General features: G+C 40.0%; 54 protein-coding genes (1 of these 54 running past the window's edge). 27 read left to right on the top strand and 27 right to left on the bottom strand.

The genetic code is table 11. From position 1 onward, the window contains the following. Positions 1 to 625: the 3' portion of an orotate phosphoribosyltransferase gene (gene pyrE / locus LV92_RS20205; RefSeq protein ID WP_111625419.1), read on the top strand. Its footprint begins 17 nt before the window's first position; only the last 625 of its 642 coding nucleotides appear in the window; its start codon lies off the left edge, out of view; its stop codon occupies positions 623 to 625. A gap of 3 nt (positions 626 to 628) precedes the next feature. Continuing rightward, positions 629 to 1,021: an SRPBCC family protein gene (locus LV92_RS20200; protein WP_111625418.1), complete on the top strand. Its 393-nt coding sequence runs from the start codon at positions 629 to 631 to the stop codon at positions 1,019 to 1,021. Positions 1,022 to 1,049: 28 nt separating this feature from the next. On the opposite strand, the gene LV92_RS20195 is transcribed toward LV92_RS20200, so the two are convergent. After that, entirely contained in the window at positions 1,050 to 1,781 is a 732-nt protein-coding gene (locus LV92_RS20195) for a biotin--[acetyl-CoA-carboxylase] ligase (RefSeq protein WP_111625417.1), read from the bottom strand. Between the two features lie 93 nt (positions 1,782 to 1,874). Here LV92_RS20195 and rsfS point away from each other — a divergent pair, with 93 nt between their 5' ends. The 6 genes from rsfS to LV92_RS20165 are packed head-to-tail and all read left to right on the top strand — an operon-like array spanning position 1,875 to position 6,718. After that, positions 1,875 to 2,252, top strand: coding sequence for a ribosome silencing factor (gene rsfS / locus LV92_RS20190; RefSeq protein WP_072863361.1), 378 nt, complete (start codon positions 1,875 to 1,877; stop codon positions 2,250 to 2,252). A 9-nt stretch (positions 2,253 to 2,261) separates the two neighbouring features. Then, positions 2,262 to 4,319 carry an ATP-dependent zinc metalloprotease FtsH gene (gene ftsH / locus LV92_RS20185; RefSeq protein WP_111625416.1) on the top strand — a complete coding sequence of 686 codons (2,058 nt, stop codon included), beginning with the start codon at positions 2,262 to 2,264 and terminating at the stop codon, positions 4,317 to 4,319. A 59-nt stretch (positions 4,320 to 4,378) separates the two neighbouring features. Beyond that, positions 4,379 to 4,990 (top strand): LUD domain-containing protein, encoded by a 612-nt coding sequence (locus LV92_RS20180; RefSeq protein ID WP_111625415.1) that lies wholly within the window; start codon positions 4,379 to 4,381, stop codon positions 4,988 to 4,990. 1 nt (position 4,991) lies between these two features. Next, the gene (locus tag LV92_RS20175; RefSeq protein WP_111625414.1) at positions 4,992 to 5,795 is read left to right on the top strand and encodes a phosphatidate cytidylyltransferase; all 804 of its coding nucleotides are present in this window, start codon (positions 4,992 to 4,994) and stop codon (positions 5,793 to 5,795) included. Continuing rightward, positions 5,785 to 6,459, top strand: coding sequence for a phosphatidylserine decarboxylase family protein (locus tag LV92_RS20170; protein WP_111625413.1), 675 nt, complete (start codon positions 5,785 to 5,787; stop codon positions 6,457 to 6,459). Before LV92_RS20175 ends, LV92_RS20170 begins: the two co-directional genes overlap by 11 nt. After that, on the top strand, positions 6,449 to 6,718 hold the full coding sequence (locus LV92_RS20165; RefSeq protein WP_031444877.1) for an acyl-CoA-binding protein: 270 nt from the start codon (positions 6,449 to 6,451) through the stop codon (positions 6,716 to 6,718). The genes LV92_RS20170 and LV92_RS20165 overlap by 11 nt, the downstream gene beginning before the upstream one ends. A gap of 139 nt (positions 6,719 to 6,857) precedes the next feature. Here the strand turns inward: LV92_RS20165 and LV92_RS20160 are convergent, their stop codons facing one another. Beyond that, a complete protein-coding gene (locus LV92_RS20160) occupies positions 6,858 to 8,126 on the bottom strand; it encodes a sterol desaturase family protein (protein ID WP_111625412.1) in 1,269 nt (422 codons plus the stop codon). 241 nt (positions 8,127 to 8,367) lie between these two features. Between LV92_RS20160 and LV92_RS20155 the strand changes: the two genes are divergently transcribed. Next, positions 8,368 to 11,010 (top strand): ATP-binding protein, encoded by a 2,643-nt coding sequence (locus LV92_RS20155; RefSeq protein WP_111625411.1) that lies wholly within the window; start codon positions 8,368 to 8,370, stop codon positions 11,008 to 11,010. On the opposite strand, the gene LV92_RS20150 is transcribed toward LV92_RS20155, so the two are convergent. Continuing rightward, positions 10,985 to 11,716 (bottom strand): LytR/AlgR family response regulator transcription factor, encoded by a 732-nt coding sequence (locus tag LV92_RS20150; protein ID WP_111625410.1) that lies wholly within the window; start codon positions 11,714 to 11,716, stop codon positions 10,985 to 10,987. The genes LV92_RS20155 and LV92_RS20150 overlap by 26 nt on opposite strands. Before the next feature lie 66 nt (positions 11,717 to 11,782). Here LV92_RS20150 and LV92_RS20145 point away from each other — a divergent pair, with 66 nt between their 5' ends. From LV92_RS20145 to LV92_RS20135, 3 genes are all read left to right on the top strand, one after another. Next, complete coding sequence (locus tag LV92_RS20145; protein ID WP_111625409.1) at positions 11,783 to 13,303, top strand: vanadium-dependent haloperoxidase; 1,521 nt, start codon at positions 11,783 to 11,785, stop codon at positions 13,301 to 13,303. Between the two features lie 86 nt (positions 13,304 to 13,389). Beyond that, positions 13,390 to 13,812 (top strand): doxx family protein, encoded by a 423-nt coding sequence (locus LV92_RS20140; protein WP_111625408.1) that lies wholly within the window; start codon positions 13,390 to 13,392, stop codon positions 13,810 to 13,812. Between the two features lie 142 nt (positions 13,813 to 13,954). Then, positions 13,955 to 15,103, top strand: coding sequence for a hypothetical protein (locus LV92_RS20135; RefSeq protein ID WP_111625460.1), 1,149 nt, complete (start codon positions 13,955 to 13,957; stop codon positions 15,101 to 15,103). A 9-nt stretch (positions 15,104 to 15,112) separates the two neighbouring features. On the opposite strand, the gene LV92_RS20130 is transcribed toward LV92_RS20135, so the two are convergent. Both LV92_RS20130 and LV92_RS20125 read right to left on the bottom strand, forming a co-directional pair. After that, positions 15,113 to 16,684: an SDR family NAD(P)-dependent oxidoreductase gene (locus tag LV92_RS20130; protein WP_111625407.1), complete on the bottom strand. Its 1,572-nt coding sequence runs from the start codon at positions 16,682 to 16,684 to the stop codon at positions 15,113 to 15,115. Between the two features lie 189 nt (positions 16,685 to 16,873). Beyond that, positions 16,874 to 17,467, bottom strand: coding sequence for a hypothetical protein (locus tag LV92_RS20125; RefSeq protein WP_111625406.1), 594 nt, complete (start codon positions 17,465 to 17,467; stop codon positions 16,874 to 16,876). Between the two features lie 212 nt (positions 17,468 to 17,679). Between LV92_RS20125 and LV92_RS20120 the strand changes: the two genes are divergently transcribed. Further along, entirely contained in the window at positions 17,680 to 18,024 is a 345-nt protein-coding gene (locus tag LV92_RS20120) for a HopJ type III effector protein (RefSeq protein ID WP_111625405.1), read from the top strand. Positions 18,025 to 18,086: 62 nt separating this feature from the next. Here LV92_RS20120 and LV92_RS20115 read toward each other — a convergent pair whose 3' ends face one another. The 11 genes from LV92_RS20115 to LV92_RS20065 all read right to left on the bottom strand — a co-directional run bounded on the left by LV92_RS20115 (position 18,087) and on the right by LV92_RS20065 (position 31,823). Continuing rightward, complete coding sequence (locus LV92_RS20115; protein ID WP_111625404.1) at positions 18,087 to 18,848, bottom strand: glucosamine-6-phosphate deaminase; 762 nt, start codon at positions 18,846 to 18,848, stop codon at positions 18,087 to 18,089. 9 nt (positions 18,849 to 18,857) lie between these two features. Beyond that, on the bottom strand, positions 18,858 to 20,099 hold the full coding sequence (locus LV92_RS20110; RefSeq protein WP_111625403.1) for an Nramp family divalent metal transporter: 1,242 nt from the start codon (positions 20,097 to 20,099) through the stop codon (positions 18,858 to 18,860). Positions 20,100 to 20,169: 70 nt separating this feature from the next. After that, positions 20,170 to 21,339, bottom strand: coding sequence for an N-acetylglucosamine-6-phosphate deacetylase (locus tag LV92_RS20105; protein ID WP_170126367.1), 1,170 nt, complete (start codon positions 21,337 to 21,339; stop codon positions 20,170 to 20,172). A gap of 99 nt (positions 21,340 to 21,438) precedes the next feature. Further along, entirely contained in the window at positions 21,439 to 22,224 is a 786-nt protein-coding gene (locus LV92_RS20100) for a 3-keto-disaccharide hydrolase (protein ID WP_170126366.1), read from the bottom strand. Positions 22,225 to 22,265: 41 nt separating this feature from the next. Continuing rightward, positions 22,266 to 23,258 carry a Gfo/Idh/MocA family protein gene (locus LV92_RS20095; protein WP_111625400.1) on the bottom strand — a complete coding sequence of 331 codons (993 nt, stop codon included), beginning with the start codon at positions 23,256 to 23,258 and terminating at the stop codon, positions 22,266 to 22,268. A gap of 9 nt (positions 23,259 to 23,267) precedes the next feature. Further along, the gene (locus tag LV92_RS20090; RefSeq protein ID WP_111625399.1) at positions 23,268 to 24,620 is read right to left on the bottom strand and encodes a Gfo/Idh/MocA family protein; all 1,353 of its coding nucleotides are present in this window, start codon (positions 24,618 to 24,620) and stop codon (positions 23,268 to 23,270) included. Between the two features lie 57 nt (positions 24,621 to 24,677). After that, on the bottom strand, positions 24,678 to 25,751 hold the full coding sequence (locus LV92_RS20085) for a DUF6807 domain-containing protein (RefSeq protein ID WP_211323023.1): 1,074 nt from the start codon (positions 25,749 to 25,751) through the stop codon (positions 24,678 to 24,680). A 67-nt stretch (positions 25,752 to 25,818) separates the two neighbouring features. After that, on the bottom strand, positions 25,819 to 26,886 hold the full coding sequence (locus LV92_RS20080; RefSeq protein WP_111625398.1) for a LacI family DNA-binding transcriptional regulator: 1,068 nt from the start codon (positions 26,884 to 26,886) through the stop codon (positions 25,819 to 25,821). Between the two features lie 238 nt (positions 26,887 to 27,124). Further along, the gene (locus tag LV92_RS20075) at positions 27,125 to 27,886 is read right to left on the bottom strand and encodes a CDP-alcohol phosphatidyltransferase family protein (protein ID WP_111625397.1); all 762 of its coding nucleotides are present in this window, start codon (positions 27,884 to 27,886) and stop codon (positions 27,125 to 27,127) included. 207 nt (positions 27,887 to 28,093) lie between these two features. Continuing rightward, on the bottom strand, positions 28,094 to 29,119 hold the full coding sequence (locus tag LV92_RS20070) for a Gfo/Idh/MocA family oxidoreductase (RefSeq protein WP_111625396.1): 1,026 nt from the start codon (positions 29,117 to 29,119) through the stop codon (positions 28,094 to 28,096). 73 nt (positions 29,120 to 29,192) lie between these two features. Further along, a complete protein-coding gene (locus LV92_RS20065) occupies positions 29,193 to 31,823 on the bottom strand; it encodes a valine--tRNA ligase (protein WP_111625395.1) in 2,631 nt (876 codons plus the stop codon). Positions 31,824 to 32,021: 198 nt separating this feature from the next. Here LV92_RS20065 and LV92_RS20060 point away from each other — a divergent pair, with 198 nt between their 5' ends. Next, complete coding sequence (locus LV92_RS20060) at positions 32,022 to 32,408, top strand: DUF1573 domain-containing protein (protein ID WP_111625394.1); 387 nt, start codon at positions 32,022 to 32,024, stop codon at positions 32,406 to 32,408. Between the two features lie 146 nt (positions 32,409 to 32,554). Here the strand turns inward: LV92_RS20060 and LV92_RS20055 are convergent, their stop codons facing one another. Then, entirely contained in the window at positions 32,555 to 33,889 is a 1,335-nt protein-coding gene (locus LV92_RS20055) for an aspartyl protease family protein (RefSeq protein WP_111625393.1), read from the bottom strand. Between the two features lie 152 nt (positions 33,890 to 34,041). On the opposite strand from LV92_RS20055, the gene LV92_RS20050 reads away from it, so the two are divergent. The 9 genes from LV92_RS20050 (at position 34,042) to LV92_RS20010 (ending at position 43,292) form a co-directional block, all read left to right on the top strand. Continuing rightward, the gene (locus LV92_RS20050) at positions 34,042 to 35,232 is read left to right on the top strand and encodes a pyridoxal phosphate-dependent aminotransferase (RefSeq protein ID WP_111625392.1); all 1,191 of its coding nucleotides are present in this window, start codon (positions 34,042 to 34,044) and stop codon (positions 35,230 to 35,232) included. Then, on the top strand, positions 35,232 to 36,248 hold the full coding sequence (gene murB, locus LV92_RS20045) for a UDP-N-acetylmuramate dehydrogenase (protein ID WP_111625391.1): 1,017 nt from the start codon (positions 35,232 to 35,234) through the stop codon (positions 36,246 to 36,248). Before LV92_RS20050 ends, murB begins: the two co-directional genes overlap by 1 nt. Before the next feature lie 198 nt (positions 36,249 to 36,446). Further along, positions 36,447 to 37,016 (top strand): RNA polymerase sigma factor, encoded by a 570-nt coding sequence (locus tag LV92_RS20040; protein WP_111625390.1) that lies wholly within the window; start codon positions 36,447 to 36,449, stop codon positions 37,014 to 37,016. 85 nt (positions 37,017 to 37,101) lie between these two features. Next, positions 37,102 to 37,860 (top strand): anti-sigma factor domain-containing protein, encoded by a 759-nt coding sequence (locus tag LV92_RS20035; RefSeq protein ID WP_111625389.1) that lies wholly within the window; start codon positions 37,102 to 37,104, stop codon positions 37,858 to 37,860. Between the two features lie 79 nt (positions 37,861 to 37,939). Further along, the gene (locus LV92_RS20030) at positions 37,940 to 38,143 is read left to right on the top strand and encodes a hypothetical protein (RefSeq protein WP_031444904.1); all 204 of its coding nucleotides are present in this window, start codon (positions 37,940 to 37,942) and stop codon (positions 38,141 to 38,143) included. Positions 38,144 to 38,179: 36 nt separating this feature from the next. After that, positions 38,180 to 38,746 carry an RNA polymerase sigma factor gene (locus LV92_RS20025; RefSeq protein ID WP_111625388.1) on the top strand — a complete coding sequence of 189 codons (567 nt, stop codon included), beginning with the start codon at positions 38,180 to 38,182 and terminating at the stop codon, positions 38,744 to 38,746. A 368-nt stretch (positions 38,747 to 39,114) separates the two neighbouring features. Next, positions 39,115 to 39,990, top strand: coding sequence for a lipoyl synthase (lipA, locus tag LV92_RS20020; RefSeq protein WP_111625387.1), 876 nt, complete (start codon positions 39,115 to 39,117; stop codon positions 39,988 to 39,990). A gap of 69 nt (positions 39,991 to 40,059) precedes the next feature. Next, positions 40,060 to 41,070: a type I glyceraldehyde-3-phosphate dehydrogenase gene (gene gap / locus LV92_RS20015; protein ID WP_111625386.1), complete on the top strand. Its 1,011-nt coding sequence runs from the start codon at positions 40,060 to 40,062 to the stop codon at positions 41,068 to 41,070. Positions 41,071 to 41,093: 23 nt separating this feature from the next. Beyond that, on the top strand, positions 41,094 to 43,292 hold the full coding sequence (locus LV92_RS20010; protein WP_245946444.1) for a tetratricopeptide repeat-containing hybrid sensor histidine kinase/response regulator: 2,199 nt from the start codon (positions 41,094 to 41,096) through the stop codon (positions 43,290 to 43,292). On the opposite strand, the gene lpxK is transcribed toward LV92_RS20010, so the two are convergent. Further along, positions 43,289 to 44,293, bottom strand: coding sequence for a tetraacyldisaccharide 4'-kinase (lpxK, locus tag LV92_RS20005; protein WP_111625458.1), 1,005 nt, complete (start codon positions 44,291 to 44,293; stop codon positions 43,289 to 43,291). The two genes, LV92_RS20010 and lpxK, sit on opposite strands and share 4 nt — an antisense overlap. Positions 44,294 to 44,342: 49 nt before the next feature. Between lpxK and LV92_RS20000 the strand changes: the two genes are divergently transcribed. Both LV92_RS20000 and LV92_RS19995 read left to right on the top strand, forming a co-directional pair. Continuing rightward, positions 44,343 to 45,437 carry a Nif3-like dinuclear metal center hexameric protein gene (locus LV92_RS20000; protein WP_111625384.1) on the top strand — a complete coding sequence of 365 codons (1,095 nt, stop codon included), beginning with the start codon at positions 44,343 to 44,345 and terminating at the stop codon, positions 45,435 to 45,437. 2 nt (positions 45,438 to 45,439) lie between these two features. Beyond that, positions 45,440 to 46,219 carry a zinc ribbon domain-containing protein gene (locus tag LV92_RS19995; protein ID WP_111625383.1) on the top strand — a complete coding sequence of 260 codons (780 nt, stop codon included), beginning with the start codon at positions 45,440 to 45,442 and terminating at the stop codon, positions 46,217 to 46,219. A 55-nt stretch (positions 46,220 to 46,274) separates the two neighbouring features. Here the strand turns inward: LV92_RS19995 and LV92_RS19990 are convergent, their stop codons facing one another. Both LV92_RS19990 and LV92_RS19985 read right to left on the bottom strand, forming a co-directional pair. After that, positions 46,275 to 47,639 (bottom strand): FAD-dependent oxidoreductase, encoded by a 1,365-nt coding sequence (locus LV92_RS19990; protein WP_111625382.1) that lies wholly within the window; start codon positions 47,637 to 47,639, stop codon positions 46,275 to 46,277. Positions 47,640 to 47,950: 311 nt separating this feature from the next. Beyond that, positions 47,951 to 48,499 (bottom strand): ClpP family protease, encoded by a 549-nt coding sequence (locus LV92_RS19985; RefSeq protein ID WP_111625381.1) that lies wholly within the window; start codon positions 48,497 to 48,499, stop codon positions 47,951 to 47,953. Positions 48,500 to 48,777: 278 nt separating this feature from the next. On the opposite strand from LV92_RS19985, the gene LV92_RS19980 reads away from it, so the two are divergent. Continuing rightward, positions 48,778 to 49,464, top strand: coding sequence for a hypothetical protein (locus tag LV92_RS19980; protein ID WP_111625380.1), 687 nt, complete (start codon positions 48,778 to 48,780; stop codon positions 49,462 to 49,464). Between the two features lie 14 nt (positions 49,465 to 49,478). On the opposite strand, the gene LV92_RS19975 is transcribed toward LV92_RS19980, so the two are convergent. The 3 genes from LV92_RS19975 to LV92_RS19965 form a co-directional block, all read right to left on the bottom strand. After that, positions 49,479 to 50,627, bottom strand: coding sequence for an MFS transporter (locus LV92_RS19975; protein WP_111625379.1), 1,149 nt, complete (start codon positions 50,625 to 50,627; stop codon positions 49,479 to 49,481). A gap of 88 nt (positions 50,628 to 50,715) precedes the next feature. Further along, positions 50,716 to 51,987, bottom strand: coding sequence for a kynureninase (gene kynU / locus LV92_RS19970; protein WP_111625378.1), 1,272 nt, complete (start codon positions 51,985 to 51,987; stop codon positions 50,716 to 50,718). Between the two features lie 66 nt (positions 51,988 to 52,053). After that, complete coding sequence (locus tag LV92_RS19965) at positions 52,054 to 52,518, bottom strand: GNAT family N-acetyltransferase (RefSeq protein WP_111625377.1); 465 nt, start codon at positions 52,516 to 52,518, stop codon at positions 52,054 to 52,056. A gap of 41 nt (positions 52,519 to 52,559) precedes the next feature. Here LV92_RS19965 and LV92_RS19960 point away from each other — a divergent pair, with 41 nt between their 5' ends. Beyond that, a complete protein-coding gene (locus LV92_RS19960) occupies positions 52,560 to 53,201 on the top strand; it encodes an O-methyltransferase (protein ID WP_111625376.1) in 642 nt (213 codons plus the stop codon). A 188-nt stretch (positions 53,202 to 53,389) separates the two neighbouring features. Here the strand turns inward: LV92_RS19960 and LV92_RS19955 are convergent, their stop codons facing one another. The 4 genes from LV92_RS19955 to LV92_RS19940 form a co-directional block, all read right to left on the bottom strand. Continuing rightward, a complete protein-coding gene (locus tag LV92_RS19955) occupies positions 53,390 to 53,944 on the bottom strand; it encodes a phosphatase PAP2 family protein (RefSeq protein ID WP_111625375.1) in 555 nt (184 codons plus the stop codon). A 1-nt stretch (position 53,945) separates the two neighbouring features. Then, the gene (locus tag LV92_RS19950; protein ID WP_111625374.1) at positions 53,946 to 54,227 is read right to left on the bottom strand and encodes a Sec-independent protein translocase subunit TatA/TatB; all 282 of its coding nucleotides are present in this window, start codon (positions 54,225 to 54,227) and stop codon (positions 53,946 to 53,948) included. Between the two features lie 295 nt (positions 54,228 to 54,522). Then, complete coding sequence (locus tag LV92_RS19945; RefSeq protein WP_111625373.1) at positions 54,523 to 56,832, bottom strand: M1 family metallopeptidase; 2,310 nt, start codon at positions 56,830 to 56,832, stop codon at positions 54,523 to 54,525. 59 nt (positions 56,833 to 56,891) lie between these two features. After that, a complete protein-coding gene (locus tag LV92_RS19940; RefSeq protein ID WP_111625372.1) occupies positions 56,892 to 57,401 on the bottom strand; it encodes a DUF6702 family protein in 510 nt (169 codons plus the stop codon). Between the last annotated feature and the right edge of the window lie 270 nt (positions 57,402 to 57,671).

Genomic DNA, 57,671 nt, shown 5'->3' with positions numbered 1-57,671 from the left:
CACTGCCAAAAAAACTGCAGAGCTTCTGCTGCAAATTAATGCAATTAAGTTGAAACCTGAAAATCCTTTTACATGGGCTTCAGGTTGGAAATCTCCAATTTATTGCGATAATAGGATAATCCTCTCGTACCCAAGCATTAGAAATTATGTTCGGGAACAAATGGGAAAGCAAGTAGAAAGCCTGTACGGGAAGCCGGATGTGATAGCCGGAGTGGCCACAGGGGCCATAGGTATAGGGATGCTGGTAGCCGAGTATTTGGGACTACCTTTTATTTATGTACGGCCCGAAGCCAAATCCCACGGTCGTCAAAACCAAATAGAAGGTCGTTTGGAGGCCAATCAGAGTGTTGTTGTTATTGAAGACCTTATCAGCACCGGAAAAAGCAGTCTAAATGCCGTGGACGCTTTAAAAAGCAATGGTGCAAATGTAAAGGGAATGCTGGCCATTTTTACTTATGGATTTGATGTAGCCAATGAAAACTTTAAGAAATACGGCTTGGATTTACATACCTTGAGCAATTACGATTATTTAATCCAACAAGCCTCCGATACCAATTATATAAAAGAGAATCAATTAAAAACTTTACTAGAGTGGAAAAGTAGCCCCTCTACCTGGCAATCTTAAATTATGTATTTAGAAACTCCTAAGAAAAAAGTTAATAAAAGCAGTAAGGAAGTTTTTGATTTTCTAAGCGATGTGAAGAATTTTGAGACTTTAATGCCCGAAAACATTAGTAAATTCGAGCTTATTAACGAAAATAGATTTTTGTTTGCACTTAAAGGAATGCCTGAAATTGTATTGCAAAAAAAACAGCAAACACCTCATTCACAACTGATTTTGGGAGCAGCAAGTGATAAATTGCCTTTTACCCTGACTGCCGATATTACATCAATAAATGAGCATGAGAGTGAAGTAACCCTTAGTTTTGAAGGGGAATTCAATGCTATGATGGCCATGATGATAAAATCGCCTATCAATAATTTTATAGGCACTCTGTCCGAGAATCTTTCCAAAATATAATTTTCAGAATATATTTTGGGAACAATGCTCAATACAGCAACTGCACCTCTTTTAGGTTGAATTCCTTCATTATATTGTCCTCCATTAGAATCTTTAATTTTCCTGCACTGGAAACACCCTTTATAAATCCCATAAACATCTCATCGTCCTGATTTTTAAAGGTGGAGGGCTTGTCTTTCCTGAAAAGTCTTGACTCATAAAGCTCAAAAGGACGATTATGGCCCCCTTTGCTTGGATTTCCTAGTAGTTTTTTTAGGTTTTCTACAATACTTGTAAGAAGTTCATCCAGGTCCAATGTTTTTCCAAGAAGGAGTTTTAATGAGGACACATTGGGCAGATTATTGAAGGTTAATTGATTTACATTTAAACCGATTCCTATTATAGAAGCTTGAATATGATGTCCGGATAAAATATTTTCGATGAGAATTCCACAAATTTTGGAATGTCCTGACATAATGTCGTTAGGCCATTTAATCTTTAAATCAGGTACATTAAGTTGGGTTAAAGAGTCATAAATTGCCAGTGAAACATAAATATTCAAAAGAAACTGTTCGGAGACCGGACTATCTAAAGATTTCACTAAAACACTAAAAGTCAGGTTCTTACCGGGTTCAGAAAGCCAATTTGTTCCCATCTGCCCACGACCTTTCAATTGTGAATGGGCCATTACCACCGTAAAATCCCCTAGAATATTGTTGAACATCAGATCCTTTAAATAGGCATTTGTGGAGTCCGTGGCACTAAGTTTGATTAATTGCATTTACAATCTTATGATTATTATATAATGTATTGTTAAAAACAATAGTTAAAAAAACAAAAAAATAATAACTTTGTAAAAATTTAAAATTTTTGAATGCAGAAAAGGAAAAGTAGCGCAGATGAGTTAATTGCCTTAATTTTAAGTGGAATTGAAGAGGTTAAAGGACATGATATAAATTTACTTGATCTTAGAGATATAGAGAATACTGTTTGTGACTACTTTATTATTTGTAATGGTACTTCCAACACACATGTAAACGCCATCGTAGGCTCCATCCAAAAAACCGTTAGTAAAGCAATTCAAGACAAACCTTGGCATGTAGAAGGTTCGGATAATGCCGAATGGGTTTTAATGGACTACGTAAACGTAGTAGTACATGTATTTCAAAAACAAGTGAGAGAATATTATGATATAGAAGGACTTTGGGGAGATGCCAAAGTAACATCAGTTGAAAGTAGCTTCAATCAGTAAAAAAAAATAATGGCAAAAGAAAATAATACTAGTCCCAAAAAACCCAAATTCAATACTTGGTGGATATATGGCGTAATAGCGATATTATTAATTGGTTTTCAATTTTTCGGTAGCGGAAACTTCGCGAATACCAAAAAAGCAAGTACCTCCGAGCTTCAGGAGTATCTAAGAAATGGGGATATCAGAAAAATATTGGTCATCACCAATACTAGACAAGCAAAAATCTTCTTAACGGAAGAAGCATTAAATAAGGAGGTTCACAAGGATGTTTCCGATCAACCTTTTTCATTGACTGCCACTGCCACACCACAGTATATAGTAAACTATGGAGATCAGCAGAATTTTGAAAACGAAATCAATGAAATTAAAAAGGAAAACAATTTAGACACGGAACTTACATACGACCAAGAATCGAATGTACTTACCGAACTCCTTTTGACCTTATTGCCATTTGTGCTGATCATAGGTATTTGGATCTATTTAATGCGCCGTATGTCCGGTGGAGCCGGTGGTGGAGCCGGTGGCCAGATTTTCAATATTGGAAAGTCCAAAGCCAAATTATTCGACGAAAAAACAGATACAAGAACCTCATTCAAGGACGTTGCCGGATTGGAAGGCGCCAAGGAAGAAGTAGAGGAGATTGTGGAATTCTTGAGAAATCCAGATAAATACACCTCCTTAGGGGGTAAAATTCCTAAAGGTGCACTATTGGTAGGACCTCCAGGAACCGGTAAGACCTTATTGGCGAAAGCAGTTGCAGGGGAAGCAAAAGTTCCTTTCTTTTCTCTTTCTGGTTCAGATTTTGTTGAAATGTTCGTAGGGGTAGGAGCCTCTAGGGTAAGAGACTTGTTCAAACAAGCCAAAGACAAATCGCCAGCCATTATTTTTATCGATGAGATCGATGCCATTGGTAGGGCCAGAGGCAAGAATAATTTCACAGGCTCCAATGACGAAAGGGAAAACACCTTGAACCAATTATTAACGGAGATGGATGGTTTTGGTACCAACACCAATGTTATAGTATTGGCTGCTACGAACCGTGCAGATGTATTGGACAAGGCATTAATGAGAGCTGGTCGATTTGACAGACAGATATATGTTGATCTTCCGGATATTAGGGAGCGTAAAGAAATTTTCGAAGTTCACTTAAGACCCATAAAAACGGCCGAAACATTGGACTTGGATTTTCTAGCCAAACAAACTCCCGGTTTTTCAGGTGCCGATATTGCAAATGTTTGTAACGAAGCGGCATTGATCGCAGCCCGTAAAGAAAAGAAAGCGGTGACCAAACAAGACTTTTTGGATGCCGTGGATAGGATTGTTGGCGGTTTAGAGAAAAAGAATAAAATAATCACCCCTGGTGAAAAGAAAACCATTGCCTATCACGAAGCGGGACACGCAACGGTAAGTTGGATGTTGGAACACGCCGCACCGCTTGTAAAAGTAACTATAGTGCCTAGAGGTCAATCTCTGGGTGCAGCATGGTATTTGCCTGAAGAACGCTTAATCGTTCGCCCAGATCAAATGAAAGATGAAATGTGCGCTACCTTGGGAGGTAGAGCTGCTGAAAAAGTAATCTTTAACCAGATATCTACAGGTGCACTTAGCGATTTGGAAAAAGTAACCAAGCAAGCTAGGGCCATGGTAACCATTTATGGTTTAAATGATGAGATAGGAAATTTAACCTATTACGATTCATCTGGTCAAAATGAATACGGATTCTCCAAACCCTATAGTGAGCAGACTGCATTGACCATAGACAAAGAGATTTCCAAGCTTATTGAGGAGCAGTATGTAAGAGCGGTTGAGTTATTATCCAAAAACAAAGATAAACTTACCGAATTGGCAGAGCGATTATTGGAAAAAGAAGTTATATTTAAGGACGATTTGGAAAAGATTTTCGGTAAACGCCTTTTTGAAAGAGACAAGAGGATGGAAGCCGAAGAAGCAGCTGAAAAGGAGGAGAAAGCCAATGTAGCAGCTGAAAAGGAGGAAAAAGCCAATGAAGCTGCCGAAAAGGAGGAAAAAGCAAAAAAGGATATTCCAAAATCGGAGACAAAAAAATAAATCACTAAATAATTCGTTGCACTTAAACACTAGGTACCAAAGAAGCGTTTTAGATATTAATGGGATTATTCGATAAACTTTTCGGGGGAGGAAAAAGGAAGTTTTCCAAGGAAACTGTGGAAACAAGAGGGCAACATATGCCCGACTTAAACATTCCTGTTGACGAAAAGTTTACCATTAATTTTAAACATAACGGAGGCAAATTCCTCTATTGTGATTCCATTAATGAAGTGTTCAGCAATTTGGACAACATTATCATTGAAAATAAATGGCAGGATCAAACCTTTTTTTCGATGGACAAAAGATTGGAGGAAAAATTTTCCAAACAGGAAATTAATTTCACCAACCTCCCCAATAATAGTGAAATATTTTTCACCACTTGCGAGCATTTAATTGCCCAAAATGGTTCCATTTTGGTATGCTCCAACCAATTGAAAGAAAGAAAACTTCACGAATTACCTTCAAATGTTATCGTTTTTGCCACTACCAGCCAAATGGTCGAATCTATTGGAGAGGGATTAAAGACAATTAAAAAGAAGTATAAAAATGTAATTCCTGCCAATATTACCACCATTAAACATTTCCAACCCACGGCTGAAAATTCAGACGATTTCTTAACTTACGGAAGTAGTTCTAAAAATCTTTATCTTTTACTTCTGGAAGACTTATAACATGAGAGAAATTTTAAGGCGCTTACTTACAGGTGCAGTCTATGTAATACTGCTACTTTCCGCTGTATTCCTAAGCTCCGATGCCTTTGATTTTTTATTTATGACCTTTGGACTCGCATGTCTTTACGAGTACAAACGAATGATAAAACTTCCAGGTTACCATATTTTTATAGCCTATTTGGCACTCTGGTGGGCATTTATTTATCTTATCGATGATAAGATTCTTGTCAATATTTTGATGTTCATTACAATATCGATTAATTTTATATTGTTGTACTACCTTTTTTCGGGGAAAGAAAAACTGTTCAACAATTTGCAAAAGTTTATTATTGGCCTGTTTTATATTGGGGGAGGGTGTATTTTCCTTACAATGATACCATATAAGGACAATGAATTTGCAAAATTTCTGATCATGGGAGTATTTATCCTTATTTGGGTAAACGATACTTTTGCTTATTTGGTAGGGAAAAGTATTGGCCGCAATAAATTGTTCCCATCAATCTCCCCAAAAAAAACAATAGAGGGAGCAATTGGAGGTTTTGTTTTTGCCTTGGCTGCATCATATTTTTTATCGAAATATGAGACCAATATTTCATTGGGACAATGGTTGATCTTAGCAACTGTGATAGTACTTACAGGAAGTTTGGGCGACCTTATAGAATCTAAATTTAAAAGGGCCGCTGGGGTCAAGGATAGCGGGGCTATTTTACCGGGACATGGCGGCATGCTGGACCGATTGGACAGTTTGGTTTTTGCCGCGCCTTTCGCATATTTAACTTTAATTATTTTTTCACATGTTTCATAAAGAAGGACAAAAAATTATCATAACAACCTTTATTATAGTTTGTTCCATTATTATACTGGCCAATTATTTTATAGATATAACTTGGTTGAAATTTGGACTTCAAATAATTTCCCTGCTTATCCTTGTTTTAATTCTACAATTTTTTAGAAATCCCAAAAGGAACGTTTCCAAAAATTTTGATGAAATATTGGCACCGGTAGATGGTAAGGTGGTTGTCATTGAAGAAGTGGAGGAAACGGAATATTTTAAGGCAAAGCGGATCCAAGTATCCATTTTTATGTCTCCAATAAATGTGCACGTAACAAGATACCCGGCAAGTGGACTTGTTAAATTCTCAAAATACCATGCCGGAAAATATCTTGTGGCCTGGCATCCCAAATCCAGCGAAGAGAATGAAAGAACCACTGTTGTTATAAATACTCCCAAGTTTGGTGATATCCTCTACCGCCAAATTGCCGGTGCCCTGGCACGTCGTATAGTCAATTACGCCGAAGTGGGTGAAAGCGTTCAACAAGGGGAGGATGCAGGATTTATTAAATTTGGCTCTAGAGTAGATTTGTTCTTACCTTTGAATAGTGCAATTACTGTTAAATTGCACCAAAAGGTGACCGGGGCAAAAACATGTATTGCAACTACAAGGGTTAAAAAAGAAAATGAAGACTGATAAACTAAATAAAGATTTTATAGCAGCGGTCGATTTCGTTAATGACTATACAGACCCGTTGCCTGCAGATCTTCTATTAAAGCTTTATGCCTATTTTAAAATTGCCAACCGCAATTTTAGCCATCCGGGAAGCAGAACGCCCTTAATAAATGCTTTTAAGGCCAATGCCCTGATCCAAGCAAAAAATGTAAGTATTGAAGAAGCTATGGAACGCTATATAGAATTGGTGGACAAAGAAGTCAGGAATACCAAAAAATAAATTGCATATTTTCTAGCAGTTACTTTTTAAAGTTTACTTACATAATTTGAATTGAGAGACCAAACAAGAAACGGATAAAATCCGAACCTTGCTTTTCCTAAAAATATAGATTCTCTATATTTTAGATTGCCCAAAGGCCTTAAGCAGCCATTCCCAATTCGGTTTCCTTATTTTCAAAATAGCTAAAATATATAGCGGCAAAAATCGTGATCAGAAAATAGGCGCCTATCCACATATTGGCCATTGGAAGGTAAGCATTTAGTCCAAACCAATCTCCAAAATAAACTAACCATAAAATTCCGGCCAACCCCCTGGTAACCTCAATCCCAACAGCATATTTTTTCCGATCCATCAGCGTAGTATACCCATAGATTCCGATAAAAATATAGCCGCTAAATATAAGTAGTCCCTCAAAACCAATTTCAGTGTAGTTATAGAACATAAACATCATTAGACCCAAACTTATTAGCATTTGAAAAATGGCATATAGCTTCAGCCCAATGGTAGCGTTCGATCCATATCGCTTAAAATTGTACACATCCTCTATAATGGAAATGGGATACTTTTCCTTAACATCATCCGGCCTCCAGCCCGTAGGCATGAACCAAATGCGCAATTTGTCGCGTAAACTCCTGGTTCGCCATACATCCTGCAATATTCTCCACAAATGCTGAAAATTGATAACTATAGGGTTCCAGGTACCTGCAGGTTTCAATACACCAAATTGCGGAGGAACCTCATCCAGCTCCTCTTGAAACGTACCAAACATACGATCCCAAACGCATAAAATCTGTCCCAGGTTCTTATCTATGTATTCCGGATTAATAGCATGGTGCACCCTATGTTGGGAAGGGGTAACCAAGACATATTCCAACCAACCCATTTTACCGATATGTCTGGTATGGTACCAGAACTGTGCGAACAAATGTATGGGGGCCAAAATGGCTATCACCGTTTGGGGCACCCCCAAAACAGCCGCTGGGATAAGGAACAGGGAAAAATAACCCACTAGGTTGCTGATGGGTTGCCTAAGGGCACAGGCAAGATTAAACTCTTCACTGCTATGGTGAATTACATGCTGATTCCAAAAAATATTTATTTTATGGCTTAGCCTATGGTTCCAATAACCCGCAAAGTCCAGAACAACAAAAGCAATGGTCCATACCAACCAAGTGGCCTTAATTTCGGTTATGGCCAAATGCTCCAACAAAAAAGGATAGGAAACTATGATAACTGCCAGTCCCAAGGTATCCTTGATTATATTGGTCAACCCAGAACTTATGCTCGAAACGGTATCCATAACCTTATGCATTTGTTTTTTTACAAAATAGCCATAGGTTATTTCGATTGTTAAAAGAATTACAAAAAACGGGATGGCATATAAAAGCGCTGTTGCGTAGGTCTCCATAAAGCAAAGTAAATTCTGAAGTCTCTCACAAATATAGTGAAAATCGTTATTTTTTTTATTGCCTCTTATTTTTAAAACAAGAACCAAGCTCTTTTAATATAGTTATTGAAGAATAAAAATCACCTATGTACAAAGCAACTATATGCTACTTTTAAAAACCTCCTCGGCATTGCGCCAAAGGCTTTGTTTTCAATTTAAATAAAGTATAAATTAGTTCTATATACCTTATATTCGCCCATACATGAATTTAAGACATTCCATAGTTACGCGATTTGCGCTTTTCTTCACTGGCCTAATTGTTTTCTCTATACTTTTATCCGGGTATTTGGTATTTAGAAAAGCTTCACAAGTAATTACGGCCCATTCAAAAGAACGTATTATGCACGCCACCGAATTGGCGGAGCAGTCCTTTTATGCCTTACTTAATGAGGTGACCAATGACATTGCGGTAATAGCTTTGAGCCCAACCTTACAACAGCATATACTCCAGCCCTCGGAAAAAACCACCAACGATATCGACCAACTCTTCCGAATTATACTGGAAAACAAAGAAACTTATTTTCAGATCAGATTACTGGAAGCTGATGAGAACGGTAAGGAGATTATTCGTTTCGACAAATTGGAGGACCGGGTACTAAAGTTGACCGATCTACAGCAAAAAGGGGACCGGGAATATTTTAAAGAAGCGCTTCAAATAAATAAAGGGGAACACTATTTTTCCAATATCAATTTAAATGAGGAATACGGTGTAATCAGCACCCCTTTCACCCCTACCCTACGTGTTGCCAGCCCTATTTTTGATAATGAAAACAAAAAAGTTGGTATCTTGATTATTAATATAAACCTGAGCCCGCTATATCTAAGTCTTGATCAAATTGCTGGTAATGACAGTCAATTCTATCTAATAGATGCACAGGGACAGTATTTATATTCACATGACAGGTCCAGGCAGTTTGGCCAACAGACCCGAAAATTTCAGAATTTTTATTCCGATTTCAATGTTTCATACAGTTCCCAGAGCCTTCCAAAAGATGGTTTTCACCAGCTCACAGGTCAGAACAACAGTAGTTATCTTAGTTATTTTAAAGAACTGCCCTATTTCGATGGAAAACGAAAAATATTTCTGATTTCCAATATGGATCAAAACATATTGCTGAAAAACGCCCTTAACGTACGTTCGGATAGTATTCAAACATTGCTGTGGGTATGCCTATTCTCAATTCTCCTGTCATGGTTCTTTACCAATTTATTTTCAAAAAAAATTACCAAAATTACCAAAGCGATCAGCAACTATGACCAAGGCATTCCCGATGATCATGCCCTACCTACCAACAGAAAGGACGAAATAGGGATCTTGGCCAATACTTTTGCCAAAATGAAGGTCAAAATTGATCAAAATGTCCTTGAATTGAACACCGCTCTGGAGAAAGAACAGCTGGCAAGAAAGCAAAGGGATGAATTTTTACAAAATATGAGCCACGAAATGCGCACCCCCTTGAATGCCATTTTGGGCCTTACAAAATTGTTGTACAAAAATGCTTTGGAGCCACAATTACCCATCATCAATGCACTGGAAAGAAGTTCCAATAGCTTGGCCGGCCTGGTGTACGATGTTCTGGATCACCAAAAATTAGTTGAAGGCAAGCTGCACATTCAATTGGAGTCTACCAATATTGCAGAACTTTTAAGGAATATCCACTCCACCTATTTGTACGAAGCCGTTCAAAAAGGACTTACTTTCAATTTAAGTATAGACAAAAAGCTTGAAACCACGTTATTTCAGACCGATGCCTTAAGATTGACACAGATAGTTACAAATCTCGTGGTAAATGCTATAAAATATACCAAAAAGGGTATCATAAGCCTCTCCGCCTCTATCAACGGCACGGAAAATCAAACATTAAATATAAAGGTGAATGATACTGGTGTAGGGGTACTTCCCAAAAACCTGAATAGGATAAACGACCGTTTTTTCATGGAAAAAAACGATTTGTCCGGAAGGTATGGCAGCTACGGTCTAGGCCTTTCCATTGTTAAACAGTTAACATCACTATTTGGAGGTACACTAATGGCTTCTTCAGAAAAAGGTAAAGGCTCCGAATTTTTGATCAGCATCCCTACCATATCCTCATCGACCCCAAAACTGGCGAAACCTATTCCCTCTTCGGTCCTGCCCCTTCCAAAACTAAGTGGCAACTACAATATATTGCACATAGAGGACGATGCATCCACATTGGAACTAATAAAGCATATTCTAAATTTTGACAACATTAGCTTGCAACAGACCAAGTCCCTAGACGAGGCTTTGAAAAGTATAAATTCGGATACGCTGCATTTGATAATAAGTGATTTGATGCTGGAAAATGAAAAAATAAACTCTAGATTGGAGCATTGGATCGAAGCCAAAAAAATAAACTGTCCACTTATTATTATTTCAGCCTTGGATGCTAATGAAGCCAACACCCCATACAGCGAATATTTTCAAAAACCCTTCCAAATAGACCAATTAAAAGATACGGTCCATAAAATTTTAGGCAGCAATGAATTTAAGGCTCCGGATTTTTCAAATATCTATAGCAATTATGACCATGACATCCCTAAAATAAACAAGGTCCTAAAATTACTGGAGAAAGAATTTGAAAACTATCTTAAGGGAATAAACAAAATTGGCGGAAGTAAGGATCAAGTAAAATGGGAAGCCATGATCCATAAATTAATAGCCCATATCAACAATCTTAAATTGACCGATCTTAAAGAAGTACTCCCTGATAAAATATCAGCCATAAATATTGATGTTCTCAACAAAATAAATAATGTTTTTGCCTATTATTTGTGCTGTATTAGAGCGGAAAGACACCTTAATTTAAAAGTTGGATCTTCCTAAGCAGTTCTGAGGCATAGCGCTGACTTACAGGAACATGGTCTTTATTTATTTCCACGGCACCGGTATGTATCACATCTATCATATTTAGGTTAATTATGTAAGAGCGATGCACACGTTGAAAAAAATCGGGAAGTTTAGGTTCAAGGTCTTTAAGGGCCATTAGGGTCAATATCTTTTTGTTTTTAAAAACGATGGATATATAATTGGCTTCCGATTTAAAATAGGCTACCTCTTTCAATTTTATTTTTACCAGTTTCCCACCTTCCTTTATAAACAATCTGCCATCCTTTTCCGGTACTTTTTTACTGGTGGATATGAATTCCTTAGCCTTTAAAAAACCCTTATAAAATCTAGGAAAGTCGAGAGGTTTTACCAAAAAATCTACAATTTTGGGATAGTTATAGGAATCCAAGGCAAAATCTTTGTTGGAAGTAACCATAATAACGGCGGAGTTGGGATTGAGGTCCAAAATATCCCTGCCAGTAATGTCCGGTAAATTGTAGTCCAAAAAAATCAGATCAAAAGATGAACTATTTATAAGGTTAATAGATTCAAAACCGGATACCGTTGTAGTTACACCTTTAATTTCACTGATCTTGCTACAAAAGTGCTCAAGTAAATCACAAATCAACGGATCATCATCAACAATTAAACACTTCATGATCTTATCCAATAAATTACCATTTTCATCAAGCAATATAGTCATTTCGTATAAAAAATAATTTTCAAGCCATCTAAAATTCTACTATTGTTAGTAACAAAACCAACTAACATGAACTTTAAGAGACTTTTCCTACCTATACTTTGTATCTTATTTTTTGGATTGATGGGCTGTAAGGAGCAATCCAAACCTTCCGTGAATATGGCGGATAATCTGATGGCCATGGCCGATGAACCGCGGGGAAAGGACAACGTGGCCTACCAATGGGCCTATATGGCGCTTGAAGGTACTGCTATGGATACAGATCGCTTTAAACCAAGACCAACCGTTACCTCCAGATATCTAGGACTAATCTGTACTGCCATGTTCGATGCCTGGACACGATTCGATGAAAAGGCAGAACCCCTATACCTAAAAGGCGTTGAGCGTTTCCCTGAAAACAAAAGAACACTTAAGAACAAGGAAATAGCGGTTAGTTATGCCGCATATAGAGCCTTAAAGGAATACTATTATTCCGACAGTACAATGTTTAAGGAGAAAATGATCGCTTTGGGCCTTGACCCTGATAATCGATCCAAGGATGTTAGTACCCCGGAGGGAGTTGGCAACCTAGCTGCTGAAATGATCATCAATGCACGCAAAAATGATGGTTCCAACCAGTACGGGGAAGTTGAAGGTTCCAATGGGCAGCCCTACTTTGATTATACCAATTATGCACCGGTAAATGACATTGACAAAAATATTGACCTCAACAGATGGCAGCCAAAGTATTTTATTGATGAGGAAGGCAATAAATACAATCCAGGTTGTCTAACACCCTATTGGCAAAAAGTAAAACCTCTATTATTGGAAACGGCAGATCAGTTTAGGCCTGGTCCACCGCCTATGGTCGGTTCCGAACAATTGGAAAAAGAAGTTCAAGAGGTTATTGACCTTCAGGCCAATTTAACCCCAGAAAACAAGGCCTTGGTAGAGTTCATGCGAGATGGGCCCAAATCCGTACAACAGGCAGGACATTGGTTGAAATTTGCGCAAGACGTATCTACCCGGGACAACCATACCTTGGATCAAGATGTAAAGATGTACTTTTTGGTAGAATCCGTAGCCATGGATGCCTTTATTTCTTGTTGGGATTCCAAAATGTACTATGATTATACGCGCCCCTATGCCTTGGTCCACGATTACTATCAAGACAAGGTAATTAAGGCCTGGGGAGGTCCCGATAAAGGAATGATTGAAATGAAGGGTAAGGATTGGAGGCCTTACTCCCCTGATGCCTTCCTTTGTCCTCCTTTCCCAAGCTATGTTTCTGGCCACAGCACCATAAGCGGAGGATGTGCGGAGGCCTTGCGCTTATTTACCGGGGACGAACATTTTGGAGTGGAAGTTGAACTGGTTCCGGGAGCGCTCACAGAGCCCAATAACCTAGACGATCCTGTTATTATAAAATTCCCAACTTTTACAGAAACAGCAGAAATGGCAGGAATATCAAGAGTAATGGGAGGATATCATATCCAGGCCGATAATGTTGCAGGATTGGAATTGGGCAGACAAGTAGCCAGGCACCATTATAAGAAATACCTAGAGCTTATAGGTGAAAATGGCAAAGGGGAATCTCCAGTAAGTCAATAATACTCTCTTTTAAAAACCCTTGGCTTTGGTTGGGAAATCCATTCCCAACCTGGAAAAATAAAATCAATAGAAAAAAACTGTATTAAATGGTTCGTTTATCCCAAAATGGCAGAATACTTGGTATAAGCATAGGCATAATCTACCTTTGGTTTGGGATGCTAAAATTTTTCCCTGGACTTAGTCCGGCGGATATACTGGCCAAGCAAACCATTTCATTATTGACCTTTAATCTTATTCCAGAAAATGTTGGTATACTTTTACTGGCAATTATTGAGGTCGGCATTGGGTTGTGCTTAATATTTAAAATTCAGCTCAAAAAAGTTATTGTTGCCGCACTTGCGCATTTGGCACTTACTTTTATTCCGGTAGTATTTTTTCCGGAAATTTCCTTTTCCCATGCCCCGTTCTCACTTACTTTGGTAGGGCAATACATTATTAAGAATATCGTAATAATCAGTGCGCTACTGCTTATATATCCACGTTCGTATGAAAATCTTACCCAACGATAAACATCTAATGGGTTTGAGGAAACTGCATAAGGCCAACGCATTGCTATTCTAATCAACAAAAAATATTTATTAAAAAAATAACTGGCATTATCCATAACGCTAAATGGGAATGCCGAGTACTAACCTAATGTCAATTCCAAATATGAAAACACTAAATGTAAAACATTTCTTAGGGTGCATGCTTTTTACCCTGTCGTTTAACCCCATAACACTAAACGCCCAAGGCTGTGTTGCCATCAGGCACTTTTCCTCTTGTGTAGGAAACAGCCTGGAAAATAATCTTCTGGGCAAGGGTGACCTTCAAGTTGGAATGAATTATAGATATTTTAAATCTTTTCGGCATTTTAGGGGAACGGAGGAAGAGTCGGATCGGGTAACCGATAATACTGAAGTAATTAATCATTCCCATGCGTGGGACTTTTTCCTTACCTATGGCATCTCTGACCGCTTCTACACCAGTATTACCATACCCACCGTAATAAATGCCCGATCTTCCCTTTATGAGCATGGCAGGGAAGAAAGAAACAGTACTTTTTCCAGAGGTTTGGCCGATATAAGGGCCGGTATAGGATATTGGCTATTGGATCCAATTCAACATTCAGGTGGGAATATAGCCCTTGGCATAGGCTTAAAACTACCTACGGGCAACTACAATGCAACCGATGTATTTTATAATGTTGGCCCTGAGGGGAGTCCCGAAGTACGACCTGTTGACCAATCCATTCAACCAGGGGACGGTGGCTTTGGACTTACCGTAGATTTTCAGTTTTACCAAAAACTGGGTACCGGTCTATTTGCCTATGGTGGCGGCTTTTACCTATTGAACCCTAGGGAAACAAATGGAATTAGAACGTTTAGGGAAACATTGAGCCCTATCTTGGAAAACGAAGCCATCATGGCCGTACCGGACCAATACTCGGTTCGTACAGGATTAAGTTATAGTTTGTCCAGTGCAATATCTACTTCCCTGGGAGCCCGCTTCGATGCTGTGCCCGTTAAAGACCTAATTGGCGGAAACGAAGGCTTTCGTAGACCTGGCAATGTACTTTCAATTGAACCGGGCGTGGCTTATTTTCTTCACAATCTAAACCTAAATCTAAATGTACCTTTTGCCGTTCGCAGGGACAGACCACAAAGTATAACGGATAGGCAAACAGAAGTAAGTACTGGAACTCCTAGAAATGGGGATGCAGCTTTTGCCGATTATTTAATAAATTTTGGCATCTCCTACCGCTTCCCAAAAAACAAAGCAGTGGATATAGACCCATCGCTCCGCAACACTTTTAATTAAAAAAAATTCTTACCAGTCTATGGGCCTATAATCTTTCAGAAACTTACCACACCAATGTTTACCAGAGTTGATACCATCAATCAATGGATCCAATACCCTAGCGGCACCGTCAACAATATCCAAAGGAGGTTGAAAATCATGGACTTCTTCCTTTCTTTTGGACAACTCTATGGGATCCTCGTCGGTTACCCAACCTGTATCCACAGCGTTCATGTAAACACCATCTTTGGCAAAGTCCAGAGCAGAAGTATGCGTCATCATATTAAGGGCAGCCTTGGCCATATTGGTATGGGGGTGACGATCCTCCTTGTAAAACCTATGAAATTTCCCTTCCATGGCCGATACGTTGATAATATGTTTTTTACCTGTATTCTTCTGCCGCATAAGCTTTGACAATCGGTTACAGAGCACAAAGGGGGCAATGGCATTCACCAATTGCACCTCTATCATTTCAGGGGTCTCTATCTCTCCCAATTTAAGTCGCCAGCTGTTGGTTTTCCTTAGATCAACTTGCTGCAGATCGGCATCCAGTTCCCCTTCGGGAAAAACTTCCTTGGCAGAAAGGGAACTATCAAAACTGTAGGGGATCTGGGAAAGTTTCGCAGACGCCCTAATACCAATACCTGGTTCAGGCGCATGCCAATTAACAGGCAATGCATTATTTTGGGTACTGGCCGTGCCCTTGGTAAGGCTATTTAGTTCCTGCAAACAAAAATCATGATCGGACAATACTTCCTGGGCCCTTGGTGGCAAATCACTAAAGGCTACCTCCTCATTTTTCATAAGGTGTTGGTAAAATCCGGCTGGTCTTCTTACCGTTTGAGCGGCATTGTTGATCAGGATATCCAATCGGTCGTATTGCTGTTCTATAAAATTGCAAAAAATTTCAACGCTTGGGATATGTCTTAAATCCAGGCCATGTATTTTAAGTCTATGGCCCCATTCATGAAAATCCTCTTCTTTGGAAAAACGCAGTGCAGAATCTACCGGAAACCTAGTGGTGGCCACCACGGTGGCTCCTGCCCTTAGCAATATTAGGGTAATATGATATCCTATTTTTAACCTGGACCCCGTAACTATGGCCACCTGCCCACTAAGATCGGCCGTCTGAAAGCGTTTTGCATAGTTAAAGTCGCCACATTCTGGGCACATGGTATCATAAAAATGATGCAACTTGGTATATACCGTTTTACAGACATAGCAATTCCTCGGGGATTCCAGTTCCAGCTCCTCCAAAGTTTCCCTGACCGGAGCAGCCAACAATTTGGGAGCTACAAATACGGCAGCTTCCCTGGCGCTTCTTATACCTGTTTCCTTACGCGCATGCTTATCGCGCTCTATCATCTTGCGTTTGGCAGCCTTGGCCGCGTCCTTTTTACGCTGTTTAAATTCATTCTTGGCGGGTCTGGACAACTGGCCCGCAGCCTTTAACAAGGCCACTCTTTTGTCCTCCGGAAGTTCAAAAACCTTATGCCCGTTACCTACCAACTTATTAAGTAGAAAAATACACTGATCTATTTCTTCTTGACTTATTGTCTCCACTACATTCTCCTGCCTGTCCACCAGATTATTACTGCCCATTTTCCAAATATTTTCTGAAAATTAAAAACGTGCAAATGTAAGGTTTAAATTAGTTTGCACAAACAGAAGTATATACGACGAGAACAAGTGCAGAACTTTACCATAGGGGTTTATAAAATTTTACACACAACTTTCTTATCGCCATTAATTGCGTGCGATTCCCAACCCAATAAATATAAATAATTGGAATTAATTAAATGGCCCCACCATAATATGGGCCCTATGCGTACCGGGATCCATTAACCAAGGCATTCCCGGTGCGTGGGGTTTGTCCGGTAAGCCTGTAGATTCCGTGGTTGCAAAAGGGGTATAAATAACGTATCTAAATTTTCCATTTTGTAACTCTCCGGTGGTAATATCATAATCCTCGGATTTTCCATAATACACATACATCATGCTAGGTTCCTTGGGCATTTTTATTTTACCGGATGCCACTTCCTTGGCACGGATTTTCTCCCGCTCTTCGCCGGAAAGTTCTTTCGAAGAGAGTTCCCTGCCACGGGCCATGAAGGGTTCGAGTTTTTTGGAATAACATGCCACATTGATGCCGTCCTTACCAGGGTTATCGCCTATACAGACCAAATTATTGATTCCCTTTCTCAAAACTACCAGTTCTCCCGAGCTATTATATCCATATACCATAGCGCCATCCTTTTTTTCATCAGGAGCGGGCAAAACTGCAGTTTTGATTTGAATTTCGTTGGGGGGAATCTCCGTTTTTATTTCTTGCGCCATTAAGGGAAAAACTGCAAATAGCAACATACCTAGAATTAGTTGTTTCATGTGTATCTATTTTTAGTACTGATTAATTATTGAAATTGAAACCCTACCACAATTATCCAACAATCGGATTGGATTTTATTTATTTTCCTTAAAGATAAAAAATATAGACCTAACCAATTTGAGAAATGATGGAATAATTAACTTCACATATCCTACTTAATTTTTGATGGGATAATCTAAATTTACGCGCTGAACTAAAATCCCATCGAACAATGACGGTTTACGAATTTCTAGACAAACTAAGAAAGACTCCAGAAGAGATAACCTTTGGAGACACCATAGGTGTTATTGACACTTATTATAATTTTTCACCTTCAAAATTCACCAATGGGGAAGTGATTAATGAGGCCGGACAAAATTCAGGTTCCTGTAAAGTATTTTCTTTTGCGCAACATCACAAGTTGGGCAAAGAGGAAACCTTGGCCTGCTTTGGTTCCTATTACCGAAAAGATGTCCTTGAAAATCCAAAAGGTACGGACCACCAAAACATTCGTAATTTTATGATCAGTGGTTGGGAGGGTATTTCCTTCGATAATGAAGCACTTAGCATAAAGTGAGGCCAAGCAATACCTTGTTCGGCTCCTTCATGTTAAGTTATAGGGCAACGAAGAATGACCAATTATTTGATCAAGGATGCCGATCCTTTATCCAAAAACAGGACGGTTTCCGGATGGGTCCTGAGTATGGTAGCCGGACAGCTGGTACTTATATCCCCGTACAGGCTATTATAAACGGCCTGGGCCTTTCTTTCGTCTGGCACCACACAACTAATGGCCTTACAGTTCATTATGGCCGTAATGGTCAATGTAACAGCTTCCTTGGGCACATCGGCAAAAGTTGGAAACCAGCCCTCACCAAGCTGTTGATTTCTGCAAGCTTCATCCAACTCCACCACCTTCACCAATTTGGGATCTTCAAAATCGGCAACTGCGGGATCATTAAAGGCTATATGTCCGTTTTCTCCTATTCCAATACAAGCAATGTCTATTGGGTGCGCTTGCAATGCCTCTTCATAGTTATTGATTTCCAATTGCAAATTTGCCGCATCGCCATTTAGGAAATATATCTTTTTTGGTGCTACCCTATTCAAAATGCGCTCTTTGAGATACTTTCTAAAACTCGCGGGATGGGATTCGGATATGTCTTTGTATTCATCCAAGTGAAATACTGTTATTTTTTTCCAATCAATTTCCTTGGTCTGCAACGCTTCCAAAAATGAAAACTGTGATGCACCAGTGGCCAAGATAAGATTGGCCCCACCCTTTTTAACAATTGCATCATTCAATTTACTGGTAACATAATCAGCTGCCGCTGCTCCCATTTCCTTTGTCTGTTCATATATTTTTATGGACAAATTTTCAATTTCAAACGACTTTTCCATTGTTTAATTTTAGATAAATTCTGTTATAGCGAACCATGTGGTTAGCAGTGAAAATAGGATTACCGCTACAAGACCGATATTAAGCTTGGTACTGGCCTTGTTACTCCCCATTAATTTCTGTTTGTTGATCAATATAAACATAGGAACCGCCACTGCAGGAAGGATACAGGCTTGAAAAGCCTGGGAGAAAACCATAAGTGCAGGAGGCCTTTCCTCCAAAAAGACAGTTCCAAAAGCAAATACCATGGCGCCAAGTATTAGCACTCTCGAAGACTTTGAATGAATGTTTCTTGGAGTTCCCCTGTAATCGGCCAGCAACCAAGGAGCTATAAGCACGATCGGAAAAATAGTGGAGAGCCCGGCCCCTGTAATCCCTATAATTAGTACAAAAGCGGCCAATTTACCTCCCAATGGCTCAAATAGGGATATCATTTCTACTGTATCGTCCAGCTTCATCCCGGAAATATGAAGGGTACCTGCCGCAACGGCCATGATGATACCACTTAAGAAAAGCATCATAAAAGCCGATACAAAGGCATCTGTCTTTTCCTTTTTTAGATCATTGATACCCCACCCCTTTTCGGCCACCACGGTACTTCTCATAACAAAAACAGCTGCTGAACAGGTGGTACCCGTAATGGCCGCAATGAGCCCCAGTGCTCCGGGAGTGTCCGGAATACTTGGAACCATACCAGATAGGATATCCATCATATCCGGGCGGACCATAACAAAAACTACCAAAAAGGAAAGTCCCATCAGGATAACCAGAACGGTCAATACTTTTTCAAATGCCTTATAACGGCCGAACCATAAAAAAAAGACAAGTATCACCACAAAAAACAAGATGATCCATGCCCTGTGGATTACTACACCATCATACGCCAAACGTACCCCTTCCTGTACCAAATCGGCAACTATACCCATTACGCCCATAAGAGCCAATAATTCCCCTATGATCAATACCAAAATAATATAGAGCGAAAGTATCCAGCCCCGTTTAAACTCCTGTTTAAAATTAAACAGCGCAGTCCTACCCGTCACCAAGGTTACTTTGCCATAGGCAACCATTAATATGTAAGTAAAAATACAGGAAAGCACTACTGCCCAAAACAGGCCCATGCCAAATTCCGCACCGGTCTTCGCCATTGTGGTAACGCTACCCGTTCCTATGTTGTAGCCAATAAGAAATAACCCCGGACCTACGGCGCTAATTCCCAATAGTATTTTTTTGATTAATGATTTATTGCCCATATCCTGCTTTTATAGATTTAATTTTTAACCAAGTACCTCTACATTCAACACTATAGAAATTCACAGGAAGCTAATCTTTGGAATATACCAAATGTCCGGACACAAATGTCTTGTGAATTACCACTTGATTATCCTTCAAATTAAAGAGAATCAGGTCGGCTCGTTTTCCTTGTCCTATTTCACCAATTTCATTGAGGGAAAACATCTTTGCAGGATTGGTGCTTGCCATTTGTATGGCATCATTAAGAGTACATTGGGTAAAATCCATAATTACGCCCACACAGGCACTAATGGGTGATGCTGCCCCCGCAAGAACATTTTCCTTTGGTAATTTTACCACATTGGGGGTCAGCAATAATGTACGCTCTCCACGGGTATACTCTCCAGGGGGAAGACCTGCTAGATCCAAGGCATCCGAGACCAAAATAGTATTATTTGGGCCTTTTACCTTATAAAAACTTCTCACCTCTTCCTTTGTCAAATGAAATCCGTCCGCAATTAGACTGGGAGTAATACGATCGTCGGCCAATTGTGGCCAGATGGGATTATGGTGCCTATTGATCTCGTTGGCACAACCATTGCCCAAGTGGGTGGCCATTTTTGCACCAGCATCTATAGCTCGTTCTATATCCTCTGCACTACCATTGTGATGTCCAAGTGCTACTATAATACCATTGGCAACGCAATTACGGATAAAGGGTATTGCCCCGTCCAATTCGGGAGCTACGGTAATTAATTTTATGCCATTGTTGGCTGCCTTCTGCAACTCCTGAAATTCCTCCCAGTCCGGATTTTTAATATATTTCTCCAGATGTGCGCCTCGAAAGCCGGGTAGAGGTGAAATATAAGGCCCTTCCAAATGGAATCCGGGAATGGATTTTCCTATTTCCGGATCTTTTTGTGCCTCGGCCAGAATTGCAAAATTCGTTTTCATTCTATTGAAATCGCTGGTAATAATGGTCGGAAAATAAGTGGTTACCCCAGCCTTCCACAAGGCTTTTGTAGCTTTTCTTATCCCTTCCACAGTAAGATCGGGACCCGAAAAATCCACTCCCATATAACCGTTGATCTGAACATCTATCAAACCTGGTGCTACGTACATTTTGGAAACCTTGTTCTCTTTGGCCAATCGGTTTATTCCCGAAATTTTTCCGTTTGTGGTCGATATGGAGACCCATCCCTCATCGGAGTACAAAATACCCTCCATTCCGCTTGTATCAATAGACTGTGATATTCCCATGTTGTAAAAAAAGAATAGTGCTAAAACTGATGTATATTTAAATATCATAACAATTGGTTGAATTTATAATTATCAGACCCTTATCAATGTCATCGGAAACTAACTTCCGGATTTAATTTTGCGAATCTTAATATTCCTAAACCAGGCATCGTCCTTATGGTTTTGAAGGACGATATATCCCTTTCTTTTTTCCAAAAACCCCGGATAGTCCACAAATTTGCTTTTTTGAAAAAGGGAATCCAAATGCGGGGAACCAAATTCATAGGCAACCACCTTTTTCCCGTTAAGCCAATGCTCTGCGCTCCTATCATTGATGACAATTCGACTCGAGTTGAACATCCCGGCCGGCCTGACATCCGCATTGTCAGCAGCAATCATATCATAAAGACTCCCAGTGTATTGGGATGGCTTTAGCTTGCCTGCATAAAGGGTATCCGAATCATCCAACAATTGGTATTCAAATCCCAGTGCCGAATATTGGGAACCAAACTTTTGCGACATTTCCTCGGACACATTGTACTTTAGTCCCGTGTTGCCCGCTTTTAATATTTTCCATTCAAAATACAATTCATAATTGTCGAAGGTATCCACGGTCATTAAATCCGCCCCTTCCATGGGCTGTCCGTCCGGCATGGAAGGCACCTCTCCACTATTTAGTTTCCTTATTGTTCCGCCCTCAATTTTCCATAGTTCGGTTTGAACATCCTTTCTACCCAAACCGCGCCAACCCTTAAACGACTCTCCATCAAAAAGCAGTTCCCAGCCCTGCTCCTTCTCCAAATCGGTTAGGTTATTGTACAATTGTTCAGAAACCTTCATTGGCTCCTGATTCTTTTCCGTTTTGTTTCTGCAACCCATAAATACTAATCCCAAGGCTAAGGCCATTATCCAGAAACTGTGTAGGGTTTTCTTTTTACTCCTCCTCATTATGATATAACGGATTCCCAATTACCTGAAATTATTGATTTTTGAACGGCTTCCAACACTGCAATACCATGAATAATACTCTCGTGGCTGCGGGGTTCCTTTCCTGTGCTGAACATATTTACCATATCCACATAATTTTTATCCGGATCAACGGTCTCCGCTCGGGACTTTAATTCAACCACTCCTTCATCTGTCTCCACAAAAGTCTGCCAGCCGTACTTTTTGGTCGTAATGATCAAGGTGGCCATCCTTCCATTTTCAAATATTAAACTGGCACTACTGTTCAAGTTCTCCTTGTCGTTCTTGTTGAATCTAGCCGAAACAATTTTTTCGTCAAAAAGATAGATCAGAGGCTCTACCATATGCACTCCATAAAAGAAAAAGCCTCCATATATGGAATTGATATCGGCCTTGCCGTAACAAGTTACTTGATTTATGTCCTTCATTTCTGCCAATTGTTTCTTCATATCCTCCGTGGCATAGCTATGGGCTATTGAACTGTAGGATGTTACCGGAGTACCAACCGCTCTCGCCATTTCAAGGAATATTTTTGCAGCCTGACTGCTATAGCAAAATGGTTTATCTATAAAGGTGGGTATCCCGGCCTTTACAAACGGAAGCGCTGCATCCAAGTGAAGATCGCCATGTCGATGATCAACAATCAATGCATCGATCTTTCCCATCATTTCCAATGGATCTTTTACAATATTGGGAATGCCTCCTTCGGTCTTGGCCAGTTGGGCAAATTCCTCCTTTTCACCCCATACATATTTAAGCTCCCAGCCAGGAAATTTTTTATCCAAATTGAACATTTTACCAAAACCTCTGGTATGTGAATTCTCGGCACCAATGATACCGATAATCTTGTTTTTCGCTACCGGCGATTTTCCGAATTTTAGTTGGGAAAACAAAGGTGACGGTAAGGACAGGGCCAAGGTTGAAAATGCTGCCCCTTTTCCTATTTTCTCTAAAAATGATCGTCTATTTGCCATATATTTTTATTACAATTTCATTTCCCAACCGTTTTCATAAGCACGGCTCCATAACTTCTGGGCATCGCTATCCTGCAAAATGTGACCATTATTAGGATCTATATTCAAAGACCTCCCCGTGCGCTGGGCAATATTCCCCAATTGCACCAACAAGGTGCTTTTATGACCGGAATCTATATCAGCATTGAGGCTGGTCCCTATCTGGATTGCATCGAACATATTTTGTATGTGCAAGGCATCCAAAAGTTCTGCCGGGTTAGAATTATTCCTGGGATCTATTTCCTGTGTATTTTTAACTTCCTTAACCAATTCACCCTCCAAATCGAAAATACTATAACTATTGCCCCCAGGGATTAGCATACTACCATTCTCCCCGTAGAACATAACGCCTACCGAGCTCCCTTCTATAGGTTTACCATTACAGCTCCTACCTTCCCAGGACATGGACAATCCTTCTGCAAAATCCAAATTGATCACCTGTGTATCCGGCGTCTCCCAATCGTCCTGATATCTGTACCTGCCGCCATTTGAGCTAACCTGAACAGGATAGTCCACCTGCATGCCCCATCGTAATAAATCTATCATATGGGTACCATTATTTAAGGCCTCCCCAGTACCCCAATGCCATAGCCAATGCCAATTGTAATGTACAATATTGTCCTTATACTTCATTCTTGGCGCTGGACCTTGCCAAAGGTCCCAGTCCAGCCAATTAGGTACCTCAACTTCCTTCCCTATCCCTATGGATTTACGGTTGTTGGTATACCATCCTTTACCAAAATATACCCTTCCTATGGCACCGGCCTGCAAAGCTTTTATCCCTTCAACCACATTGGGCCATGAGCGGCGCTGGTTCCCCATCTGTATTACCTTGCCGTATTTTTGTGCAGCCTGTACCAAAATTTCCCCTTCATTGGGGTTGTGGCTACATGGTTTTTCCACATATACATGTTTTCCCGCTTCCATGGCCAAGAGCGATGCCGGTGCATGCCAATGATCTGGTGCGGCAATCACCATGGCGTCCACATCCTTGCTTTCCAAGGATTTTCGAAAATCCGTAAAAGTCTTTGGCTTCCTGTCCTGTCTACCTTTTACAGAATCCAAACATTTTAGGATGGCTCTACTGTCCACATCGCAGACATGGATAACCTCAGCGTTCTCTTGACTTGCAAAATTTTGAGCCAAGGCATTTCCCCTACTATTGACCCCCATTACAGATACATTGATGCGATCGTTGGCACCTAGAATACGAGCATAACTTTTGGCACTAAATTGAGGGAGGATTCCAGCGGTAGCTATAAAGGCCGAACTGGCCGCGGTTTTTTTAATAAAACTTCTTCTTGAACTTGAATTTGATTTCATGCTATCCAGGTTTGATCGTTAATAACTTTATTTATCTTGAATGTCTTTAAAATTAGGCTAATAAAGGCCGGAAAACTCCTGCCCCAGCGTATTGATTTCTTCATCGGAAATTTCTCCAGAGCACACCAGTGTCCGGAATGCAAAACGAACCGACTCCCCTTTCTTCAAACGCAAGTCCATAGTTTCCTTTCCATCCGAAAATACATTTTGACCCAATGGGTTTACCGCAAAAAGACCATAGCCCCTAGCGTGCCAATAGGCCGGATATCCTGGATTCTTTTTATGGTCCAGAATTACCACGGCAACATTCTCCTCCTTATACTTTCCAAAGAGCTTCATCCACTTGGCCCGGGTTCCCCAAACATCTTCACCCTTAATACCTTCACTACTCAAGTAATCCCCCGAAACCACGTCATTATTAATTACCTTAATGGTCTCAGGATTTCCATGTGCATCGGTTAATGTTAAAGGGTCATCGGATGGTAATTCCAGTTCGCGACTTACCCTAATGGCAAACATTCCCTCTTTGGTATCCTTGAACAAAATATCCTCTTGGGCCGTTAAGGTGCTTATCCAATCTATAATCCTAACCTTGCCCTTATCCATAAAACGAAGTTCAATGCCTTCCTTTATCTGAGTACGTCCCTGAGCATCCCAATTGGTTCGGACCTTTATCGTTCCTTGGGTATCATCGGCATCGGCTTCGACAACCTCTTGATGCCTGACAACGCCACTAAATGGCTTGCGATCTTCGGGAGTAGCCTCCGAATGTCCCCAATAATCAATCCCATTAACATCGCCATAATTCATCCACATTCCTATATGGTGCGGGTGATCCGCACGCTCTCCGGCTACTGTCTTCAATGGATATTTACGCGTAATCTCCGTACCTTCCGAAGTCACTATAGGCCATAAACATGGCTTCATAATATTATCGGGGTAGATGTAGGAAGTAAATAATTCGTCCCCGAAGTAGACATCCACTTTTTGTTCCGATACTTTATTTTCTACCCTAATGCCAGACTTTACCATTTCCTGTGAAAGACTTACATCGTTCTTTTTGGACTTGCCATTGCCACAGGAACCAAAAAAAGCCAATAACACTAAACATCCAAGTACTCTTACTCCCATAATATTTGTTTCTAGTTTAAAGATAGCCCATAGACCATTGCCAATTTATAGCAATTGCGCAAGACCTTTATTGAAAATTAATATAATAATCTACGTTCTCCTTAATAATGATATCCAAAGGGACATACTGAATGGCGGAAGGCGACTTTTTATATACAAAAAAATCGAACAGCGTCTTTACAGCGGTTACCCCCTGAAATACCGGTCTTTGGGAAATGATGTAATCTATATTTCCATTTTTCAGTTCGACCACATTTCCCGGAACAATATCAAACCCCACCACCTTTATGTCCAGCTCATGCATGGCGTGATACCTGGAAATTATATGTGCCCTGGAATTCGTGACAAACACGCCTTTGGTTCCGGGGTTTTTGATATAATAGGTAGTCAGTTCCCTGTTTACCTCGGTCTCAGCGGTTGAGGGTATTGTAATAGAATTTATATTTCTATTCGCCATTGATTCATGTGCCTTAAAATAATCCCTAAAACCATTTTCTACCACAGCTGTGTGGGCACTATTCTCAAATCCCTTTACCATGTTTACAATAAGAATGTCATCTGAAGGCCCCAAGACCGAATTCAACAATTTCCCTGCGATATAGCCGCTACCTTTTAGATCAGGTCCAATGTAACTGAGATTTTCCTTGTTTTTAATGTTGGCATCTATAAAGACATAAGGAATATTCCTTTCTTCCAACCTCGCTATGAATTCTAGACTTTCCTTTTCAAACAGGGGCGCCAAGATTACACCGCTTGGATTCTCACCAAGGATGGCATCGGCATTTTTAATAAAACTGGATTCGTCGAACAAACTGTACTCATAAGTATGGAGTTCCATACCAAAATCCCTATAAACCTCCACTCCCTGGTCCACTCCTATTTTCGGTAACGCCCAATAACTCTGGGAACTGGTCGCTTCCGGAAACAGGCTACAAACCGTGAACTGACTTCCCAAAGCCAATGTTCTTGCCAGGAGATTGGGATTGAAATCCAATTTCTCTATGGCCTCTTCCACTTTTTTCCTTTTGTCAACAGACACCTTTCCCCTATTGTGCAAAACCCTGTCAATGGTCCCTATGGAAACATTGGCATAGTTGGCCAAATCTTGAATGGTAGTCTTTTTATTTTTTGCCATCGAAAATCAACTTATATAATTAAATGACTTTTAATGAATTAAAAAAGTGTGTAGGCACACAAATATAAAAATTATCGGGACATAGACATCATATTTCGGAAATATTACATGATATTTTACATATGAATCAATAAAAATGTGTAAGCACACACATTTTCAACAAAACCATCAATCCAATATCAGGATTCCCAATTCAACAACTTTGATCTCTAAGTAAAAAGATGGACTGTAGGCTGCCCTACAAAGATTTTCTGATAGCGATAAACAAAAAAATGAACAATGAGTAGATCATAAAAAAAGGAATTATATAGTCTACCCACCCCAAAACCAGCATCACACTTATTATCAATAGCTGAAACCCAAGACCAAAGGTAGATACGGCCGTCATAAGCCAATTGGGCAAATGCCTACCGTTGGCAGCCTCACCATCCAACTTATAAATAATTTGGTCAAAACTGCCATAAAGCACCCTATACCACCAAAAAAGCACATTCACATTACGTTGATGCTCCCCAACCATTGCCACCGGAGTCCCGGATTCAAATATTCGGCTTGTTACATCGCCTTGGAACTTATTTCTCAAGATTACGTAATAATAGTTATATAGGGTACCCTGAAGTTGAAGTCCCAAGAATGCCAACACCGTAAAACCAAAATCCACATTGGTTATACGCCAGAGCACTAAAAATGTAAGGATATTCAATACAAAATCCGAAAGGGAATCAAAATACCTCCCAGTATAGGAGGGCGTATCCTTGATCCTTGCCAACTCACCATCAGCAGCATCCAAGATAGATTTTAGAATAAAAAAAAAGGCTGCATACCAATAGTAGCCGTAATACATGCACGCTATCGCTATAACACCTGAACAAAGAAATCCAAACGTAACCTGAACTGGCGTAACAGTCGTTTCCTTTAGTCCGTTCGCAATAGCCCTAGCTATTGGCCTCCCATAGTCAGATAGGTCCAAAAATTTATGGTCTTCTGGTAATTTAGACATTCTCAGCTTTTTTTATGGAGCATTTTTAATGACTTAGCTACCTAAATTTTAAAACAGCACACTTATTTATCCTTACTAAATATACGACTAAATAAGTCGGGAATTATTTAGGTCTCCAAAAAACACAGGGATAACCTTCAGGATTTTGACATAAAATTGAATGGTTCGCAAAAAAAATGGCAACAATCAAAAGGCTGCTACCACAACCTATCCTTCCAATCCTTCCAAAATCTCAATTTGCTTTATGATATCTTTCTCCGTTATTGGATATGGGATTCCTTCAACAATGGATTTATAAACATCTTCGAATAAATTGATATAAGAGGATTTTACCGATTCTATTTCTTCAGTATTCCTTTCACCATTCTCGGAAATAGTAGTGAGTACTCCATATTTATTGGCATCCTCTATTCCAAACAAAGCGTTTCCGGGACTCATTCCCGCTAACAGTTGCTGCTCCTGAATGTCGGTTCGTTGTTTCACAAAGGTCCCCTTGGTACCATTAAGAACAAAAGCAGCTTGCGGCTGCACCACCAACATACTCATAGTCAAAAACACCTGTACCCCCTTTGGATACACCAAATGTATATGTACATAATCGTCCACCTGCGTTTTCGGCCTAAATTGCCCGGTGTACTTGCTCCATTGTAGTGGGTATCCAAAAAGTGCTATGGCCGCATCAATTAAATGGGGTGCCAGATCATACAGGAGACCGCTACCAGGCACCGGGGTTTCCTTGGCTATTTTAGGGCCTATGTGATAACGATATCTATCGTAACGCATATGGGCCTCCACCATCGCTCCCAACTTACCGGACCCCAACACCTTTTTTACCGCCAGAAAATCACTATCATACCTTCTATTTTGATAAGGCAGGATCCAGCGATCCTGCTTTTTTGCTTCGGCAAAAAGTTCCTTGGCCTCAGCACTGCTAACACAAAAAGGCTTCTCCACCAAAACATGCTTCTTTGCCCGGAGCGCCTTTAGCGCAAATTCGAAATGCGTATAATTGGGCGTATTTACCACTACCAGATCAATGTCCTTATCGGCTATAAGCTGATCAACGGTATCGTAACTTTTTATATTGGGATAACTCGTACTGGCTATTTTTTTAGTCCGCTCAACAACTGCCGTCAACTGGAATCCGGGATGCTCATTCAAAAATGGGGCATGAAACAAGGTGCCCGACATTCCGAATGAAAGAATACCCGTCTTTATTATCTTATTGGACATAATTTAAGCTAGTTTCATTAAAACTTGGGTTATTTCCCTTTACCCAGGAACACAGTGATCTCAGGGCTTGCTGTTATTTTAAACTGGCCAGACTTTTCTCCAAAGTGTCAATTTTGGCAATGGCATCCGCTTCCTTCTGACGTTCCAAGTCAATTACCTGCGCCGGTGCATTGGCCACAAAACGCTCATTGGAAAGTTTCTTTCGCACAGATATCAAAAAGCCTTTTATATATTCCAATTCCTCTTCCAACTTTTTAATTTCTGCCCCAATATCAATGGCCCCTACCATGGGAACAAAATATTCATTGGACTTCACCCTAAACGTTAAAGCGCCATCCACTGCACTGTCAACATAATCAATGGCCGACACATTGGTGAGCTTGGCAATAACCACATCCCAATCCTTGGAAATATCCCCGTCATTTAAAACCGCCAATTGAAGGGCATCTTTAATAGGAATATTCTTTTCCTTTCTAATGGTACGAATTCCTGCAATTACATCCGCAGCAAAACTAAAACCTTCAATTAGTTCCTCGTTTACAGGCTGTGCGCTTGGCCATTTTGCAATGACCAATGCCTGTTCCGGGGTACGTTCGGCAATGTGCTGCCAAACCTCCTCCGTAAGAAAGGGCATAAACGGGTGGAGTAGTTTTAAGTTTTCTTCAAAAATTTGGATTACCGCATCAAACGTAGTTTTATCTATGGGCTGCTGGTAAGCTGGTTTAATGATTTCCAACAACCAAGAACTATAATCGTCCCAAACCAATTTATAAATGGCCATTAATGCATCCGAGATACGATATTTACTAAAATGATCCTCTATCTCCTCAAGGGTTTTGTTGAATTTTGAAGTATACCACTCAACACCTAACTTGGAAGCCTCTGGTTGCGGCAGATCTGCCACTTCCCAGCCTTTTACCAAGCGGAAACCGTTCCAAATCTTATTGGCAAAGTTTTTTCCCTGCTGGCACAAGGCCTCATCGAACATAAGATCGTTACCTGCAGCGGAACTCAATAAAAGTCCAACACGAACACCGTCGGCCCCGTAATCCTCAATAAGTTGCAGCGCATCCGGAGAATTTCCGAGGGACTTGGACATTTTGCGTCTTTGCTTATCCCGCACCAATCCTGTAAGATATACATTCTCAAAAGGTCTTTCATTGCGGTATTCATAGCCAGAAATAATCATTCTGGCCACCCAGAAGAACAAGATATCCGGCCCGGTCACCAAATCATTCGTAGGATAGTAATACTCTATCTCCTTATTGTTCGGCTCTAAAATTCCATTAAAGACACTTATTGGCCAGATCCAAGAGGAGAACCAAGTATCCAGGGCATCTGCATCCTGTTTTAGGTCTTCCAATGTTAAATGGGATTTTCCGGATTTTTTCTTGGCCATATCCAACGCCACTTCTTTGGTTTCTGCCACCACAAAATCGTCCTGCCCATCCCCAAAATAAAAAGCCGGGATTTGTTGTCCCCACCACAATTGTCGTGAAATATTCCAGTCGCGTATGTTTTCCATCCAATGACGATAGGTATTTTCGAACTTTTTGGGAAACAACTTTATATCTTCGTCTTCCAAAACCGCCTTTATAGCAGGTTTGGCCAGATCTTCCATACTTAAGAACCACTGATCGGACAATCTAGGCTCAATAACCGCCTTGGTTCTCTCAGAAGTGCCAATTTTATTAATGTGCTGTTCTGTCTTTACCAAATACCCTTTTTCCTCCAATTCTTTTGAAATGGCCTTCCTGACTTCAAAACGGTCTTTGCCTTCATAATGCAGTCCAAAACTATTTAAACTGGCATCCTCATTAAAGATATCTATAGTCTCCAGATTGTGTTTCTCACCTAGGGCCTTGTCATTGATATCGTGTGCCGGGGTCACTTTTAGGCAACCCGTTCCAAATTCAACATCTACATATTCGTCCTCAATTATGGGGATTACCCTATTGCAAATAGGTACAATGGCCTGTTTGCCCCTTAAATGGGCATAACGATCATCATTGGGGTTAATACAGATAGCAGTATCCCCTAAAATAGTCTCGGGTCTGGTAGTGGCAATGGTTACGGTTTCATCCGACCCCTCTATTTTATATGCCAAATAGTACAACAAGCCCTGTCTTTCCTCGTAGATTACTTCTTCATCGGACAAAGTAGTTTTTGCCTCGGGGTCCCAATTTACCATTCGATAACCCCTGTATATCAGCCCTTTATTGTAGAGATCCACAAAGACCTTGATAACGGAGGCAGACATATTGTCATCCATAGTAAACTTGGTGCGCTCCCAATCGCAGGAACAGCCCAATTTCTTTAACTGTTCCAAGATTACCCCTCCATATTCATGGGTCCAATCCCACGCGTGCTTCAAAAATTCCTCACGGGTGATATCCTTTTTATCTATTCCCTGTTCCTTTAGCTTGGCAACCACTTTGGCCTCTGTAGCTATGGAAGCGTGATCTGTTCCAGGTACCCAACAGGCATTTTTTCCCATTAAACGGGCCCTACGGATCAAAACATCCTGAATGGTATTGTTCAACATATGCCCCATATGCAATACACCAGTTACATTAGGTGGTGGTATAACTATGGTATAAGGCTCCCTATTATCTGGTGTGGAATGAAAATAATTATGTTTGGTCCAATAGTCGTACCATTGGCCCTCTACCCTTTGAGGCTCATATTTTGAAGGAATTTCCATTATTTGGAACAGTTTTTGCTTACCCTATACGGGCGATTACTAAATGAGTGCAATATTAAGGTTAAACTTGAAGTAATTCTAAGGTTTTTGTCCATTTAGAAATACGAAACAAAAATAACTAACGTTATTACATAACAAAAGAATTTTGGAGGTTCATTAAAAACATTTACTTTTGAAATTCACCAAAAACTAAAAATAATGAAAAAAATAGTACTAATTCTATTTGTTGGTCTCTTAGGTTTTGGCCTAACCGCTCAAGAAAATGCAGCGAAAATTAACTTCAAAACGGAAACCGTTGATTATGGTGAAATCGCTAAAGGTAGCGATGGCGTAAGAGTATTTGAATTTACCAATACCGGGAATGCACCACTTGTTATCAGCAAAGTAAGCTCTAGCTGTGGATGTACAATCCCTAAAAAACCGGATGCACCTATTTTGCCAGGTAAAACTGGCGAAATTCAAGTAAAATATGACACTAACAGAGTTGGACCTATCGCAAAAGCGATAACCGTAATTTCCAACGCCGATACGCCAACGAAGGTGTTGAAAATTAAAGGAAAGGTATTGCCAGCTGAAGGCAAATAAATACCACTCATAAATACACAAGCTTGTTAAGTACTGAATTCAGTACTTAACAAGCTTTTTTTTTGCTGGAGTTTCCGGTTTATATAGCTGAACCCTGGGATAGATTGCTTAAAAAGACCAGGGCCTGCCTTGGCCTTTAACATCATCTATTTGAATACATCCTTGAGGACATAGGTAATAAGTATATCCTTTTGATAACGTTCTATTAGCACCTTCACTCTTTTTCCATCTTTTTCATTGAGCATGTGCAGGATTTGCTGAAGCTTGTAATGGTGTACCTTTTTCCCGTTTACTGCCAAAATAACATCCCCTTCCTGCAAACCCGCTTTATGCCCGGGGCTTCCCGCACGTATACCGGACACGATAATTTCCGGGACCATACTTAACCTTGTCATGTTCTCGAAGAGTATTTGCACGTCCCCGAACGATTTACCGCTATCCATTAACACCACCCCGTTTGCATCGGCTATACTTTCGGAAATATAACGCATCCCGTTATGCTGTATATCTATCCCGCTCAAATTAAAATCAAATGGGTGATTAAAAAGTGCATTTTTACGCAAACTCAGGGTACGATTACCATAGTTGAATACCAGGGTAAATCTTTTTAGGACCTCACCGCCCAAACTGCCGTTTCTGTTCCCAAAAGAGGTGATGGAATTAAAATACTGTAAATCGGGAAATGCAGTTTTGGCATCCCTTAATTGAAAACCACCCAAATTGATTCCGTCTATTTTGGTCCTTTTCCCATAAATGCTTCCACTAAGTCCCTGACCAAGAAAATCCACATAATTGTTCTTGGGCACCCCCAATCCTTTATCCAGATCTTCAAATAGCCATACAGCATCGGAACTACCCGAATCTATTAATAATTCCACAGGAATATTGCGCTTATCATTGATAAACACATGGCCTAGAACATAAGCCTTGTTCTGAACAATACGCAATGGTATTGTGCGGATCTTGGAGTTTTTTTTGGACCTGTACAGATCAGGGTCATGAAGCTTTAAATATTTTGATGAATAATTTACCTCAACAACAAAATCCCTAAAGAGGTCATAACCAATGATTCCATGGACCGGTAAACCAAGCCTAGGGGAAAGGTTCAGCTCCTTGTCCATGACCACATAAAGCAATTGATCATTATTGACCGCTTTTCCAATTTTAAAAATATTGGAATCGGAACTCAGGGCATCAATTGGCTCGCCTTCACCAAGGCCTTTAATCACAATTTCCGAAACATTGTTTATTTGAATGGAATCCTTATCCGATAAATTAAAAAGAATGGGCTTATTTACCCCTGAATCCAAAATAAATGAAAGTTCCGCCCCGTTTACCTCTATTGGAATTATAATGAGATTGTTTACCAATTCAAACTTCACCTTTTGAAACTTTTCTCCAGCCGGCAATTCGAAATTTTGAGATAACAACAAAACGGGACAGCACCAAATAAGGAAAACCATATGTCTTAAGAAAGCCATCTTATTTCCATTTTTAAGTAACCTAACCCTCTAATTTACGCACAAAACCCCTGACATCAGAATCATTTAACACATTAATATGGAATCAAATAAGGCCGTTTTATTGTTTTGTCCGTATTGATTTCTCATTTTTGCTTAAAATTAATATCCATATGCCATCAATTTCACGGAGAGGCAAAACAATGCCGGAATCTCCAATAAGAAAACTAGTACCTTTTGCTGAAGCTGCCATAAAAAGGGGAATCAAGATCATCCACCTAAATATTGGCCAGCCCGACATAAAAACCCCTAAAGTTGCCTTGGATGCCGTTAGGAACAATACTTTGGAGGTATTGGCCTACAGCAGAACAGAAGGTTCCGAATCTTACAGGGAAAAGATTGCAGGATATTATGCAAAGAATGATATTCATGTTGATGCAGACAATATTATAGTTACTACGGGTGGTTCGGAAGCATTGTCCTTTGCATTGGGAAGTATAGCGGATAATGACGACGAAATTATTATCCCAGAGCCCTTTTATGCCAATTACAACGGATTTGCCAACGCCAGCGGAATAAAGGTAGTACCTGTTGTTTCCAGTATTGAAAATAATTTTGCACTGCCGCCTATTGATGAATTTGAAAAATTAATAACACCCAGGACAAAGGCCATCCTTATTTGCAATCCAGGGAACCCAACAGGCTATTTATATACAAGGGAAGAAATTAAAAAACTTGCCACTATTGTAAAAAAACACAACCTTTTCCTAGTGGCCGATGAGGTATACCGCGAATTTATCTATGACGGCAGGGAGCATTATTCCATTCTTCAGGAAAAAGGCTTGGAAGAACATGCCATTATAATAGACTCCGTTTCCAAAAGATACAGCATGTGCGGGGCACGAATTGGGTATTTGGTTTCTAAAAACAAGGAAGTGATGCAGACCGCCCTAAAATTTGCCCAGGCCCGACTTTCCCCACCCACCTATGCGCAGATTGCAAGTGAAGCTGCCTTGGAAACCCCGCAGTCTTACTTTGATGATGTAAAAAAGGAATACGAGGGGCGCAGAAATATACTTATATCAGAATTAAACAAACTTGAAGGTGTTGTCGTAGGCCAGCCACAGGGCGCATTTTATTGTATAGCACAACTGCCTATTGACAACGCTGACACCTTTGCCCAGTGGTTACTGGAGGATTTCAATTTAAACGGCGAGACCGTAATGGTGGCACCTGCAGCAGGATTCTACGCAACTGACGGTTTAGGAACAAATCAGATCAGAATTGCCTATGTATTGAAAAAGGAAGAACTAAAAAGAGCGGTTCATATTTTAAAGGAGGCCTTAAAGGTATATGCACATTAATGGATATACAAGAAGACATATCCCTTAAAAAGTACAATACTTTTGGAATTGATGCCAAGGCCAAATTCTTTTGCGAAATAAATTCGATCGCTGACCTAAAAAAAGCACTGTCACTTCAGGGATATCCAACTTTATTTATTCTTGGGGGCGGTAGCAATATGCTCATTACAAAAGATTTGGAAAATCTGGTACTGCATATCAACCTTAAGGGAATTGAGGTAGTTTCGGAAAATAAGGATGTAGCTATAATAAAGGTCAGTGCCGGTGAGAATTGGCACAATATGGTATTATGGACCTTGGACCGCGATTATGGAGGATTGGAGAACCTATCCCTAATTCCAGGAAATACGGGTACCGCTCCAATTCAGAACATAGGCGCCTATGGTGTTGAACTTAAGGACACCTTTCTAAGTTGTGATGCCATGGAAATTGCCACCCGGGAACTAAAAACCTTTACAAAAGAAGAGTGCCAGTTTGGCTATCGAGATTCCTATTTCAAAAATGAAGGGCTTGGAAAATATATCATCACTTCGGTAAGTTTTAAATTGACCAAAAGAAATCACAAACTCAATGTAGACTATGGGGCCATTATTTCCGAATTGCAGAATAACGGCATTGGCAATCCCAGCATTAAGGAAGTGTCCAATGCGGTAATTTCCATTAGAAAAAGCAAGTTGCCAGACCCGAAGGAATTGGGCAATAGTGGAAGTTTCTTTAAAAACCCGGTAGTAGATAAGCAGCAATTTGATAACTTCACCAAGTTGAACCCGACTGCGCCCTTTTATAAGGTTTCCGAAAATGAATTCAAGATTCCTGCAGGTTGGTTGATAGAGCAATGTGGCTATAAGGGAAAGCGGTTTGGAGATGCCGGAGTACACAAAAACCAGGCCCTAGTGTTGGTCAATTACGGTAATGCCTCAGGTGCGGAAATCATTGAACTGGCAGAAAATATTATAGACAGTGTGTCGCAAAGGTTCGGAATTATGATCAGCCCGGAAGTCAATATCATAAAATAACCCCTGACACAAGATGCCAGGGGCTATACCAAACCAAACTAACCAAAAATTAAATGCACAGTTACCAGCTGTCCATTTATCCAATTAAAACGCTAAGTATAACAATCAATTTTATAATTTAGCGTTTGTGTATATACGAGGAGAATTAAGGATTTGGATGATTGCCAAGCAACTTTTTTTTGAGAACACACTATTTATATGAGCATATTACTGGAAAATCATATTGTTGAGCTTCTTCAAGAGCGAAATGACAAAGCCATTTCCCTCCTTTATGAACACTACGGGGATACCTTATACGGGGTAGCCTACAAGGTAGTGCGAGATGAGGAATTGGCACAGGATGTTGTACAGGAAAGCTTTATCAAAATTTGGAAGAAATCGGATTCCTACGACCCCACAAAAGCCAAATTGTTCACTTGGCTATTTAGGATTACACGCAATACGGCCATAGATAAATTAAGAAGTGCAAACAACAAATCCGATAAGGAAATCCAAATGGACGTTTCGGACGTATATAAACTAGGAACTGAAGGTATAATCCCTGACTTGATGGACGTTCAGGATAATTTGGATAAGATAGATTCAAAATATCAAATTGTATTGGACGCCTTATTTTTTCAAGGAATGACCCAACAGGAGGCAAGCGAAGAATTGGACATACCACTAGGCACCATTAAATCTAGATTAAAGATTGGTCTTAGGGAATTAAAGAAGATATATGGTTCAACGATGGTTCTTGCCTGCTTACTAAGTTTATTTATGAATTAAAGCACAACCTTGATTAGACTAGGAACCAACAATTAAGCTGACGTTAAAGCATAGCCGACCAAATTGTGCTACAAATAATAAAGCCATGAAAGAAAAGATTAGAATATTTTTAGAAACAGACCTACTAGAGAAATATCTATTGGGCACAACTTCCCAAGAGGAAGCATTTCAGGTAGAAAGATATATTGCCATGTATCCAGAAGTAAGGAATACCTATATTGAGCTTCAGGAAAACCTTGAAATATTTGCCAAGTTACATGCCATTAAAACTCCGGAAGGCCTCAAGGAAAGAATTCAAACTAGGATCAGAAAAGAAAATTCCGGACGAACAAAATTCTTTAGGTATGCCATTGCAGCCAGTTTTGCTGCCCTGCTATTTGCTGGAGCATCCTATTTCTTTTGGAACCAAAACCAAAGCTTGCAAGAGGAAAATGTTATTGTCAACAACAAGATCCAGAACTTGGAAGAGAATATGCGTCTACAGTTGGAGGATGTTAGAAATCAATTTATTGTTCTTAACAATCCCAGAACAAAGCGACTTACCGTTAAAGGTAATAATAAAGCCAAGGAACTTAAGGCGGTTGCCTATGTTAATCCTGTAAAAAAGCTTTCTTATATCAATGTAAGCAAATTACCTAACTTACCGGAAAACCAATGCTACCAAATGTGGGCAGAGGTCAACGGACAAATGCTCAACCTAGGAGTAATACAGGAGGCCGGCAATAGTGAAAAACTAATGGCCTTGCCCTATGGCGAAAATGCCGTTGGATATATCACCATTGAACCAACAGGAGGTAATTCAAAGCCTACCATAGAGAATATAGTGGCCAACATCTCCTATTAAATTTAAGCACTTAAAGTAATCCCAATCCTTATTGGGAAGGTTATAAATTTCATATCTTTGCATTAAATAATGCAGGGATATGAAATTATTATTTTTAACAATAGGTCTACTAGCACTTGCTTTTGCAGGTATTGCAATAAAAATATGGTCTAAAAAGGATGGTAAATTTGCAGGAACATGCGCCAGTCAGAGTCCGTTTTTAAATAAGGACGGAGAAGCATGTGGCTACTGCGGAAAACTCCCAACAGAGCAGGACTGCAGAAAGGATTCCGTTACACAATAGAAATCCGCCTATTATCACCTTTTACATTTTCTCATCTTGGACAAAACCGAAGAACCTCTTCCCAATCTTATTGAAAAAGCCAAATTAGGCAATCAAATAGCCTTCAGTGCATTATTAAATAGCTTTTGGAACGACGTCTACGGTTTTCAATTGATCAGGACCAGAAATGAGAACGATGCCGAAGACATTACCATCCAGACATTTTCAAAGGCTTTTGACAAGATTCATACCTTTAATGAGGACTATGAATTTAAGACATGGCTGATAGCAATTTCCAAAAATTTGCACATCGACCTCATCCGTAAAAGCAAAAGAAACGTTTTACAGGGCAACCAAGAAAGTAGCAGCGAAGCCATTAAGAAGGTTTTGGATGATGCACCTTCCCCAGAGGACAGTCTAATTACCGAACAAAATTTGGCCGCTTTGTTGGAGTATATAAAAAGGCTCAAACCACATTATCAAGAAGTAATAAATCTGAGATATTTTCAGGAGCTGCCCTATGCTGAAATTGCCGAAAAACTTGGGGAACCCGTCAATAATGTGAAAGTTAAACTACTAAGGGCAAAAAGGTTACTTGCAGAAATTATTAAAAATAATAATTAGGACTGATGGTTCTATCCGGTTTAGCAGAAACGAAAATCCATTGAACAAAAGAACTAGGACGATGGATGTTTGATACTTGACGTTGGATGTTGGATATTAGACGCTAAATTTTAGATACTAGACTTTGGATGCTGTAAAGAAATAATCTTCACCTCCAAACAAATATATCTTCCCTTTTTCAGGCAGACTTCAACCCCCAATCTATTGTCCCGTGCAACAAGTACAATATCTTGTGCTCCCTTCCTTAGCCACTATAACGAACCCACTAAATTCACGCTAGCGCCGGATTGAATGTTACATTCCCATACTTTGCCATCATTTGGTATTTTAACTATATCCCATTTCGTATATTTGCACAAAATCGTAGTATGAGTATCGAAACTATAGACAGTGTCATCCCTCCAAAAGGCAAGCCCAAATGGTTACGCGTAAAACTGCCTACGGGTAAAAAATACACCCAGTTAAGGGGATTGGTGGACAAGTACAACCTTCACACCATATGTACTTCGGGCAGTTGTCCAAATATGGGCGAATGTTGGGGAGAAGGTACTGCCACTTTTATGATTTTAGGAAATGTTTGTACACGTTCCTGTGGATTTTGTGGCGTAAAAACGGGGCGACCTGAAGATGTAGATTGGGCAGAGCCGGAAAAAGTAGCAAGATCCATTAAAATAATGGACATTAAACATGCTGTAATTACTTCGGTTGATCGTGATGACCTAAAAGATATGGGTTCTATAATATGGGCAGAAACAGTGAAGGCCATACGAAGAATGAACCCCGCAACAACCCTAGAGACATTGATTCCAGATTTTCAAGGTATCCACACCCATTTGGATCGAATCCTTGCTGTTGGGCCTGAAGTAATATCCCACAATATGGAAACTGTAAAACGATTAACAAGGGAGGTCCGCATACAGGCAAAATACGAAAGAAGTCTTGGTGTCCTTTCCTATTTAAAGGAAAACGGCGCCAACCGCACCAAGTCGGGAATAATGTTGGGCCTGGGCGAAATGGAAGAAGAGGTAATCCAAACCATGGAAGACCTTAGGGCGGCCAATGTAGATGTGGTCACTATAGGCCAATATCTGCAACCTTCCAAAAAACATTTACCGGTAAAGGAGTTTATTTTGCCGGACCAGTTCAAGAAATATGAAGAAATAGGTTTAAAATTAGGCTTTAGGCATGTAGAAAGCGGGGCTTTGGTACGTTCATCGTACAAGGCACACAAACATATAATGTAAGTACCCCTTACACCCCATATCTAGAATATCAATCCGTAATTATGCGGATAAATTGGCTTGACCATATTTATGAAACAAATTAATATTGGTATAAACGGCTTTGGTAGAATTGGCCGTACCCTTTTCAGACTTCTTAGCGAGCAAGCCCATTTAAGAGTGGTAGCCATTAACGATTTGGCAGATGCACCTACGTTATCCCATTTATTAAAATACGATAGTATCCACGGGGTATTTCAAAAAGAAGTATCCCACAGCGGCGAAAACATCATCGTGGACAATAATAAGGTTGCGCTATTAAATTACAATTCTCCCAAAGATATTCCTTGGTCCGATCACAAAGTTGATATTGTTGTTGAGGCCACTGGGAAGTTCAAGGACAGGGCCATCTTGGAGTACCACCTAAAAAATGGGGCAAAAAAGGTTATTCTTAGTGTACCTCCAACCGAAGATGACATAAAGATGGTGGTATTTGGAATAAACCACGAAACCCTTGTCCAAACAGATGACATTATTTCCAATGCCTCCTGTACCACGAACAATGCCGCACCAATGATTAAGGTTATTCAGGATCTTTGCGGTATAGAGCAGGCCTACATAACCACTATACATTCTTACACCACGGATCAAAGTCTGCACGACCAGCCCCATAAGGACCTAAGAAGGGCCAGGGCGGCCGCACAATCAATTGTCCCGACCACAACAGGGGCGGCCAAGGCCTTGACCAGAATATTCCCAGAACTATCCGATGTTATCGGTGGTTGTGGAATAAGAGTTCCTGTACCCAATGGCTCTTTGACAGACATCACTTTCAATGTAAAAAGGCAAACCTCCATAGAGGAAATTAATGATGCTTTTTTTAAAATTTCGCAAAAAGAACTTAAAAACATTCTATATTACACAAAAGACCCGATAGTTTCTATTGATATAAACAATACTTATTACTCTTGTACGTTTGATTCTCTGATGACTTCTGTAATCGGTAAAATGGTGAAAATCATTGGATGGTATGATAACGAAACCGGATACAGCAGCAGAATTGTAGATTTAATTAACTATATTATAAGTAAACGATACGTTTGAGACCTAGATTCTTACATATAAATTTGAACAGAAAATTGTGGCTCCTAACGGTTCTATTGTTTTTTTACTTTAGTCATTCGTATACCCAAGAAAACAAGACTACCGGGAATGATATAGAATATCATTTTGACAAAGCCAGGGAATTGGGAAATAGGAATAAAATGGAACCCGCCCTTGAGGAGCTGAATACCGCAATGGAAATTGCCTTTAAGAACAATGACCAAAAGACCCTGATAGACACCTATCACAAATTTGCCATTTTATATTTACGCCTACAAAAGGATGATAGCGCCGAATATTATGCGGACAGATCAAAATCCCTTTTAAAGGATATTTCCTATCCCTATGGTGAAGCCACACATAAATATATAGATGCCATTATTGCCTATAGGGACGGTAAAAATTTCTTGGCCATCTCTATGTTGAACGAGGCAAAACAGATCAACAACGACAGAAATTTACTGAACAATATTCTTTTTGTAGAGGGAATTATCTTCTTAAACTTGGAAAAATACGAAAGTGCCACTAAAAATTTTAATGCCCTGGCCGTAAATACGGACATTTACGAGAAGGACTACCTAGCCGCCAAGGCACATATAAAATTGGCGGAGATCAGCATTAAAACAGAAAATTACGAGGAGAGCATTAAAAATGCCCAGAGTGCCTTAAAATTGGCCAAGGCGAACAATTTTTATATAGAAGTATTGGAGGCCAATAGGCTACTTGCAGAGACCAATGAAAAACTTGGGCTTTTTGAATCTGCCCTTTCCTACAGCAGAAATATAGTGAACATCAAGGACTCTATATTTACCCTAGAGAAAAGTTTAGCGGAAACCAAAACGGCAGATAACATCCAAACCAAATTTATGAAGGATGAAATTGGCCGGCAGGAAGCCAAGATAGAAGAACTTAACCAATCCAAGAATAGAACGGAAATAACGGCAATTTTAACCGCTGCCTTTTTAATCGTAATATCCATACTGGCCATTTCGCTTTACCGCAACAACCAGATCAAGTTAAAGACAAACGATCTTCTACACACCAAGAACAATGAATTACAGGCTGCAAGGGATGCGGCGGTAATGGCTATGGAGGCCAAAACCAATTTTCTTTCCACAGTAAGCCACGAATTGCGGACACCACTTTATGCGGTCACCGGTCTAACACATTTATTGCTGGAGGAGAACCCCAGCGAAAATCAGAAAGAACATCTAAAATCATTGAAGTTTTCTGGTGATTACCTATTGAATTTCATTAATGACATTCTTCAGATCAACAAAATTGACGCAGATAAACTGGAAGCCCTGCAAATTGACTTCAATCTTAAAAAGGTACTTTCCGAGGTCATAAATTCCTTGCATCAAAGTGCCAAGGCCAATAAAACAAAAATTGAACTGGAATTTGATGAGAATATTCCGTCCCACCTATTGGGAGATCCACTTAAACTTTCCCAAATTTTTATAAACCTTATAGGTAATGGAATAAAATTCACCAAGGGAGGGCAAGTTACCGTTATAACCAGGCTTGCCAAAAAAGTGGAGGAGGATCTGACCATTTATTTTGAGGTAAAGGATAATGGTATTGGTATTGATAAGGAAAGACAACTTAATATTTTTGACAGCTTTGAACAAGGCTCTATCCAAATTAATAGGGAATATGGTGGTACCGGACTAGGATTGACCATTGTAAAAAGCTTATTGGGCCTATTTGGCAGTACAATTGGACTTAAGAGCGAAATAGGCAAAGGGAGTTCCTTTTTCTTTGAGTTGGATCTAAAAAGCAAGGATGATCTTATTGATGATATCCCGTTCGAAATTACCGAGGTGGAATACGATTTTACAGGACTGCACATATTGATTGTGGAGGATAACAAAATCAACCAGGTGATTACCAAGAAAATGCTGAACAAGAAGGAAATAACCTGTGATATTGCCAACAACGGACTGGAAGCCGTGGCCATGGTGAGAAAAACGGATTACGACTGTATCCTTATGGATATCCACATGCCCGGAATTAGTGGTGAAGAGGCTACTATAGAAATTAGAAAGTTCAATAGATTGGTGCCAATTATAGCCCTTACGGCTATTTCCCTAGATGATAGTTTGGAAAGTTTTTATGCCGCCGGTTGTAACGATGTAGTTACGAAACCTTTTAAACCGGAGGTATTCTATTCTAAAATAGGAGAGAACATCTTTGATGTGAAAAAAAAAATTGAAGCCTAAGTAGCAGTAAGGCTTTCACCCAGCATATTCAACAGTACCTCTTTGCCCCCATTCATGAATTTGTGACTTACCCCTATATAATAAAAATTATCTCCCTTGCCCTCCAACCTTACATAGTCTTTTTCGGTCGTAAGGATTAGCTCTTTGTTATTGAACAAGGCAATTTCCTTCTCCCTAAAAAAATGGTGGTCAGGGTAGGCCAAATGTTCAAATACAATGCCTTGAGCGCCTAGGAAGCTAACCAACTGCTTTGGATTGGCTATCCCGGTCACTAAGGTCACTTTTTTATTTCTAAGTTCATCCAAGTCAATCTCCCTTGAGTTGCCTTTTAATGTTGTCTCATAGTCCAAATAACTAAAAATTACTTGCTGACCGGGGCCAGGATTCAATTTATTCTTAATTCTTTGCTGTTCGGCCATGCTCAATTTTGATGGGCACTTGGTAACAACAATAATATTGGCCCTCCTTGCTTCCCGTTTGCTATCCCTCAAATTCCCGCTAGGCAAATACCAATCATCTACATATAAATTGGCATAGGAAGTTAAAAGCACATATTGATCACATCTTACTTTTCTATGTTGAAAAGCATCATCCAACAAAATAATGTCGGGCCCTATGGTTTCCTCCAATATGGAAATACCGTGCTGCCTGTCCGCATCTACGGCAACATGGGCATGGGGAAATTTTTTATGGATCTGAAAGGGTTCGTCCCCTAAATCCTCTACCTCTATACCAGGTTTGGCCAACAAATAACCTTTGGATTTTCGACCATATCCCCTACTTAAAACCGCTATTCTACCCTGCTCTTTAACATTGGCAACCAAAAACTCTATCATTGGGGTTTTACCGGTACCCCCTACACTAAGATTCCCGACACAGATGGTCTTGGTCTTATAGGCTTTGGAGGGCAATAGCCCTACGTCATAAAGATAATTGCGCAGATATACCACCAAGGCGTATATCAGTGAAATGGGAAAGCCTAATTTTCTTAGTAGCTGCATTAGAACGAAAATATAATATTTTATCTTTGGAAGACCATAAATTTTAAAAATGATCATAAAACAAGTTATTGATACCTTAGAGGAGTTGGCGCCATTGAATTATGCTGAAGATTTTGACAATGTAGGGCTCCTGGTAGGGAATGCAAATAATAAGGTAAGCGGTATCCTTGTAACACTGGATACTTTGGAAAATGTAGTAGAGGAAGCCATCGCGAAAAAATGCAATCTAATTGTTAGTTTCCACCCCATTATTTTTGGAGGGTTAAAAAAAATAACCGGCTCCAACTACGTACAACGGGTAGTAATAAAGGCCATTAAACACGATATTGCCATATACAGTATGCACACTGCCCTGGACAACAGCGATAAAGGGGTCAATGCCAAAATATGTGAAGTCTTGGGACTGCAAAACACAAGCATTCTAATCCCGCAGACGGGCACCATTAGAAAACTAACCACCTATGTTCCCAAAGAGAATGCCGATGCCCTTAGAACCGCTCTATTCCATGCTGGAGCAGGGAATATTGGCAATTATAGCAATTGTAGTTTTACGGTAGATGGCACCGGGAGCTACCAGGCTAATGCTGGAGCCAATCCCTATTTGGGAAAAATTGGGGAAACACATTACGAAGATGAATCCCAGATTAGTATAACCTATTGCAGGGCAAATGAACAAAAAATTTTGAAAGCCCTTTTTAACAACCATCCATATGAAGAGGTTGCCTACGAGCTACAGACTTTGGAAAATAAAAACCAAAATATTGGCATGGGCATGGTAGGAATTCTCGAAAAACCGATGGATGAAGAGGAATTTTTCGGATTTTTGAAGGAAAAAATGCATGTTTCCTGCATAAGACACTCAGATTTTCTAGGAAAAAAAATAAAGAAAGTCGCAGTTTTGGGAGGAAGCGGCTCCTTTGCCATATCGGCTGCAATAGCCGCTAATGCTGATGTTTTCGTAACATCGGATTTAAAATACCATCAATTCTATGAGGCGGAAGACAAAATACTTTTGGCAGATATTGGGCACTATGAAACAGAGCAGTTTACAAAAAATCTCTTAGTTGATTATCTTACGAAAAAAATTCCTAATTTTGCAGTCTCTTTATCGGAGAGCAAAACAAATCCCATCAAGTATTTTTAAATATGGCAACAAAGACAGAAACAACAGTAGAAGAAAAGTTAAGAGCACTATATGATTTGCAATTAATTGATTCTAGAGTTGATGAGATAAGAAATGTTAGAGGAGAACTTCCTCTAGAAGTAGAAGATTTGGAAGATGAGGTACTTGGCCTTAAAACAAGAATGGATAAGCTTAAAACCGATGTTGAAACTATTAACTACGAGATAGGCGCCAAGAAAAATCTTATTGATGAAGCCAAAGTCTTGATCAAAAAATATGCGGAACAACAAAAGAACGTCCGCAATAGCAGGGAATTTAATTCATTGACCAAAGAAGTAGAATTTCAGGAACTTGAAATTCAATTGGCCGATAAGAATATTAAAGAATTCAAAGCCCAAATAGAGCAGAAAAAAGAGGTTATTGCCGGTACCAAAGAACGATTGACCGAAAGGGAATTGCACCTTAAGCACAAGAAAAGTGAATTGAACGCTATTTTGGCCGAAACGGAAAAGGAAGAAAAAGCCCTTTTGAAAAAATCGGAAGAGTACCAATCCCAAATTGAGGAGCGCTTGGTAAAGGCATATAATAGAATCCGAAATAATGTAAAAAACGGTTTGGCAGTAGTTCCAATTGAAAGAGGTGCTTCAGGAGGTTCTTTCTTTACCATCCCACCACAAGTTCAGGTTGAGATTGCTTCACGCAAAAAAATCATAAGCGACGAACACAGTGGAAGAATTTTGGTAGACCCAGTTTTGGCAGAAGAGGAACAAGAAAAAATGCAAAAGCTTTTTTCTAAATTATAGAAAGAGCGACCCATAAAAAATAAAAGCCATCTTTTTTAGATGGCTTTTATTTTTTCTATACTTCGTACTTTTCTTTTCCGCTCAATAGACTTAGGATTTTTTGATCTACCTCCTCACTGTCCCAAATTTCATCTATATTGGGAATTTGCATTATTTGCTTCATTATTTCTTCCTGGGCATCCCCATTTGCCAAAGCTTCTACATAGGGCTTATTAGAAAACGTAACCCGCGAATAGGCAGGGATCCATTTGTCTGGGTATTTTTTGGCAAAACGTTTTTCAATCTTTTTCTGCAATATAAAATTGGGGTCGGCAGTCATACTGCTCATTTCTACAAAATTCCGGTAACTAAGCTCCGCAATGGCATCGGCATTGGGCTTACGTTCTGTTTGATAGGTACTAAAAATTTGTTCCCAATCGTCCCCATATTTGGCAATAATCTTGTTCAGGGCATAAATATCCTCAAAGCCAGCATTCATTCCCTGTCCATAAAATGGCACAATGGCATGGGCAGAATCGCCTACCAAAGCCACTTTGTCCCAGTAGGTCCAAGGGTAACACTTAATGGTCACCAAAGCGCTGGTGGGGTTATTGAAAAAATCTGTACTCAGGTCTTCAATAACTGGGGCAACATCTGGAAAATAGGTGTTAAAGAAGCTTTTGGCCTCTTCCTTGGTGTTTATCTTTTCAAAGGAAACCTCCCCTTCAAAGGGCAGGAACAGCGTACAGGTAAAACTGCCATCCATATTGGGCATGGCTATAAACATGAACTTCCCCCTTGGCCAGATATGAAAGGAATGCTTGTCCAATTTATGGGTACCATCCTCGTTGGCCGGTATAGTTAGCTCCTTGTAGCCAACATCTATAAACTCCTGAACGTAATTAAACCTACTTCTACGTTGCATTTTGTGCCTAACTCGGGAAAAAGCACCGTCACAGCCAAAAACTATATCGTAAAGATATTCCTTCCACTTTCCTTTCTCCGTTGCGCCAGTGTATATTTTCCCTTCGGGAAGGTTAACATCCCACACCTTTTCCTCAAAACGAAAAACGACCCCTGCCTCTTCGGCCAGATCGATCATTCTCCTATTCAATATGCCCCGTGAAATAGACCAGATGGCCTCTCCTTCCTTTCCATATTTTTGGTAATACTCTGGTTGACCCTCCACATGAATGGCCCGTTTATCCAATGGAATGGCAATTTTCTTTACTTCATTTTCAATACCTACCTCCCTCAAAGCCGTCCAACCCCTATTGCTCATCGCCAAGTTGATGGATCTTCCGGAAAACTCAACATTTCGAATATCGGGTCTACGATCGTAAACCGTTATCTGGTGTCCTAACTTCCGAAGGTAAATTGCCAATAGGGACCCTACCAGTCCTGAACCGATAATAGCAATGTTTTTAGGAGTTTGTGTCATACTGATTTATATAGGGAAAAGTAAATGTTAAAGTAATAAATGTAATAAAATAAAGTAACTTGTATAATATAGGGGCAATAACATCACATAATGCCTACATATAGGCACATAATTCAACCTTTGATAAAAAATGCCTCTTTTTTAAATAATTTTCTGTCCAGAACATCCAAACACTAGGTTTATCTCGTATATAAAACACATACCGCTTAGGCGTCCATATATAAAAAAGTCCTTCACATTAAGATTGTGAAGGACTTTTCCTTTTATGTAAGATGTGAATTATTAACTATAATAAACAATCTGCGACCGGGTTATTCCAGAATTCCGTCTACAATACCATAGGTTATGGACTCCTCAGCGTTCATCCAATAGTCCCTATCAAAATCCTTCATAACCTTTTCAAAATCCTGCCCACAGTTTTCCGCCAATATTTTGGCACTAAGTTCACGGGTCTTGATAATTTCCTTGGCCTGAATCTCTATATTCGAGGCCTGTCCCCTGGCACCACCACTGGGCTGATGTATCATCACTTGGGCATGTGGCTGAATAAAACGTCTTCCCTTCTTCCCTACAGATAATAAAATGGATCCCATGGATGCCGCCAAACCGGAGCATATGGTAGATACCGGACTCTTTAATGATTTAATGGTATCGTACATGGCAAAACCAGAAGTAACGTAACCTCCAGGACTATTGATGTACAATTGAATTTCCTTGTTGTTTTGCATATCCAAATACAACAAACGATCGATTACATGCTTTGCGGTATCATCATCTACCATTCCCCATAGAAATACTTTTCTTTCGTCCAGCAATTTTTCGTCTATTGCCTCTTGTATCTTTCCTTTTTTTGAACTCATTTTTTGATTTCTTATTAAGTTTCAAAAATAATGAATTTATTGGGAAATATGGCAGCTAAATTATTTGATATCTTAATCCATATAAATGGCTCAAAAACTAGAACCCTAATAATCCTAAATAACTATTCCAATGGATTCAAGGACCACTTATGGACGACCCAGGTATAATTGGCAAAACAAAACCACAACCTCCTTTTTTTTTTAAGTTCTACCCATAATGTATTTGGTCAACATTAAGGATTTTGCCAAAAACCTATTATCTTTGATAAAAACCAAACATGAAAAAATCAGTACTAGCCGTTTTTTGCTTCACGCTTATCCTAACCGCTTGTAAAACGGATAAAAAAACAGAATTAGCCGCTCAAAAAATAGAACTTTCCATTTTGGACAAGGTAGCCAATGCACATGGCTTCAATCATTTTCGAAATGTAAAGGAAATTGCCTTTACGTTCAATGTGGATCGTGCCGACAGCCATTCTGAACGCAGCTGGGTGTGGAACACTATAACCAACGACATTACATCCATCAACAAAGGAGATACCATTTCCTACAACCGTAATTCAATGGACAGTACGGCCACAAAATTGAACGGTGGATTTATTAACGACAAATATTGGTTAATGGCTCCGTTTAATCTGGCCTGGGACAAAAACAATATCACCTACGACCATAAAAGTGACGTGCCCGCCCCTATCAGCAAAAATCCAATGCAGAAACTGACCATTGTTTATGGGAACGAAGGTGGCTACACTCCAGGGGATGCCTATGATTTTTATTTTGGTAACGATTATATGATAAAGGAATGGGTATTTAGAAAATCAAATCAGCCAGAGCCTTCCGTAATTACGACCTGGGAAAATTATGCGGATATCAACGGCCTAAAAATTGCCGAGATGCACCAGAATGAAGACGGCAGTTTTAAGTTGTACTTTACCAATATTAAAGTCACTTCAAAAAACCCATAAGAATTTAGTCAGAATTATCTCCTTCTCCTATGTAGCCCTAAAGTAGCGGCAAGCACTAGAATAGTGCAGAGCAATAGGATAACAAAGGTATACTTAAGGGAAAAACTTTCAGCTACAAACCCCAGCACTACTGGACCGATTAAGAAACCGGAATAGCCAGTACCGGCTATAAAGGACACTCCTTGGGAAGAATCCACCCCCTTGACCGTTCCCCCGATCCTAAAGAGCTCCGGAACAATTACCGAAAAGCCAAGTCCTATAAATGCAAATCCAACAATGGCCATGTAGGTATAGGTGGTAAGGACAAAAATAAAACCGACAATAGCAATAGATGCTCCCAAGGCCACTATTTTAATGGGGCCTATAGCGGCACTAATACTATCTCCCAAGAACCTTCCCAAGGTCATCATTACGGAAAATGCCAAAAAACCGGTGCCTATCAATGTTTCCGGGGCCATACTTATTTCCTGCAGAAATAGTCCACTCCAATCCACTATAGCCCCTTCACCCCCCATTACTACAAAGGAAATAATTCCAAGAACCAAGAGCGGTTTAAATAATTTGAGACTAAAAGGCTCCTTTTCAACCGGGGCCGCTACAATATGGCTATAGTGCTTATGGAATATAAAATTTACCACGAGTACCAAAATAACGGCATATAGCATATGCAATGCCGGATTATTGATCGTAAAAATCAGAAAGCTGCCCAGACCGGCAATTACCCCGCCCAAGCTAAAAAAGCCATGGGAGGCTGACATAAAATTTTGCCGGTCTTCCTTTTCAATTTCGGTAACCAAGGTATTCATGGCAATATCGGTAAATCCGTTGCCGGCCCCCAATAAAAAAAGCCCGCCCATTAAAGAATAATAATTGGGCGTCAACAAAGGGAACAAAGCCGCTACACTACTGAATATTATTCCGTACCAGGTAGCCTTGCCTACCCCTAATTTATCAATGATTTTGGCAGCTACGGGAAAGACGATAAACACACCCAAAGACAGGAAAAATAGCGCGATTCCCAAATCGGCCTTATTGATGTCCAATTTTTCCTTGACCGAAGGGATATAAATAGCCCAGGTTCCAAACAAAATATTAATACTGGCAAATACCCACGAAGGTGCAAAATATCTAGGGTTGGAAAGAATAAGACGAAGTGACTTCATAAAGGATTTGGCAATTATAGCGCTTTGGTTTGAGGCCGGAAATTTAGCAATTAAAAAGAAAAATATTTAGGGATTGTGAAAGGTAAACCTAGCCCTTGGCCAGGATTCCTGCTTTAAGAATTTGGCCAAAACTGTACATATCGGCAAAAGAACAATAAAACGGTGCAGGTGCCAGACGAATTACGTTGGGTTCGCGCCAATCCGTAATAACCCCATTTTCCATTAGATAATTGAACAAACCCTTCCCCTGCCCGTGTAATAATACAGAAAGTTGACAGCCCCTGTCCTTTGGGGTAATAATTTCAAAGGATCCAGCGGTCTCCTTATCTATCTCCTGGAGAATAAACTCCAAATAGGCCACAATGAGCTTTCTTTTCGTAATCAGGGCTTCCATACCCACCTCATCGAACATTTCCAAGGAGGCCAAATAAGGAGCTAGGGAAAGCACTGGAGGATTGCTCACCTGCCAGGCATCCGCATTTTCCATAGGTTCGAACTCTGGCTTCATTAAGAACCTGGTCTCTTTTTTTGTTCCCCACCAGCCTTCAAATCTAGGAATCTCGTTGTTATTTAGATATTTCTCGTGTACAAAAATCCCGGAAGCATTTCCCGGACCACTGTTCATATATTTATAACTGCACCAAGCTGCAAAGTCGACCCCCCAATCGTGCAGTTTTAATTCTACATTACCGACCCCATGCGCCAAATCCCATCCTACGAATGCTCCTTGTGCCTTGGCCGCCTTGGTTATGGCTTCCATATTAAAGACCTGACCATTGTAGTAATTAACCCCGCCAATGAGTACTAATGCCAGCTCATCCCCTACTTCATTAATTTTCTCAATAACATCCTGGGTATGCCAAAAATTTTCGTCCTGTCTTTTCTTCACTTCCACAATGGCGGTCTTGGGATCAAAACCATGAAATTCAACCTGACTGTTCAACATATATTGATCGGAAGGAAATGCTTTTTCCTCGCAAATAATCTTAAATCTTTTTTGGGTAGGCCTATAAAAAGAGACCATTAGCATGTGAAGGTTAACGGTCAAGGTATTCATTACGGAAACTTCCGGAGTCTTTGCACCCACTACTTTTGCCAAGGGCGCCGCCAACCGCTCATGATAATCCCACCAAGGTTTTTCGGCATGAAAATGACCTTCCACGGCCAAGTCTTTCCAATCTTTCATTATATCGTCTACAAACTTTTGGGAACGTTTAGGCTGCAATCCTAGGGAATTTCCCGTAAAATAAATTACATCTTTACCCTTTACTTTGGGAAAATGGAATTCGTTCCGGTAATTTTTGAGAGGATCAACCGCATCCAATTTTTGGGCAAACACTAACGAATTTTCAAATTCCATATGCTAAATTTTATGTAAAAATACAATTTACGGCCAGAAGTGGTTAATAGCACATCTATAATCTGATCAGTCAACATGTACCCTCATTTCCAAAATATGCTTTTTAAAGCCCACTTTCTCATAGGCCCTAATGGCAGGGGCATTATCATTGTAAACAGTAAGCCTAACTTCATGGATACCTTTGGACTTTGACCATTGCATTAAAGCATCCACTATTGCCTTATTAACGCCCTTGCCACGTTGATCCCTATCGGTATACATAAACCCAAGATAACTATATTTTTTATGGTCCAAATAGGGTTTTGCATCCCGTATTAAAGCGTACCCGGAACCTACCATCTGCGAATCCAGCTCCGCCACCATTACTGCGGCCTCTTCTGACAATATTAGTTGCCTAAGGTCATAATAACTGATCGGATCCTTATCCAGGGTTTCGTCAAAAGGTCTTTCTGCACGAATAATTTCCTGTTCAAAAGACAGCAGAATATTTAAATCCTCCAAAGTGGCCATTCTTACGGTAAATTGTTGCATGATCATTATATTTGAAGGCTTAAATATACAAAGTAATACTCATGCATTTTTTATCATCCATCTTGGAACAATATATTGCCGACCATTCGCAATCGGAACCGGAATTACTGCAAAGGCTCACGCGGGAGACCCATTTAAAGGTCATACAACCAAGGATGATCACAGGGCATTTTCAAGGTAGGGTATTGAGCCTTTTATCCAAAATAATCTCTCCCAAAAATATTTTGGAAATAGGCACCTATACCGGCTACTCAGCCATTTGCCTTGCCGAAGGCCTGAAAAAGGAGGGCGCATTGCACACTATTGATATCAATGAAGAACTCCATGCCATGCAAAGACGCTATTTTGACGAAAGTGGTTATGGACCTCAAATTGTGCAGCATACAGGCGATGCCCTGGAGATAATACCGCAGCTGGACGTAGTTTTTGATATGGTTTTTATTGATGCGGAAAAGGTAAGTTACGACCATTACTATGAGGCCGCCTTAAAAAAATGTCGCCCCGGTAGCGTAATTCTATCGGATAATGTGCTGTGGTCCGGGAAGGTTGTGGAGCCTTTGGACCCCAAGGACAAGGCTACCCAAGTTTTGATCGATTACAATAAGAAGTTGAGGGACGACCCTAGGATAGAAACGGTATTGTTACCAATTAGGGACGGACTAACACTTAGTAGGGTGTTATGATAGTTGCCACCTACCCCTTCACCCTCCCGCTCAAAAGGCGGGACAGGCTCTCCCAAGGAGGGGGAATAATTTTTAAACCAACAAATCTTAAGGTATAACTAATAACATCCTCTCCCCTTGGGGGAGGGCTAGGGAGGGGACCATTTTCCCATTAAACACAGCAATACTTATTGATTATATAAAAAAAACTATTTTGCCAGCTCCAATTTATGGTACCATCTGTAGAAAAAAATAGCGAAGAGAATTCCCACCAAGGCACCTACGATAAGGTCCAACGGATAATGTACTCCAACATAAATGCGACTTAAAGCAAATAATAACGGCCAAATATAGAAGAGCCAGGACCACTTCCATTTATCCCTAAGAAACAGGAAGATACTGGTGGTAATACTAAAGGAACTGGAAGAATGGCCCGAAAAAAAACTATATCCGTCCGGACTTTTAAGAATCCGGATCAAGGTGTTGATTTCCTCTGTATTATTGGGCCTTAGCCGGGCAACCCATTCCTTGACCACTCCTGTGAACATTGCCACAACGGCCACAGTAACCAAAACGGTTCCCAAAACCCAAAAGGCTTCGTTTTTAGGGTATGCCCTAAAAATAAGAACTATAAACAAAATAAATAAGGGAGTCCAAGTAGCGAAATTGGTTACGTAAGACCAAAAGACATCTAGATTTTCGATGCCCAAACTGTTAAGGTAAATAAAAGCATCGCGGTCCCACTGTAACAGTTGGTCCAGCATATTACTTTCTTTTTACAACGCCGGTTACCTCATCAACGTTCTTCTTCACTTTATTGATTTCGTTCTTGATGTCGTCTGTAAAACTGGTATCTATACCTTGCTTCTCTGCACTTTTTTGTATCTCTTTCTTTATATCCTCAGTTGCATCCTTCAGTTGTCGCATGCCCTTTCCCAATCCCTTGGCTATGCCAGGAATTTTGTCGGCGCCAAAAACCATTACCACGATAAACATGATAAAAAAGATTTCTCCTCCGCTAATAAATAGAATTATCGTACTTAACATATCACAAATATAATGAGAAGTTTGACAGCTGCATAAAAAATATGGTTAACTTTTTTTAGGTTCCCAGAACCTTAAAAATTATGGCTTAAACTATATTTAAAACATTCATAATAAGCCATATACCCTCTAATTACTAGGCAAAAAGCACTAGTTCTGGATAGACCTGCCGAGGAATAGCGCTCAAAAAGAAAACCCCGATACCCGTTTTGCCGCTATGCAATCCGGTTTCGGGGCTTTAATTATATTCAGGAAACAGTTTTAAATATGATCTTGGTTTTAAATAAGATCAAGAAAATTATTTCCCTCTTATATTTTCTTTAAAGATTTCAAAGTCGGATTTAACCTCTTTGGTAGGCCATGAATTATTGGTAGTATCTATATCGGCAGTTTCCGCTTTTGGATCCACCACAATTCCTATCAACTCCTTACCAGAAGCAACGACCCTTTTTACTTCCTGATCGTTTTTTCTCCATATTTCCGGAGGATAGGTAATATTTTCCTTGGAACCATCGGCATAGGTATATTCAACGATCAAGGGCATAGGAATACCTCCTGGCTTATTAAAAGTAATCTCATAGAAATATTTGGGTTCCTTAATGGCATTTCTCTCGGCTACCGACATATTGTCCATCATAAACTCTTTTAAAGTTTTGGAATTTTCTGATGGCGCTTTTCCTTTAAGCTTGGCATCGGCATCTTCCGATTCTTCTTCCTCCAAATAAACCAAGGGAGGCAGATCCTCTTCCTTAATATTCCTTGCCGCCATTATTTCCCTCATTTGTTTGGAAGGCTTGTCGGAGACATAATATTTTTTCACTCCCTTTACCCCAATATCCACATAATCGGTAGTGTAGAACCAACTTCTCCAATACCAATCCAAATCAACGGCCGAAGCATCTTCCATAGTTCTAAAGAAATCTTCCGGGGATGGATGTTTAAACATCCATCGTTGCGCATAGGTCTTAAAGGCATGGTCAAAGAGCTCCCTTCCCATTACGGTTTCCCTAAGAATATTTAGAGCGGTAGCAGGTTTTGCATAGGCATTGTTCCCCAATTGATATACATTCTCAGGATTGGACATAATTGGTGCTATGGTACTTTGATCGCCGGACATATAGGGTATTATCTTGGAAGGCTCCCCTCTCCCTGATGGGTATTTGCTATTGGGAGCAATGGCTTCGGGATAGGCTACCCCAAATTCCTGCTCGGCCATATATTGCATAAAGGTATCCAAACCTTCATCCATCCAACCCCACTGACGTTCATCGGAATTAACGATCATTGGGAAAAAGTTGTGTCCCACTTCATGGATAATTACGGAAATCATCCCGTATTTCACCCTATCAGAGTAGGTACCGTCTTCATTGGGCCTCCCGTAGTTCCAGCAGATCATAGGGTATTCCATTCCCTGATTCTTGGCGTGAACCGATATTGCCTTAGGGTAGGGATAATCAAAAGTATGAGCGGAATAGGAGCGCAAGGTATGGGCTACCGCTTTAGTGGAATACTCTTCCCATAACGGATTGCCTTCTTTTGGATACATGGAAATGGCCATAACATCCCTATTACCTATTTTCACTGCCTGCATATCGTAAATAAATTTACGGGAGGTAGCAAAACCAAAATCCCTTACATTTTCTGCCTTTAGCTTCCAAGTTTTCTTTTTGTCCGAAAATCCTTTTTCTGCCTCTTCGGCTTCCGCCTGACTTACAATGATTACAGGTTTGTCATAGGATTTTTTGGCTTTTTCGTATCGACTTATCATTTCTTTGGAAAATACTTCCTTCATATTCTGAAGCTCTCCTGTACCATCCAAGATATGATCGGCCGGAACGGTAATGTTAACCTCGTAATTACCAAAAGGAAGGGCAAATTCCCCACTGCCCCAGAATTGATGGTTCTGCCATCCTTCTATATCACTATAGACGGCCATTCTAGGAAAGAATTGTGCAATTACATAAGCCTTATTGCCATCCTTTGGAAAGTACTCATATCCCGAACGCGCCCTATTTACAGTATGATCTGGAATATTGTACCACCATTTTATAGAGAAGGTAACCTGTCCCTTACTTTTTAAAACTTCGGGAAGATCTATCCGCATCATGGTCTGATTTATAGTGTAGGGCAAGGCCTTTCCGTTGGCATCCCTAACATATTCTATATTAAATCCACCATCAAAAGGCGCTGTCATATATTTATTGGCGAAACTGGCCACAGGCTCTGCCACTGGCACACCCTCATCATCGCGCAAGGGCGATTTAGAAGTCTTGGAACGTACGTTCTGATCTAATTGCACCCATAAAAATGTAAGGTCATCAGGAGAATTGTTGGTATAGGTTATGGTCTCTGAACCGTAAATCTTGGCATTTTTATCATCGAGCTCAATATCCATTTTATAATCTGCCTGCTGCTGATAATAATCCGGACCTGGAGCCCCAGAAGCCGATCTATAGGTATTTGGGGTAGCAAATTCTTCATAAAGTTGCTTAAATTTACTCTGATTAAGATGCCCGGGCTCCCGTTCAATCTTTACTTCTTCCTGGGCAACGCTTACGGCCGCACAAAGGAATAATAGCGAAGCAAAAACATGTTTCATTCTACTCATATTTGAAATTGATTTTTTTAGCGGAGAAATTTAACAATTATATAATCAATTGTTTTGAATTACTTTAAGTTTAACATTCCTTTATTATTCTCACGAATAAGTACAAAACTCTTTTTTTGGTTCCCAAGTTTAAAGTGGACCACATTCTTCTGTTCCTCAAAAATATCCATCAGTACTTCATTTTCAACGGCGATGCTGGTCGCAGTACCCAAATCTATTTTCGGAACTTCCAGATAACATATCATAATATCATTGTCATATTCCTTGCCCAAGAAATCAAATTGCACAGGCTTATCGTTGATTTCAACCATAAGTTTAGTCCTCAAATATTTTTCAATATACGCATCGGCCATGTCGGACTCTTCTTTAGAGGCCAAATTGCCCTTAATGCCATACCTCTCCTGTAACACCTTTTCAAAATCGTCTATAAATATCCTGGTCGTAATCTGCAGTGCCCTGTCCTTATCGGAGTATTCTACACTGGTTACACTGATATAAAATTTATGGGCCACCGTGAATGCTAACAGTGGCAGCACTAGTATTAAAAGGGTCTTCTTTATTGATTGCATGTCTTTCTTTATCCATCAAAAATAAGCAATGACTGTGCCATTTGTGCGACTATTAATGCGAAATTATAGATGTTAGATATTAGATGCTCGATTTTAGAATTGAGATAGTAGATGCTAGATTTTGTACTTTCAACTTTAAACTTGCCCAATGCCAACTGTTCACTGTTCACTGACTACTACCCTATTATCACTCCCATTACCTGTTCTCGATACAAAATGCCTCCTGGCATTTCACTCTAACTGACGATATCACCTTCCAATTCCAACTAA

Source organism: Arenibacter echinorum (assembly GCF_003259375.1).
In the GTDB taxonomy this organism is placed as follows: Bacteria; Bacteroidota; Bacteroidia; order Flavobacteriales; family Flavobacteriaceae; genus Arenibacter; species Arenibacter echinorum.
Note: the sequence above shows the minus strand (reverse complement) of the source record. Positions and strands in the feature narration are given on the sequence as shown.

What these genes read in the sequence shown, in the direction of transcription:
- LV92_RS19940 (WP_111625372.1), bottom strand. Translation starts at nt 57,401, where the DNA reads ATGCAATCAATAAAGAAGACCCTTTTAATACTAGTGCTGCCACTGTTA.
- LV92_RS19980 (WP_111625380.1), top strand. Translation starts at nt 48,778, where the DNA reads ATGAAAAAATCAGTACTAGCCGTTTTTTGCTTCACGCTTATCCTAACC.
- kynU (WP_111625378.1), bottom strand. Translation starts at nt 51,987, where the DNA reads ATGGAATTTGAAAATTCGTTAGTGTTTGCCCAAAAATTGGATGCGGTT.
- lipA (WP_111625387.1), top strand. Translation starts at nt 39,115, where the DNA reads ATGAGTATCGAAACTATAGACAGTGTCATCCCTCCAAAAGGCAAGCCC.
- LV92_RS20115 (WP_111625404.1), bottom strand. Translation starts at nt 18,848, where the DNA reads ATGGAAAAGTCGTTTGAAATTGAAAATTTGTCCATAAAAATATATGAA.
- LV92_RS20090 (WP_111625399.1), bottom strand. Translation starts at nt 24,620, where the DNA reads ATGAAATCAAATTCAAGTTCAAGAAGAAGTTTTATTAAAAAAACCGCG.
- LV92_RS20155 (WP_111625411.1), top strand. Translation starts at nt 8,368, where the DNA reads ATGAATTTAAGACATTCCATAGTTACGCGATTTGCGCTTTTCTTCACT.
- LV92_RS20060 (WP_111625394.1), top strand. Translation starts at nt 32,022, where the DNA reads ATGAAAAAAATAGTACTAATTCTATTTGTTGGTCTCTTAGGTTTTGGC.
- murB (WP_111625391.1), top strand. Translation starts at nt 35,232, where the DNA reads ATGGATATACAAGAAGACATATCCCTTAAAAAGTACAATACTTTTGGA.
- LV92_RS20100 (WP_170126366.1), bottom strand. Translation starts at nt 22,224, where the DNA reads ATGGCCTTAGCCTTGGGATTAGTATTTATGGGTTGCAGAAACAAAACG.
- ftsH (WP_111625416.1), top strand. Translation starts at nt 2,262, where the DNA reads ATGGCAAAAGAAAATAATACTAGTCCCAAAAAACCCAAATTCAATACT.
- LV92_RS20030 (WP_031444904.1), top strand. Translation starts at nt 37,940, where the DNA reads ATGAAATTATTATTTTTAACAATAGGTCTACTAGCACTTGCTTTTGCA.
- LV92_RS20075 (WP_111625397.1), bottom strand. Translation starts at nt 27,886, where the DNA reads ATGTCTAAATTACCAGAAGACCATAAATTTTTGGACCTATCTGACTAT.
- LV92_RS20000 (WP_111625384.1), top strand. Translation starts at nt 44,343, where the DNA reads ATGATCATAAAACAAGTTATTGATACCTTAGAGGAGTTGGCGCCATTG.
- LV92_RS20170 (WP_111625413.1), top strand. Translation starts at nt 5,785, where the DNA reads ATGTTTCATAAAGAAGGACAAAAAATTATCATAACAACCTTTATTATA.
- LV92_RS20160 (WP_111625412.1), bottom strand. Translation starts at nt 8,126, where the DNA reads ATGGAGACCTACGCAACAGCGCTTTTATATGCCATCCCGTTTTTTGTA.
- LV92_RS20110 (WP_111625403.1), bottom strand. Translation starts at nt 20,099, where the DNA reads ATGGGCAATAAATCATTAATCAAAAAAATACTATTGGGAATTAGCGCC.
- LV92_RS20070 (WP_111625396.1), bottom strand. Translation starts at nt 29,119, where the DNA reads ATGTCCAATAAGATAATAAAGACGGGTATTCTTTCATTCGGAATGTCG.
- LV92_RS20085 (WP_211323023.1), bottom strand. Translation starts at nt 25,751, where the DNA reads ATGGGAGTAAGAGTACTTGGATGTTTAGTGTTATTGGCTTTTTTTGGT.
- LV92_RS19990 (WP_111625382.1), bottom strand. Translation starts at nt 47,639, where the DNA reads ATGACACAAACTCCTAAAAACATTGCTATTATCGGTTCAGGACTGGTA.
- LV92_RS19965 (WP_111625377.1), bottom strand. Translation starts at nt 52,518, where the DNA reads ATGCAACAATTTACCGTAAGAATGGCCACTTTGGAGGATTTAAATATT.
- LV92_RS19955 (WP_111625375.1), bottom strand. Translation starts at nt 53,944, where the DNA reads ATGCTGGACCAACTGTTACAGTGGGACCGCGATGCTTTTATTTACCTT.
- LV92_RS19995 (WP_111625383.1), top strand. Translation starts at nt 45,440, where the DNA reads ATGGCAACAAAGACAGAAACAACAGTAGAAGAAAAGTTAAGAGCACTA.
- LV92_RS20125 (WP_111625406.1), bottom strand. Translation starts at nt 17,467, where the DNA reads ATGAAACAACTAATTCTAGGTATGTTGCTATTTGCAGTTTTTCCCTTA.
- LV92_RS20130 (WP_111625407.1), bottom strand. Translation starts at nt 16,684, where the DNA reads ATGGGCAGTAATAATCTGGTGGACAGGCAGGAGAATGTAGTGGAGACA.
- LV92_RS19945 (WP_111625373.1), bottom strand. Translation starts at nt 56,832, where the DNA reads ATGAGTAGAATGAAACATGTTTTTGCTTCGCTATTATTCCTTTGTGCG.
- LV92_RS19975 (WP_111625379.1), bottom strand. Translation starts at nt 50,627, where the DNA reads ATGAAGTCACTTCGTCTTATTCTTTCCAACCCTAGATATTTTGCACCT.
- LV92_RS20145 (WP_111625409.1), top strand. Translation starts at nt 11,783, where the DNA reads ATGAACTTTAAGAGACTTTTCCTACCTATACTTTGTATCTTATTTTTT.
- LV92_RS20080 (WP_111625398.1), bottom strand. Translation starts at nt 26,886, where the DNA reads ATGGCAAAAAATAAAAAGACTACCATTCAAGATTTGGCCAACTATGCC.
- lpxK (WP_111625458.1), bottom strand. Translation starts at nt 44,293, where the DNA reads ATGCAGCTACTAAGAAAATTAGGCTTTCCCATTTCACTGATATACGCC.
- LV92_RS20195 (WP_111625417.1), bottom strand. Translation starts at nt 1,781, where the DNA reads ATGCAATTAATCAAACTTAGTGCCACGGACTCCACAAATGCCTATTTA.
- LV92_RS20055 (WP_111625393.1), bottom strand. Translation starts at nt 33,889, where the DNA reads ATGGCTTTCTTAAGACATATGGTTTTCCTTATTTGGTGCTGTCCCGTT.
- LV92_RS20040 (WP_111625390.1), top strand. Translation starts at nt 36,447, where the DNA reads ATGAGCATATTACTGGAAAATCATATTGTTGAGCTTCTTCAAGAGCGA.
- LV92_RS19960 (WP_111625376.1), top strand. Translation starts at nt 52,560, where the DNA reads ATGCATTTTTTATCATCCATCTTGGAACAATATATTGCCGACCATTCG.
- LV92_RS20140 (WP_111625408.1), top strand. Translation starts at nt 13,390, where the DNA reads ATGGTTCGTTTATCCCAAAATGGCAGAATACTTGGTATAAGCATAGGC.
- LV92_RS20120 (WP_111625405.1), top strand. Translation starts at nt 17,680, where the DNA reads ATGACGGTTTACGAATTTCTAGACAAACTAAGAAAGACTCCAGAAGAG.
- LV92_RS20200 (WP_111625418.1), top strand. Translation starts at nt 629, where the DNA reads ATGTATTTAGAAACTCCTAAGAAAAAAGTTAATAAAAGCAGTAAGGAA.
- LV92_RS20165 (WP_031444877.1), top strand. Translation starts at nt 6,449, where the DNA reads ATGAAGACTGATAAACTAAATAAAGATTTTATAGCAGCGGTCGATTTC.
- LV92_RS20135 (WP_111625460.1), top strand. Translation starts at nt 13,955, where the DNA reads ATGAAAACACTAAATGTAAAACATTTCTTAGGGTGCATGCTTTTTACC.
- LV92_RS20035 (WP_111625389.1), top strand. Translation starts at nt 37,102, where the DNA reads ATGAAAGAAAAGATTAGAATATTTTTAGAAACAGACCTACTAGAGAAA.
- LV92_RS20105 (WP_170126367.1), bottom strand. Translation starts at nt 21,339, where the DNA reads ATGGGAATATCACAGTCTATTGATACAAGCGGAATGGAGGGTATTTTG.
- LV92_RS20180 (WP_111625415.1), top strand. Translation starts at nt 4,379, where the DNA reads ATGGGATTATTCGATAAACTTTTCGGGGGAGGAAAAAGGAAGTTTTCC.
- LV92_RS20050 (WP_111625392.1), top strand. Translation starts at nt 34,042, where the DNA reads ATGCCATCAATTTCACGGAGAGGCAAAACAATGCCGGAATCTCCAATA.
- LV92_RS19950 (WP_111625374.1), bottom strand. Translation starts at nt 54,227, where the DNA reads ATGTTAAGTACGATAATTCTATTTATTAGCGGAGGAGAAATCTTTTTT.
- LV92_RS20095 (WP_111625400.1), bottom strand. Translation starts at nt 23,258, where the DNA reads ATGGCAAATAGACGATCATTTTTAGAGAAAATAGGAAAAGGGGCAGCA.
- LV92_RS20150 (WP_111625410.1), bottom strand. Translation starts at nt 11,716, where the DNA reads ATGACTATATTGCTTGATGAAAATGGTAATTTATTGGATAAGATCATG.
- LV92_RS19985 (WP_111625381.1), bottom strand. Translation starts at nt 48,499, where the DNA reads ATGAGTTCAAAAAAAGGAAAGATACAAGAGGCAATAGACGAAAAATTG.
- LV92_RS20065 (WP_111625395.1), bottom strand. Translation starts at nt 31,823, where the DNA reads ATGGAAATTCCTTCAAAATATGAGCCTCAAAGGGTAGAGGGCCAATGG.
- rsfS (WP_072863361.1), top strand. Translation starts at nt 1,875, where the DNA reads ATGCAGAAAAGGAAAAGTAGCGCAGATGAGTTAATTGCCTTAATTTTA.
- LV92_RS20175 (WP_111625414.1), top strand. Translation starts at nt 4,992, where the DNA reads ATGAGAGAAATTTTAAGGCGCTTACTTACAGGTGCAGTCTATGTAATA.
- gap (WP_111625386.1), top strand. Translation starts at nt 40,060, where the DNA reads ATGAAACAAATTAATATTGGTATAAACGGCTTTGGTAGAATTGGCCGT.